Source organism: Halomonas salinarum (assembly GCF_012062845.1).
GTDB lineage: Bacteria > Pseudomonadota > Gammaproteobacteria > Pseudomonadales > Halomonadaceae > Onishia > Onishia salinarum.
In genome coordinates this window covers 1-56,992 of record NZ_WWNB01000011.1, presented here as the reverse complement: position 1 = coordinate 56,992, position 56,992 = coordinate 1, and the positions used below count along the sequence as shown (strand labels likewise).

At 64.4% G+C, this 56,992-nt stretch carries 47 protein-coding genes (1 of these 47 cut by a window edge); 15 read left to right on the top strand and 32 right to left on the bottom strand.

The window, feature by feature from the left end; all coding sequences use genetic code 11:
* From HF027_RS09435 to HF027_RS09390, 10 genes are all read right to left on the bottom strand, one after another.
* Window positions 1–620, bottom strand: the 5' portion of a protein-coding gene (locus HF027_RS09435) for an HAD-IA family hydrolase (RefSeq protein WP_168015059.1). The gene continues 49 nt to the left of window position 1, outside the view; 620 of the gene's 669 nt are visible here — the first part of the coding sequence; its start codon is at window positions 618–620; its stop codon lies beyond the left edge, outside the window.
* 54 nt (window positions 621–674) lie between these two features.
* Window positions 675–1,982, bottom strand: coding sequence for a TRAP transporter large permease (locus HF027_RS09430; protein ID WP_168015057.1), 1,308 nt, complete (start codon window positions 1,980–1,982; stop codon window positions 675–677).
* Entirely contained in the window at window positions 1,979–2,590 is a 612-nt protein-coding gene (locus HF027_RS09425) for a TRAP transporter small permease (protein WP_168015055.1), read from the bottom strand. Before HF027_RS09425 ends, HF027_RS09430 begins: the two co-directional genes overlap by 4 nt.
* 62 nt (window positions 2,591–2,652) lie before the next feature.
* Window positions 2,653–3,663: a TRAP transporter substrate-binding protein gene (locus tag HF027_RS09420; RefSeq protein WP_168015053.1), complete on the bottom strand. Its 1,011-nt coding sequence runs from the start codon at window positions 3,661–3,663 to the stop codon at window positions 2,653–2,655.
* Window positions 3,664–3,775: 112 nt separating this feature from the next.
* Window positions 3,776–4,873 carry a LacI family DNA-binding transcriptional regulator gene (locus HF027_RS09415; RefSeq protein WP_168015051.1) on the bottom strand — a complete coding sequence of 366 codons (1,098 nt, stop codon included), beginning with the start codon at window positions 4,871–4,873 and terminating at the stop codon, window positions 3,776–3,778.
* A gap of 260 nt (window positions 4,874–5,133) precedes the next feature.
* Window positions 5,134–6,111: a 2-hydroxyacid dehydrogenase gene (locus tag HF027_RS09410; protein WP_168015049.1), complete on the bottom strand. Its 978-nt coding sequence runs from the start codon at window positions 6,109–6,111 to the stop codon at window positions 5,134–5,136.
* 29 nt (window positions 6,112–6,140) lie between these two features.
* Window positions 6,141–7,130 carry a sugar kinase gene (locus HF027_RS09405; protein ID WP_168015047.1) on the bottom strand — a complete coding sequence of 330 codons (990 nt, stop codon included), beginning with the start codon at window positions 7,128–7,130 and terminating at the stop codon, window positions 6,141–6,143.
* A 44-nt stretch (window positions 7,131–7,174) separates the two neighbouring features.
* Window positions 7,175–8,014 carry a sugar phosphate isomerase/epimerase family protein gene (locus tag HF027_RS09400; protein ID WP_245184629.1) on the bottom strand — a complete coding sequence of 280 codons (840 nt, stop codon included), beginning with the start codon at window positions 8,012–8,014 and terminating at the stop codon, window positions 7,175–7,177.
* Between the two features lie 30 nt (window positions 8,015–8,044).
* Window positions 8,045–9,088 (bottom strand): LacI family DNA-binding transcriptional regulator, encoded by a 1,044-nt coding sequence (locus HF027_RS09395; protein ID WP_168015045.1) that lies wholly within the window; start codon window positions 9,086–9,088, stop codon window positions 8,045–8,047.
* 134 nt (window positions 9,089–9,222) lie between these two features.
* On the bottom strand, window positions 9,223–10,254 hold the full coding sequence (locus tag HF027_RS09390) for a sodium:calcium antiporter (protein WP_168015043.1): 1,032 nt from the start codon (window positions 10,252–10,254) through the stop codon (window positions 9,223–9,225).
* Window positions 10,255–10,704: 450 nt separating this feature from the next.
* On the opposite strand from HF027_RS09390, the gene HF027_RS09385 reads away from it, so the two are divergent.
* Window positions 10,705–11,301 (top strand): histidine phosphatase family protein, encoded by a 597-nt coding sequence (locus HF027_RS09385; protein WP_245184627.1) that lies wholly within the window; start codon window positions 10,705–10,707, stop codon window positions 11,299–11,301.
* A gap of 40 nt (window positions 11,302–11,341) precedes the next feature.
* Here HF027_RS09385 and HF027_RS09380 read toward each other — a convergent pair whose 3' ends face one another.
* From HF027_RS09380 to HF027_RS09355, 6 genes are all read right to left on the bottom strand, one after another.
* Window positions 11,342–11,650 carry a hypothetical protein gene (locus HF027_RS09380; protein ID WP_168015041.1) on the bottom strand — a complete coding sequence of 103 codons (309 nt, stop codon included), beginning with the start codon at window positions 11,648–11,650 and terminating at the stop codon, window positions 11,342–11,344.
* A gap of 54 nt (window positions 11,651–11,704) precedes the next feature.
* Entirely contained in the window at window positions 11,705–12,769 is a 1,065-nt protein-coding gene (gene fba / locus HF027_RS09375; RefSeq protein WP_168015038.1) for a class II fructose-bisphosphate aldolase, read from the bottom strand.
* Between the two features lie 75 nt (window positions 12,770–12,844).
* Window positions 12,845–14,017 (bottom strand): phosphoglycerate kinase, encoded by a 1,173-nt coding sequence (locus HF027_RS09370; RefSeq protein WP_168015036.1) that lies wholly within the window; start codon window positions 14,015–14,017, stop codon window positions 12,845–12,847.
* A gap of 52 nt (window positions 14,018–14,069) precedes the next feature.
* On the bottom strand, window positions 14,070–15,152 hold the full coding sequence (locus tag HF027_RS09365) for a type I glyceraldehyde-3-phosphate dehydrogenase (RefSeq protein ID WP_168015034.1): 1,083 nt from the start codon (window positions 15,150–15,152) through the stop codon (window positions 14,070–14,072).
* Between the two features lie 169 nt (window positions 15,153–15,321).
* Entirely contained in the window at window positions 15,322–16,044 is a 723-nt protein-coding gene (locus HF027_RS09360) for an LrgB family protein (RefSeq protein ID WP_168015032.1), read from the bottom strand.
* Window positions 16,041–16,418 carry a CidA/LrgA family protein gene (locus HF027_RS09355; protein WP_168015184.1) on the bottom strand — a complete coding sequence of 126 codons (378 nt, stop codon included), beginning with the start codon at window positions 16,416–16,418 and terminating at the stop codon, window positions 16,041–16,043. Before HF027_RS09355 ends, HF027_RS09360 begins: the two co-directional genes overlap by 4 nt.
* Before the next feature lie 250 nt (window positions 16,419–16,668).
* On the opposite strand from HF027_RS09355, the gene HF027_RS09350 reads away from it, so the two are divergent.
* Window positions 16,669–17,721 carry a class I fructose-bisphosphate aldolase gene (locus HF027_RS09350; protein WP_136255646.1) on the top strand — a complete coding sequence of 351 codons (1,053 nt, stop codon included), beginning with the start codon at window positions 16,669–16,671 and terminating at the stop codon, window positions 17,719–17,721.
* A gap of 156 nt (window positions 17,722–17,877) precedes the next feature.
* On the opposite strand, the gene tkt is transcribed toward HF027_RS09350, so the two are convergent.
* On the bottom strand, window positions 17,878–19,887 hold the full coding sequence (gene tkt / locus HF027_RS09345; protein WP_168015030.1) for a transketolase: 2,010 nt from the start codon (window positions 19,885–19,887) through the stop codon (window positions 17,878–17,880).
* Window positions 19,888–20,228: 341 nt separating this feature from the next.
* On the opposite strand from tkt, the gene metK reads away from it, so the two are divergent.
* Window positions 20,229–21,449, top strand: coding sequence for a methionine adenosyltransferase (metK, locus tag HF027_RS09340; protein WP_168015028.1), 1,221 nt, complete (start codon window positions 20,229–20,231; stop codon window positions 21,447–21,449).
* Between the two features lie 184 nt (window positions 21,450–21,633).
* Window positions 21,634–23,043, top strand: a complete 1,410-nt coding sequence (gene ahcY / locus HF027_RS09335; RefSeq protein ID WP_245184625.1) for an adenosylhomocysteinase — start codon at window positions 21,634–21,636, stop codon at window positions 23,041–23,043.
* 18 nt (window positions 23,044–23,061) lie between these two features.
* Here ahcY and HF027_RS09330 read toward each other — a convergent pair whose 3' ends face one another.
* Window positions 23,062–23,607: a TetR/AcrR family transcriptional regulator gene (locus HF027_RS09330; protein ID WP_168015026.1), complete on the bottom strand. Its 546-nt coding sequence runs from the start codon at window positions 23,605–23,607 to the stop codon at window positions 23,062–23,064.
* Between the two features lie 142 nt (window positions 23,608–23,749).
* Here HF027_RS09330 and HF027_RS09325 point away from each other — a divergent pair, with 142 nt between their 5' ends.
* The 3 genes from HF027_RS09325 to HF027_RS09315 all read left to right on the top strand — a co-directional run bounded on the left by HF027_RS09325 (window position 23,750) and on the right by HF027_RS09315 (window position 26,240).
* Window positions 23,750–24,412, top strand: coding sequence for a glutathione S-transferase family protein (locus HF027_RS09325; RefSeq protein ID WP_168015024.1), 663 nt, complete (start codon window positions 23,750–23,752; stop codon window positions 24,410–24,412).
* 178 nt (window positions 24,413–24,590) lie between these two features.
* Window positions 24,591–25,409, top strand: coding sequence for a UDP-2,3-diacylglucosamine diphosphatase (locus tag HF027_RS09320; RefSeq protein WP_168015022.1), 819 nt, complete (start codon window positions 24,591–24,593; stop codon window positions 25,407–25,409).
* Between the two features lie 72 nt (window positions 25,410–25,481).
* Window positions 25,482–26,240: an AraC family transcriptional regulator gene (locus HF027_RS09315; RefSeq protein WP_168015020.1), complete on the top strand. Its 759-nt coding sequence runs from the start codon at window positions 25,482–25,484 to the stop codon at window positions 26,238–26,240.
* Here the strand turns inward: HF027_RS09315 and HF027_RS09310 are convergent.
* Entirely contained in the window at window positions 26,201–27,142 is a 942-nt protein-coding gene (locus tag HF027_RS09310) for an AEC family transporter (RefSeq protein WP_168015018.1), read from the bottom strand. The genes HF027_RS09315 and HF027_RS09310 overlap by 40 nt on opposite strands.
* Before the next feature lie 155 nt (window positions 27,143–27,297).
* Here HF027_RS09310 and yddG point away from each other — a divergent pair, with 155 nt between their 5' ends.
* Window positions 27,298–28,218, top strand: coding sequence for an aromatic amino acid exporter YddG (yddG, locus tag HF027_RS09305; protein ID WP_168015016.1), 921 nt, complete (start codon window positions 27,298–27,300; stop codon window positions 28,216–28,218).
* Window positions 28,219–28,451: 233 nt separating this feature from the next.
* Entirely contained in the window at window positions 28,452–29,294 is an 843-nt protein-coding gene (gene metF / locus HF027_RS09300; RefSeq protein ID WP_168015014.1) for a methylenetetrahydrofolate reductase [NAD(P)H], read from the top strand.
* Between the two features lie 195 nt (window positions 29,295–29,489).
* Here metF and HF027_RS09295 read toward each other — a convergent pair whose 3' ends face one another.
* The 7 genes from HF027_RS09295 to HF027_RS09265 all read right to left on the bottom strand — a co-directional run bounded on the left by HF027_RS09295 (window position 29,490) and on the right by HF027_RS09265 (window position 39,230).
* On the bottom strand, window positions 29,490–31,685 hold the full coding sequence (locus HF027_RS09295) for a TRAP transporter permease (RefSeq protein WP_168015012.1): 2,196 nt from the start codon (window positions 31,683–31,685) through the stop codon (window positions 29,490–29,492).
* 83 nt (window positions 31,686–31,768) lie between these two features.
* On the bottom strand, window positions 31,769–32,803 hold the full coding sequence (locus tag HF027_RS09290; RefSeq protein WP_168015010.1) for a TAXI family TRAP transporter solute-binding subunit: 1,035 nt from the start codon (window positions 32,801–32,803) through the stop codon (window positions 31,769–31,771).
* 408 nt (window positions 32,804–33,211) lie between these two features.
* Window positions 33,212–33,454, bottom strand: coding sequence for a formate dehydrogenase subunit delta (locus HF027_RS09285; protein ID WP_168015008.1), 243 nt, complete (start codon window positions 33,452–33,454; stop codon window positions 33,212–33,214).
* A gap of 10 nt (window positions 33,455–33,464) precedes the next feature.
* Window positions 33,465–34,307, bottom strand: a complete 843-nt coding sequence (fdhD, locus tag HF027_RS09280; protein WP_168015006.1) for a formate dehydrogenase accessory sulfurtransferase FdhD — start codon at window positions 34,305–34,307, stop codon at window positions 33,465–33,467.
* The gene (gene fdhF, locus HF027_RS09275) at window positions 34,304–37,186 is read right to left on the bottom strand and encodes a formate dehydrogenase subunit alpha (protein WP_168015004.1); all 2,883 of its coding nucleotides are present in this window, start codon (window positions 37,184–37,186) and stop codon (window positions 34,304–34,306) included. Before fdhF ends, fdhD begins: the two co-directional genes overlap by 4 nt.
* The gene (locus HF027_RS09270; protein ID WP_168015002.1) at window positions 37,183–38,739 is read right to left on the bottom strand and encodes a formate dehydrogenase beta subunit; all 1,557 of its coding nucleotides are present in this window, start codon (window positions 38,737–38,739) and stop codon (window positions 37,183–37,185) included. Before HF027_RS09270 ends, fdhF begins: the two co-directional genes overlap by 4 nt.
* Window positions 38,739–39,230, bottom strand: a complete 492-nt coding sequence (locus tag HF027_RS09265; protein WP_168015000.1) for a formate dehydrogenase subunit gamma — start codon at window positions 39,228–39,230, stop codon at window positions 38,739–38,741. Before HF027_RS09265 ends, HF027_RS09270 begins: the two co-directional genes overlap by 1 nt.
* A 130-nt stretch (window positions 39,231–39,360) precedes the next feature.
* Here HF027_RS09265 and HF027_RS09260 point away from each other — a divergent pair, with 130 nt between their 5' ends.
* Complete coding sequence (locus tag HF027_RS09260) at window positions 39,361–40,425, top strand: substrate-binding domain-containing protein (RefSeq protein WP_168014998.1); 1,065 nt, start codon at window positions 39,361–39,363, stop codon at window positions 40,423–40,425.
* A 16-nt stretch (window positions 40,426–40,441) separates the two neighbouring features.
* On the opposite strand, the gene HF027_RS09255 is transcribed toward HF027_RS09260, so the two are convergent.
* From HF027_RS09255 to prlC, 3 genes are read right to left on the bottom strand one after another with little or no spacing between them, the layout of a single operon-like run.
* Window positions 40,442–42,181, bottom strand: coding sequence for a Na/Pi cotransporter family protein (locus HF027_RS09255; protein WP_168014996.1), 1,740 nt, complete (start codon window positions 42,179–42,181; stop codon window positions 40,442–40,444).
* A gap of 4 nt (window positions 42,182–42,185) precedes the next feature.
* Complete coding sequence (locus tag HF027_RS09250; RefSeq protein WP_168014994.1) at window positions 42,186–42,428, bottom strand: YheV family putative zinc ribbon protein; 243 nt, start codon at window positions 42,426–42,428, stop codon at window positions 42,186–42,188.
* A gap of 47 nt (window positions 42,429–42,475) precedes the next feature.
* Window positions 42,476–44,539, bottom strand: a complete 2,064-nt coding sequence (gene prlC / locus HF027_RS09245; RefSeq protein WP_168014992.1) for an oligopeptidase A — start codon at window positions 44,537–44,539, stop codon at window positions 42,476–42,478.
* Between the two features lie 243 nt (window positions 44,540–44,782).
* Here prlC and HF027_RS09240 point away from each other — a divergent pair, with 243 nt between their 5' ends.
* The 3 genes from HF027_RS09240 to HF027_RS09230 all read left to right on the top strand — a co-directional run bounded on the left by HF027_RS09240 (window position 44,783) and on the right by HF027_RS09230 (window position 47,617).
* Entirely contained in the window at window positions 44,783–46,123 is a 1,341-nt protein-coding gene (locus tag HF027_RS09240; RefSeq protein ID WP_168014990.1) for a sodium-dependent transporter, read from the top strand.
* A 180-nt stretch (window positions 46,124–46,303) separates the two neighbouring features.
* The gene (locus HF027_RS09235) at window positions 46,304–46,849 is read left to right on the top strand and encodes a gamma carbonic anhydrase family protein (protein ID WP_168014988.1); all 546 of its coding nucleotides are present in this window, start codon (window positions 46,304–46,306) and stop codon (window positions 46,847–46,849) included.
* A 96-nt stretch (window positions 46,850–46,945) separates the two neighbouring features.
* Window positions 46,946–47,617 carry a metal-dependent hydrolase gene (locus HF027_RS09230; protein ID WP_168014986.1) on the top strand — a complete coding sequence of 224 codons (672 nt, stop codon included), beginning with the start codon at window positions 46,946–46,948 and terminating at the stop codon, window positions 47,615–47,617.
* An 85-nt stretch (window positions 47,618–47,702) separates the two neighbouring features.
* Here HF027_RS09230 and HF027_RS09225 read toward each other — a convergent pair whose 3' ends face one another.
* From HF027_RS09225 to HF027_RS09215, 3 genes are read right to left on the bottom strand one after another with little or no spacing between them, the layout of a single operon-like run.
* Entirely contained in the window at window positions 47,703–49,082 is a 1,380-nt protein-coding gene (locus tag HF027_RS09225) for a sigma-54-dependent transcriptional regulator (protein WP_168014984.1), read from the bottom strand.
* A complete protein-coding gene (locus HF027_RS09220; RefSeq protein ID WP_168014982.1) occupies window positions 49,075–51,021 on the bottom strand; it encodes a sensor histidine kinase in 1,947 nt (648 codons plus the stop codon). Before HF027_RS09220 ends, HF027_RS09225 begins: the two co-directional genes overlap by 8 nt.
* The gene (locus HF027_RS09215; protein WP_168014980.1) at window positions 51,018–51,791 is read right to left on the bottom strand and encodes a GntR family transcriptional regulator; all 774 of its coding nucleotides are present in this window, start codon (window positions 51,789–51,791) and stop codon (window positions 51,018–51,020) included. The genes HF027_RS09220 and HF027_RS09215 overlap by 4 nt, the downstream gene beginning before the upstream one ends.
* Window positions 51,792–52,248: 457 nt before the next feature.
* On the opposite strand from HF027_RS09215, the gene lldD reads away from it, so the two are divergent.
* Both lldD and HF027_RS09205 read left to right on the top strand, forming a co-directional pair.
* On the top strand, window positions 52,249–53,403 hold the full coding sequence (lldD, locus tag HF027_RS09210; RefSeq protein WP_168014978.1) for an FMN-dependent L-lactate dehydrogenase LldD: 1,155 nt from the start codon (window positions 52,249–52,251) through the stop codon (window positions 53,401–53,403).
* A complete protein-coding gene (locus tag HF027_RS09205; protein WP_168014976.1) occupies window positions 53,404–56,295 on the top strand; it encodes an FAD-binding and (Fe-S)-binding domain-containing protein in 2,892 nt (963 codons plus the stop codon). It abuts the gene before it with no gap.
* The last annotated feature ends 697 nt before the right edge of the window (window positions 56,296–56,992 follow it).

Below are 56,992 nucleotides of genomic sequence, written 5' to 3'. Positions count from 1 at the left end.
GCATGGAGAATGGCGTGGGCGCCTTCGGGCGTGATTTCTTCGCCGGGAAAGTGGTTGAGATGCACTACCTGCATGCCGGCGGCGAGCCCGGCTTCCACGCCCACAGTGGCATCATCGATCACCACACAGTGACTGGGTGGATAGCCCATGGCCTCGGCGGCCTTGAGGTAGAGCGCCGGGTCGGGTTTCCAGACCCCCAGGGGATAGGCACTGAACAGGCTGTCGCCGAAGTGGTGTGCCAGCTGGGTGCTTTGCATGGCGCAGCGGATCTTGGCCTCCGGGCCGTTGGAGACCACGGCGCGGGGATAGGCGGCGAGTGCCTCCAGCGCGCTCGGCATGCCATCGACCGCCTTGAGCTCGGCTTGCATGCGCGCCGCCATGCGCTCGCGCATGGCAGCCTCCATATCTTCTAGTTGTTGCTCGCCGAGAGCCCCGAAGCGTGCCTCGAGTGCTCGGACGATGGCCAGGAAACGCACGCCACGAAACTCCTCCATGTATTGCCGGGCGCTGAAGGGCAGGCCGAAGGGCGTGAGGACCTCCGCCATGACCTCGGCAAGCAGGACCTCGCTATCGACCAGGGTGCCATCGGAGTCGAACAGCAGGCATAGGGGCTGCGTCATGAAAACCTCGCGAGAACAGAATAAGACGGGCTCACCTCGTGAGCCCATGGAAGATCAAACAAAATCCGGTGCGATCAGGCGCGGAATCGCCAGTACCAGGTCTGGATAGACGATCAGCAGCACGATCACCGCGAGCATCACCGCCAGGTAGAGCAATGTAGTGCCGAGCGCCTTGAGCAGCGGAATGCCGCCGATCTTGGCCGAGATCATCAGGCAGAGTCCATAGGGCGGGGTGATCAGGCCAAGCCCCAGTGCCATCACGCCGATGACCCCGAACTGGACGGGATGCACTCCGGCCTGCATGGCCAGTGGCTGGAAGATGGGCGCCATGATGGCCATCGCCGGCAGCGAGTCCATGAAGGTGCCGATCAGCAGCATCACCGCGGTCATGATCAGCAGCAGCACGATCGGATCGTTGATGCTGACGCCCGCCATCAGCTTCGGGGGAATCTGATAGAAGCTGATCAGGTAACCAAATATCGCCGCACCGACCAGGCTGAACAGTGATAGCGAACACAGGCGTACGGTGTCGGTCGAGGCGTTAAGTACCTGACGCGGGTTGAGCTCCCGATAGACCACGAAGCCCAGCACCAGGGCATACAGCACTGCGATCACGGCCGCTTCGGTGGGGGTGACCAGTCCCAGCGTGATGCCACCGATGATGACCACCGGAATGCCTGCGGCCAGCAGGCCGTCCTTGCCGGAGCTCATCAGCTCAGCAAGCGACGCCCGCTTTCTCACGGGTACCTGATAACGGCGCACATACCCCATGTTGAGCGCCAGCTGTGCACCGCCGATCATCACCCCGGGCAGGATGCCGCCGAGGAAGAGTCCGGCGATCGAGGTGTTGGTCAGCGCGCCCCAGACGATCATGTTGATCGAAGGCGGGATGATGATGCCCATCACCGATGAAGCAGCGGTGACCGCCACAGCAAAATTGACCGGATAGCCCTCACGCTTCATGGCGGGAATCAGCACGGTGCCGACGCCCGCGCTATCAGCGGTGGACGAGCCTGAAACGCCAGCGAACAGCATGCTGACCATCACGTTGACGTGGGCCAGCGCGCCCTTGAAATGGCCGACCAGGCGCATGCAGAGGGTGATCAGGCGGTCGGTGATGCGGGCGGCGTTCATCAGGTTGCCGGCCAGCAGGAACAGCGGTACGGCGAGCAGCACGAAGGAATCCATGCCGTTGTACATGCGCTGGAACATCACCCAGTAGGTGAGCCGCGGGTCCAGGGTGATGATGCCGACAGCGGTCAGCACCAGGGCCATGGCGATCGGTACACCAGCAATGATCAGCACACCGAGCAGCGCAAACAGCAGCCATGGCAACACGAAGATCCAGTCCATGGGGATCATGAGGGGCTCCTGTCATGGTCGGAAAGGGTGGGAGGTAGGTCACCGAGGGCGGCGGTGCTCTGATCGCTGCTCTCGAGCACTGCATCGAGTTCGTTGGGGGTGTTGAGGGCAGCTTCCATGCGGGGCATGCCCTCGAGCATGGCATGCAGTAATCGCTGGGCGCTGAACAGCAGGATGAAAACGCCACTGACCGTGAAGGCCGAGTAGACGTAGATCATCGACAGGCCGGAGGCGGTGGCGCTGCGCCTGAGGCCTGAGAGAGCGAAATCCTTGCCGTAGACAATGAAAATGACGCCCACTGTCAGACAGGCCAGATCTCTGATCCAGCGGGTGATCAGGTCAGCCCTGGAGCCGCGGGGGAAGGCTTCGAGCACGAAGTGATCGGCGTGCAGCACCCCCACCGCGGTGCCCAGCATGATCATCCACTGGAAGGCGAAGCGGCTGAATTCTTCGGTCCAGTACAGTCGCGGCATCAGCGGCAGGTTGCGGCTGACGATCTGGTAGATGATCAGCACGATGAAACCGGCCAGCAACGCCAGCAGGATCAGGTACAGGCCACGTTCCAGAAGCCGGTTGAGGCGTGACAGGCCGTGAAGCAGAGTCGGCATGACGCTGTCCTCGGTTGGGAATGTAGAGAAGATGCCGGGGCACCAAGGCCCCGGCACGGCCATTATCCGGCGTTAATGATCTTCTGGTGGAGCTCGGTCAGCCCCATGTCCTCGATCACCTCGGCGAGGGGCGCCTTGACGATTTCCTGCATGCGCTCACGGTCGAGCTCATGCAGTGTCGCGCCTTCGGCCACCAGTTGATCCAGCGCCTCGGCATCCTGCTTGAGCTGCACTTCACGGGCGTAGTGGGCGGCTTCCTGCGCGGCGGCCATGACCGCCTGCTGTTGTTCGTCACCCAGGCGGTCCCAGGCCATCTCTGACATGGTCAGCAGGCGCACGGTGATATCGTGCTGCGATAGACCGATATGAGGCGCTACTTCGTGGAAGCGCATGCGATGGATCCACTCGGCTTCATTGAGCAGGCCGTCGATAGCGCCTAGCTGCAGGCCGGTGTAGATCTCCTTCCAGGCCATCACGGTGGGTTCTGCACCCAGCGCCGACCAGGCGGTGATCAACGGCTTGGTGGGGTTGGTCCGCAGCTTCATGCCTTCGATGTCATCAAGGTTTTCCAGCGGTCGCGTGCTGACGACCTGGCGCTTACCGCCGCCGAAGAAAGCCAGTATCTTGACGTCGGTTTCCTCGCTGATCTGGTTGGCAATGTCGCGGCCGACGTCGCCATCAAGGACGGTCTGCCAGTGCTCGACGTCGCGGTACAAGAACGGGATCGAGAAGACGTTGGCGGTCGGCGAGAAGTCGGTGATCAGCCCCGGGTTGATGATCGACATGTCCAGCGCGCCAGCCATCTGCTGCTCGAACATCTCGGTTTCATGGCCGAGTACGGAGTTACCGAGAATCTGGACGCCGATCTCGCCGTCGCTTTTCTCGCCAATAAGCTCCTGAAATTTCTCGGCGCCCAGTTGATAGGCAGTGTCTTCGGTGCCGCCGTGGCCAAAGCGCAGGTCGAATGCCTGAGCGGTGCCGGCGATGCCCAGCGCGGCGGTCACTAGGGCGCCGGTCAGCAAGCCGCGCGTCAGGGTGGGGAGTGCTTTTGGATCGATCCAGTTCTTGGTCATGTCGATACCTCTGTGAGTTCGTTGTTGTAGTGAGTTCGTTGTTGTAGTGAGTTCGTTGTTGTAGTGAGTTCGTTGTTGTAGTGATTGACGGCGTTGGAGCAGGTGCCGCGTGTCAGGCGCTGCTCAGGGAGGGGCCAGCCGTGGCCGGCGACGTCGCGGGAATCTCTGTTGATGAACTACCACAGGACTCGCGAACCTGGAGCCGGGGGGCGAGCACGACTTGCTCGCGCGCCCCGTCGGGATCGGCGATGCGACGCAGCGCTAGTCGCGCCGCCTCCTCGCCGATGGCGTAAGGGTGGGTGGCGACACTGGTCAATGCCGGGTCGCCAAGGGTCGCTTCCTCGACATCATCAGTGCCGATCACCGCGCAGTCCTGTCCCGGTGTCAGGCCCAGGCGCTTCAAGCCCAGCATGGCACCGAAGGCGACCAGATCGTTGTGGCAGATCACCGCAGTGGGGCGGGGCGTCTCGCGCATCAGCGTTTCGATCAGCTCAAGGCCTGCACTACGGGTCACGTTGCCGCGGACCAGACGCTGATAGTCGAGGCCATGATGGGCCAGTGCTTCCGTGTAGCCCTGCCAGCGTTCCTGAGTCGCCGAATGCTCGGCATTGCCGCCGAGAAAGGCGATGCGCCGATGGCCGAGGGCGACCAGATGGTCGACGGCCTGATGCACGCCGAGGACGAAATCGCTGCTGGCGTAGTCAAAGGGCGGGGCGCCGATATGGCGCAGTACCTGGACACAGGGCAGTTGCCACTCGGCCAGGGTATCGATCAGCGACGGCGGCGTGCCCTCGGCCGGACACAGCAGGATGCCATCGACGCTATGCTCGCGCATGCGCTCGAGAAAGCGCTGCTGACGCTCCGGTGAGTCCTCGCTGTTGGCCAGGAATGAAACGTAGCCTTCCTTGTTCAGGGCCGCATCGATGCCCGCCACCATGGCGCCGAAGAAGGGATTGGCGATGTCGTAGACCACGACGCCGAGGGTCGAGGTGCGGCTGCCACGCAAGGCGGCGGCGCCGCGGTTGTAGACATAGCCCAGCTCCTTGATCGCCCGCTGCACCTTGAGACGGGTGCGCTCGGCCACCAGCGGACTCTCGCGCAGAACCAGCGACACCGTCGAGCGAGACACCCCTGAATGCGCGGCAATGTCCTGCAGCGTGATGCTACTGGAGTCGCGACGGGGTGATGTACGAGCGGTGTCCTGGGTCATGTAGTACTCCGTGGTGAACGGGAAATTGCATCTTTTTGGATGGGTCTAAATCTAGAAGATCCCCTGGCACCTACCAACTCATCTTTAGTCTATGATGGCCGCTCGGTGGGCACCGACGGTGGTCAGCCAGTACCACGCTTGACCCACTGATAAAGGTTTCATGAGTGCCCACGGCCATACGCCGGCCACGGCGGTATGTATGCCGGGCCGGGAAAGCGGTAGCGCAGGCAGGCGGCCAGCCAAGGGCCGCCAGGACGGACTCAGTCGTTCAAGAGTTCGTCATTGACCGGGCTGATGGGGCGTTTGCCGCTTAGCGCCAGGGTGATGTTATCGACGGCTCTTTGCGCCATGGCGGTGCGGGTTTCCACCGTTCCCGAGCCGATGTGCGGAAGCGCCACCACGTTGGCCATCTGTGGCAGCGGCGACGCCTCGGGCAGCGGCTCTTGCTCGAAGACATCAAGGCCCGCGGCGCGGATCTCGCCTTGCTCGAGCGCCTCGATCAGGGCCTTCTCGTCGACCACCTTGCCACGCGAGATATTGATGAAGATGGCCGATTGACGCATGAGCCCGAACTCTCGGGCGCCGATCAGCCGTTCGGTCTCGGCACTCAGGGGTACCGTGACACAGACGAAGTCGGCGGTTTCAAGCAGTTCATCGAACTCGCAGCGTCGCGCGCCCAGCTCGTCTTCCAGGGCCGGCTTGGGCGAGGCATTGGAGTAGAGAATACGCATGCCGAAACCCAGGGCGCCCCGGCGAGCGATGGCGGCGCCGATGCGGCCAAAGCCCACCATGCCGAGCGTCTTGCCGTGAACGTCGGAGCCAAATTGCGCCTCGCCGATGCTGGCTTTCCAGTCACCACGCTTGACGAACTCGGCAAGCTCCACGGCACGCCGGGCCGTCGACATGATCAGCAAGAAACCGGTATCGGCGGTGGTTTCGGTCAGCACGTCCGGGGTGTTGCACAGCAGGATGCCGCGCCGGGTCAGTTCCTCGACCGGATAGTTGTCATATCCCACCGAGATGCTGGCAATGGCCTCGAGGTGCGGCGCCTTGTCGAGTAACGCCGGTGTGACCTTGAGGCCGGCCCCTACCAGGCCATGCGCCTGCTCCAGTGCCGCGAGAAAGGCCGGGTCATCGGCGGATGCCAGCGGGTCGAAGTAGTCGACATGGAAATCGCGGCGCAACTGGCCGAGCTGATCATCGTTGAGGCGGCGAAACGCCACGATACGCTTTTTCATTTAAGGCTCCTTATGTACGAGGACTCGGCTCACTGGCCTTTGGATGTGTCGCTGCTGGCTTCCAGGCTCGCCAGGTGGTCTCGATGCGGCAGGCCTTCCATGTCGCCGCGGACCTGCACCGCCTCGGCGCCAATCAGGTTGCCGCGCCGCAGGGCCTCGCGGGGGGCGCGTCCGTCTAGCAGGGCACTGATCACGCCCACCGCGAAGCCGTCGCCGGCGCCGACGGTATCAACGACTGTCGGCACAGGGATGCCGGCTATCGTGAAACTTTCCTCCTGGCCGCCCAAGACACCGCGGTAGTAACTGCCCTCGGGGCCAAGCTTGATGATCACCGCCTTGACACCACGCTCGAGATAGAAACCGGCGATATCATGAGCCGTCTCCAGCCCGGTCAGGCGTTGGCCCTCGGCGAGCCCCGGCAATACCCAGTCAGCCTTGGCGGCCATGGCATTGAGGGTGCTGGCCATCTCGGCCTCACTGCGCCAAAGGCTTGGCCGCAGATTGGGGTCGAAGGAGATGCTGGCACCTGCCTCGCGTGCCTTGTCGAGCATGTGAAAGGATAACTCGCGGCAGCTCGCCGACAACGCCGGGGGAATGCCGGTGGCATGCAGATGGCGCCAGGCACCGACGTCCACCGCGGTTGCATCACTCGGTGAGAGCCGGCTGGCGGCGCTGCCGTGGCGCCAGTATTCGACGTGCGGGTCGGCGCCATGTGCGGCGCGTGCCTTGAATACCAGGCCGGTCGGGTGGTCCGGGTCATTGATTAGATGGCGGCAGTCGAGGCCTTCGGCCTCCAGGGTGCGGCGAATATAGTGCCCGAAACTGTCATCACCGACCCGACTCAGCCAGCCCACGTGGAAACCCAGACGGGCAAGGCCGATGGCCACGTTGGTATCGGCCCCGGCAATGCGGCGCTGGAAATGCTCGACCTCGGATAGCTCACCCAGGTGCTCGGCGACGAACATCGTCATCGCTTCTCCGAAGGCGACCACCTCGGGTGGTGTATCGTGTGATGGCATAAAGGCTCCTCTTGTTTAGGCGTAACGTGTTATTGGTGGCCGACTTAAAGGGCTCGCAGTCGCTTGATCTGCTCACAGGTAACATCCACCAGCGGCGATCCTTGCAGGGGGTATTCGATAGCCCGGGTCACGCCAGCGGGGAAGTGCGCCAGCAGCGCTCGCCATTCGGCCAGCTCCCAGTCGTCAGGCACGCTGGCGTGGTGTCTGTCGCGCTCGACACTCACGCCCTTGCAATGCAGGTAGCGCACATAGGGCCCCAGCGCCTGGGCGGCGGCCAGTGGGTCGACTCCCGTCCACTGCCAGTTGCCAATATCGAAGGTCATGTACAGAGGGCAGTCGGCGGCCTTGGCATCGGCAAGGGTCGCGGCCATCGGTGCGAGGGTGCCGCCCTCCGCCGTCTGGTCGTTCTCGACCAGCAGCAATGGCGTAGCAGTACCTTTTAGCGCGTCGCATAGCTGCTGCCAGGCATTGATGCGACTGGCGGGCGAGGCATCCGAGGCGTAATGGCCAAGCGAGAACTTCACGGCCACCGCACCCAGGCGCCGGCTTTCCTCCAGACGCGTCATGACACCGGGCGCCAGGCTGTCGCCGTTCCATAGCGCATCGGCGGCAGAGTAGACCACGCCCAGTGAAGTCTCTGCGCCTGCGCGCCCCAACGCCTCGAAATCGTTAAAACCATCGGGCAGCAGTTCCCGGCGGATTTCCACGCCGTCGGCGCCGGCCTCTTTGAGCCAGGGCAGAACGGCCGCCTGGCCGTGCTCAGCGATCAGCGAGTGACCGAATGCCGAGGTGGCGACCAGTACCGCAGCGCTGTCCGAATTGGCCGACGCATGTGATGGGAACGTTACCATTGAGGCGCGTGGCGTGAGTGATCTAGCGGTCATGGGATGTCTCCTTGAAGGCGGCGAGAGGTGCTAGCGAGGCGTGAGAGGGGCGGGGCGTTGGGTAGAACCGCGTGAAATCAGCTGCGCCTGATACTGGATGCGCCGCGGCGGTGCCGCATTGCCACGGTTCTCGAGGCGTTGCAGCAGGGCCTCCACGGCGGCACGACCGATACCCTCGGTGGGCTGGGCCAGTGTGGTGATGCCCGGCGTGACCAGATCGCACCAATCGAGTTCGTCGATGCCCATCAGCCCGGTTTCCCCTAACACCACGCCCTGAGCCTGTAACGCTCGCGTGACGGCAAGCGTGACATGGCCATTGGCGCATAGCAGGGCCTTCGGCTGCTGGGAGGGGGCGGCCAGAAAGTCCCTGATGGCGTGCTCGAGTGCGGCATGATCCTTGTCCAGCGACAGGCTGGCCGCCTTGCCCTCGAGTCCGCGCACGACGAGCTGCTGTTCGAAGCGCTCGCGGCGAAGCTGGCGGGAGCTGGCCTGCGAGGTGGGCTCGCTGAGGTAGAGCAGGTCGCCATAGCCCTGGGCCGAGAGGTGATCCAGTGCCATGTCGATGGCCCGTGCGTTATCGAGACCGACCTCGTCGGCCTCGAAGTCACCCAGCGAGCGGTCCAGCAGCACCAGGGGCGTTCCCTGCTCGGCAATCTGCTTGAGCTCGCGGCTGGGTTGGCCCGCGGCATTGATCACCAGGCCCTCGACCCGATAGGCGGCAAGCAGTGCCAGATGATCGCGTTCCTGAGCCGGGTCGTTGTCGGTATTGCACACCATTAACGAAAAACCGCGGGCTCGGCAGGCCTGCTCGACCCCGTGCATCACCGCTACCGAGAAGGGATTGAGAATATCCGCCACCAGCATGCCGATTAGTCGCGAATGCCCCCCCTTGAGGCCACGAGCCATCTGATTGGGGCGGTAATTTAAGCGTTTGGCGGCACGGGCAATGCGTGTCTGCATCGTTTCCGACAGGCGATTACGTTCGCTGCTGAAGTAGCGCGATACGCTGGTCTTGGAGACGCCGGCATCACGGGCGACTTCCAGGATGGTGGCACGGTTGAGGTTGTCGGCCATGAAGGGGATCGACCTTGAATGGGAACGTTACCATCGTAGGTTCGTCAGTGGTCGAAGGGCAAGTTTTCAGGGCTAGACAAAGGTCGGGTAGTGGGCTGCTTCTCGGTCCGCCTCACCCGGGATGTGAGGCGGGCTCAGCCGGAAGTGAACAGCAGCGACAGCACGCCTGCCAGGTAGCAGGCGGCAATGGCCACGCTCTCGAAGCCGATGCGCCCTGGTCCTTGGCGTTCGCGATGAATCATGCCCACCATCAGGATGGCAGTCATCAGCAGCGACAGGGCGACCCACAGCGCCACCGGGTCGGGGATGGCGTGATAGATCGACCCGCCTCGATAGGCGACATCCGAGGCGGCGACGAAGAGGGTATCGAAGGCGTTGCCGCCGATGATGCCGGCCACGGCAAGGGTCAGGGCGCCACGCCGGACGGCGGCCACCGAGGTGACCAGTTCCGGCAGCGAGGTGACCACCGCGGTCATCAACGCCCCGACGACGGACTGGCCGATGCCGGTTTCGATGGCGATCACCGAGGCGGCGCGCTCGAGCACCCAGCCGCTCGTGGCGAGGGCCAGTGCCAGGCCCAAGAAACTCAGCCACAGGGTCAGCAACGAGCGGGTCGCGGCCTGGTCGTCGGGAATGTCGGGTTGGGTGTCGCGGGTTTGCGCCGGCCGCCACATCGGGCTGTCCTTGGTGCGGTCCGCCAGACGCAGCCCGAACAGGTAGACCACGACCAGCAAGGGGGTCACCGGGTGAACCTGCCACAGGGTCCACTCCGGGGCGAAGCGCCCCACCAGAACCAGTGCCAGCAGACACAGCAGCAGGCTACCCTGCACCAGATTGCCGACGGAGGCGGCGGCGTGTTCCAGGTTGGCCCGTCGATGGACCAGGTCGGCGATGGTCAAAAAAAGGGTCTGTACGGCAATACCGCCCAGCGCATTGCTCATGGCGAGGGTCGGGTGGTCGGCCAGTGCCGCGGAGACCGACAGCACCAGCCCCGACAGTGAAGTGGCAAGCCCCAGCAGCACGGCACCGGCGATCGCTTCGCCGAGCCCGGTGCGGTCGGCCAGGTCATCGACGATATGGGCCAAGCGCGTGCCCGCCACGCCGATCACCAGCGTACAGCCGATGGTCAGTGCGATGGCGGTGCTGAGGGATAGATCGGTCAGCAAGTAAGGTCTCGTCAGTCAGAGTGGCGTGGTATACCGCGCCCTTGAGTATATCGCTCGCGGTGAGAAGCGCTGGGTGAGAAGGCCCATGACATGGCCGCTGGGCTATGTGGGTGACGCCTAAGCAAATTAATCAACAAAGGATACCACTCACCAGGCCAAGCCTTTCAACGTCGGCCTTCAGGCGAGCGTTATCACGCCGCGCAGCGACGTGGCCAGCCAGGCCTCGATTCGCCATGGGGTCGGCGAAGGCGACGTCTGGCTTTCCGCTTTCCGCGAACCTATCCAGATCAGGCGGGAGAGAAGACAAGAAAGAAGGCAAGGAGACAAGCCGGGGAGAGCAGATAAGCAGGAGGCGATGCGATCGTTGGTCTGCCCACCTAAGTCCTTGGCGATATGGGCTAGACTGACGGCACACCTTTCTCTTGCCGGTTACCCGATTGCGAGGTCCCGATGATTCGATGGCGTATGCGGCCACCGCTCAAGGCCGTGCTGATGCTGGCACTGCTTTTGCTGCTCATTGCTGGAGCGGGCGCGCAGCGCGAAGCTCTCGCTCAGGACAACGATGCCTGGGAAAGGCTTGCCAGCGGCGGTCACATTGCCCTGATGCGCCACGCCCTGGCGCCCGGTACCGGCGACCCGGCGGGCTTCGTGATCGATGACTGCGCCACCCAGCGCAACCTTTCCGCTGAAGGCCGTGCTCAGGCTCGCGCCATCGGCGAGCGGTTTCGTGAACGGGATATCGTAGTGACTGAGGTGCGCTCCAGCCGCTGGTGTCGCTGCCTCGACACCGCCGAGCTGCTGGGGCTTGGCGAGGTGATACCCACTCCGGCACTCGATTCCTTCTTTCGCGACCGCAGCGCCGCCGACCGGCAGACCCGCGAACTAGGCGAGCTGATCGAGGCCTGGAGCGGCGAGGGCACGCTGGTATTGGTTACCCATCAGGTCAATATCACCGCGCTCACCGGCGTTTATCCGCGCTCCGGCGAGATTCTGGTGCTGGCGCCCGAGGATGGTGCGCTTGAGCTGGTGGGGCGGCTTGAGAACTAAGGAGGGTCCGTAAAAGCATCGGGCAGAGATGCCCAAGGCGTCATTCAGGCAGGTTATTGCAGTTGTCGCGATACTGCGAGGCATCGGTGCCCAGCGCCAGGTTCTCGGTGGCGGTGTTGTAGTAGAAGCGGCCGCTCTCGTCGGCTGACAGCGTGTAGTCGCCGCACACGCCATAGCCCTTGTTGACCCGTGCCAGATGGGAAATCTCGGCGGGCGCCTGGCTATCGAGGCGTTCGCTGATCAGCTCGGCGATATGGGCATCGCGCTCTGCCTCGGAGTAGGCCTGGCCGCCGAAGATCAGGCCGGCAACAACGAGGATGGCGACGACGGGAATCCAGAGGTTATGCATGGCGGTTCCAAAAGAAGCGCCCACCGGCGAGGGCCGGTGGGCGGGGAAGGTCGCTTACTTCACCTGCGGGTCGAGTTCGCCGCGCTCGTAGCGCAGGAACATCTCTTCCAGGTTGAGCGGCTTGATCTTCGAGGCGTTGCCGGCGGTGCCGAAGGCTTCGTAGCGGGCGATGCAGACATCGCGCATGGCGCTGACGGATTCCTTCATGAACTTGCGCGGGTCGAACTCGGCCGGGTTGTTGGCCAGGAAACGACGCACGGCGCCGGTGGAGGCGAGGCGCAGGTCGGTGTCGATGTTGACCTTGCGTACGCCGTGCTTGATGCCCTCGACGATCTCGGAGACCGGCACGCCGTAGGTCTCGGGGATGGCGCCGCCGTGCTCATTGATGATCTCGAGCCACTCCTGCGGCACCGAGGAAGAACCGTGCATCACTAGATGGGTATCGGGGATGCGGGCATGGATTTCCTTGATGCGCTGGATCGACAGGGTGTCGCCGGTGGGCGGCTGGGTGAACTTGTAGGCGCCGTGGCTGGTGCCGATGGCGATGGCCAGGGCGTCCACGCCGGTCGCCTTGACGAAGTCGGCGGCTTCTTCCGGGTCGGTGAGCAGCTGTTCCATGTCGAGCTTGCCTTCGGCGCCGACGCCGTCTTCCTCGCCGGCCATGCCGGTCTCGAGGCTACCCAGGCAACCCAGCTCGCCCTCGACGGACACGCCGCAGGCATGCGCCATTTCGACGGTGCGACGGGTAACGTCGACATTGTAGTCGTAGCTTGCCGGGGTCTTGCCGTCCTCACCCAGGGAGCCGTCCATCATCACCGAGGAGAAGCCGAGCTGGATGGAGCGCTGGCAGACCGCGGGGCTGGTGCCGTGGTCCTGGTGCATGGCGATCGGGATATGCGGAAATTCCTCGATCGCGGCGAGGATCAGGTGGCGCAGGAAGGGCGCACCGGCGTACTTGCGGGCGCCTGCAGAGGCCTGAACGATGACCGGGGAATCGGTCTTGTCGGCCGCTTCGAGGATGGCACGCATCTGCTCGAGGTTGTTGACGTTGAAGGCCGGGACGCCGTAGCCGTATTCGGCGGCGTGATCCAGCATTTGGCGCATGCTGATAAGTGCCATGAACTCACCTGTTGTACATGATGACGGCGTGGCCTTGGCCACGCCGTGAGGATCAAAGAGTGTAGGGGGAATGACTTACTGCGCGGCCTCGAAAGCGTCGCGCAGGGCCGTGACGGCCGGCAGGGTCTTGCCTTCCACGTATTCGAGGAAGGCGCCGCCGCCGGTCGAGATGTAGGACACCTTGTCCGCGATGTCGTACTTGTCGATGGCCGCCAGGGTGTCGCCGCCGCCGGCGATCGAGAAGCCGTTGCTCTCGGCGATGGCCTTCGACAGGGCTTCGGTGCCTTTGCCGAACTGGTCGATCTCGAACACGCCGACCGGGCCGTTCCAGAGGATGGTGCCGGCGTCCTTGAGCAGGCCGCCCAGGCGCGATGCGGTCTCGGGGCCGATATCGAGGATCATCTCGTTGTCTTCGACCTGATCGACCGGCTTGGTCACGGCCGAGGCGTTCTCGGAGAACTCGGTCGCTACCACCACGTCGGTGGGCAGCGGAATCTCGACCTTTGCCATCAGCACCTTGGCCTGGTCGACCAGGTCAGCTTCATGCAGCGACTTGCCGACGTTGTAGCCTGCCGCGGCGATGAAGGTGTTGGCGATGCCGCCGCCGACGATCAGCTGGTCGCACTTCTCGGAGAGCGCGGTCAGCACGTCGAGCTTGGTCGAGACCTTGGAGCCGCCGACGATCGCGACCATGGGGCGTGCCGGATTGGCCAGCGCCTTCTCCAGGGCCTCGAGCTCACCCGCCAGCAGCGGGCCGGCGCAGGCGGTCGGGGCGAAGCGGGCCACGCCGTGGGTCGAGGCTTGGGCGCGGTGGGCGGTGCCGAAGGCGTCCATCACGAAGATGTCGCAGAGCGCGGCGTACTGCCTGGAAAGCGTCTCCTCGTCCTTCTTCTCGCCTTCGTTGAAGCGTACGTTCTCGAGCAGTACGACCTCGCCCTCGGAGACGTCGACGTTGGCCTCCAGATAGTCCTTGACCACGCGTACCGGGCGCTCGAGCAGTTCGCCCAGACGCTCGGCGACCGGCGCCAGGGAGAACTCCTCGACCGGTTCGCCCTCGGTGGGGCGGCCCAGGTGGCTCATCAGCAGCACCTTGGCGCCTGAGTCGCGGGCGGCCAGGATCGTCGGCAGGCAGGCGCGCAGTCGCGCATCGCTGGTCACTTTGCCGTTCTTGATCGGCACGTTGAGATCTTCGCGGATCAGCACGCGCTGGCCGGCGAGATCCATATCGGTCATCTTGCGAACATTCATCGGGGCAGAGTCCTCTGGGTTGCAAGTCAGGTGGAAGAGGTGAGTGCGATGATTAAGCCGGGGCCTCGAGCCGTGCCAGCCGCTCAGTGACATCGAGCATGCGGTTAGCGAAGCCCCATTCATTGTCGAACCAGCAGAGCATCTTGATCAGCCGGCCGCCGGCGACGCGGGTCTGGGTGGCGTCCACGATACCGGAGCGGGGGTCGTGGTTGAAGTCGATCGAGGCCATGGGTTCCTCGGTATAGCCGACAAGCCCCGAGAGCCGTTCATGACAGGCCTTCTTGAGCAGCGCATTGACGGCCTCGGCCGAGGTGTCCTGGCGCACACAGATGGCCAGATCCATGGCCGAGACATTGATGGTCGGCACCCGCACATGCAGGCATTCGAAGCGGTCCTTGAGGTGGGGCATCAGGCGGCTGATGCCGCGGGCAAGGCCGGTGTCGACGGGCACGATCGACTGCATCGCCGAGCGGGTCAGCCGCAGATTGGTCTGGTGGTAGGCATCAATCACCGGCTGGTCGTTCATCGCCGAATGAATAGTGGTGGTCACGCCGTGCTCGACCCCCAGTGCCTCGTCGAGCATGGTCAGCACCGGCACCAGGCAGTTGGTGGTGCAGGAGGCGGCGGAGATGATGCGACAGTCAGGTGTCAGGTCGGCGTCGTTGATGCCGGTGACGATGGTGGCATCGACATCGCTCTCGGCGGGCTGCGAAAACAGCAGGCGCTTGGCGCCGGCATCCAGGTGGCGGCTTGCCGTGGCGCGGTCCTTGAAGCTGCCCGAACACTCGATCACCAGGTCGATGTCCAGTTCGCGCCAGGGCAGGCGGTCCGGGTCCTGCTCGCTGAGCACGCGAATCGGCCGCTCATTGATATAGAGGTAGCCGTCGCGGCTCTCGACGCTGCCGGGAAAGCGCCCATGCGTGGTGTCGTAGCGAGTCAGGTAGGTGATGGTGTCGAGGTCGGAGAGCTCGTTGATGGCCACCACTTCAATGGCCGGCGCGGCTTCGTGCGGCCCGGCGTCAGTGACAGAGCGGTCATTCGGTGTCTGGGCGTCATGGGCCTGGCGCTCGGTCAAGGCGCGCAGCACGCATTGGCCGATACGGCCATAACCGTTGATGGCGATCCGATAGGCCATGGGACGAGGCTCAGGTTCCAAGATGTCGGGTCCACTCACACGAAAATCACACGAAAACGGAAGAACGCGCCCGTCGGGTACGCTCGAGGCAACAGAGGGGCGATTCTAGCGCAAAAGCGTCCACCCTGCAGGGCGGAGGGCGCCAGGCAACTGTCTGGTTAACGACTCGCTAGAGGCCAAGCAGTTGCCAGGCCAATGGCAGACACAGGGCCGTGAGGATGCCGGTCAGGCTCATGCCCAGTGAGGCGAAGGCGCCAGCGGTGGGGCTCATCTCGAAGGCGCGCACGGTACCGATGGCGTGACCGTTGACGCCCAGCGCGAAGCCGAGGATGCGATGATCACGAATGCCCAGAGGTGCGGCCAGCAGGCTGACCGCCAGGGTCGCCATCACGCCGGTGATCAAAAGCCCGCCCATCAGCAGCGGCACCGAGCCGTGCAGCGCCTCGATGATGCCCAGGGCGATCGGCGCGGTCACTGACTTGGGGGCCAGCGAGGCCATGACCTCGGGGCTGGCACCCAGCGCCCAGGCAAGCGCCACCGAATAGCAGCAGGCCAGTGCCGCCGCCGGGGGCAGGCTCAGCGCCAGCGGCTTCCACAGTGCCCGGATGTGATGCAGCTGCTGGTAGAGCGGGACACCGAGCGCCACCGTGGCCGGACCCAACAGCAGCATCAGCCAGTCGGCACCGCGTTGATAATCGGCCACGTCGATGGATAGCCCCCACAGGCTGGCGGCGACCAGCAGGGCGGCGATCAGCACCGCCGGGCACCAGCTGGGGCGCCCGAGGCGCTCGACGAGCCATAGCGCAACGAGATAACCGGCGAGCGTCAGGCCGATGGCCGACAGCGGGCTTGCCATCAGGGCCTCACGCAGCTCGATCAGGGCGGCGCTCATGAGGAGGTCTCTTGAGGCGTTTCTGTACTGGGCGCTGCGGGCATGCAGCGGCGCATCAGCAGAAGCGTGGTCAACACGCTGGCGAGTGTGCCGCCCACCAATGCCACCGCCACGGCAAGCCACTGGCCGGCGAACTCGTCGGCGACGAAGAACACGCCGACCACGCCAGGCATGATCAGCATCGCCAGCAGGCCGATCAGCGGCTGGCTGGCGGCGGCGATATCCTCGAGTCGCCCGATACGCAGCATCAAGGAGGCGGTCAACAAGAGCATGCCGACCACGCCCGCCGAAATGGGCAGGTCGAGCAGTACGACCAGCGACTCGCCAGCGAGCCAGAACCCCGTCAGCCACAGAAACCCTCGCAATAATGCGATCACCACCTGCCTCCTGAATGCCCTCTTGTCGGGTCGATATGATGCCTCGAGTGGCGAGAAAAATCTCTTGGTCATCGGCTGAAGCGTTGGACGTGAAGCGCCTGATGGCTGTACGCAACGGGAACAGGCGGGTCAGATTAGAGGCGGGAGTGTGCAAAAAGTCAGGTGAGAACCTTCCGGGTGCTTGTGGTCGCGACGCTGCTGGCTACCATGAAGGGGCATCCATTTCTGCCGCAAGGAGCGAATTACCATGAGCGAGACCGCCAAAATTCTCGGCGATGAGGCGAGCTACCTGCTGGAGCACCGCTGCAGCACCATTCCCCACGAGCAGCTGCACCTGCCGGGACCGGACTTCATCGACCGGGTCATGACCGATAGTGACAGGAGCCCTCAGGTACTGCGCAACATGCAGGCGCTGTACAACCATGGCCGGCTGGGCGGTACCGGTTACCTGAGTATCTTGCCTGTCGATCAGGGCATCGAGCATTCGGCGGGTGCCTCCTTCGCGCCCAACCCGCTTTATTTCGATCCGGCCAATATCGTCGAGCTGGCCCTCGAGGGGGGCTGCAATGCCGTGGCCTCGACGCTTGGCGGGCTCGCCTCGGTGGCCCGGCGCTACGCTCACCGGATCCCCATGATCCTGAAGCTCAACCACAACGAGACGCTGAGCTACCCGGCGATGTATGACCAGACGCTATTCGCCCAGGTCGATCAGGCCTTCGACATGGGCTGCGCCGCGGTGGGGGCAACCATTTACTTCGGGTCGCCTGAAAGTCGTCGTCAGATCATGGAGATCAGCGAGGCCTTCGAGCGCGCTCATGAGCTTGGCATGGTCACCGTGCTGTGGGCTTATCTGCGCAACCCGGACTTCAAGCAGGATGGCACCGATTATCACCTGGCCGCCGACCTGACCGGCCAGGCCAATCATCTGGCCGCCACACTCAAGGCGGATATCGTCAAGCAGAAGCTGCCCGAGACCAACGGTGGCTACCGCGATATCGGCTTTGGCCATACGCACGACAAGGTCTACAGCGAACTGACCAGCGACCATCCCATCGATCTCGCTCGCTACCAGGTGGCCAACTGCTACCTGGGCCGCGCCGGGCTGATCAACTCCGGCGGCGGCTCCAAGGGCGCCTCAGACCTTGGTGAGGCGGTGCGCACGGCGGTCATCAACAAGCGCGGCGGTGGCATGGGGCTGATCTCCGGTCGCAAGGCCTTCCAGAAGTCGATGGCGGAAGGCGCCCAGCTGCTCAATGCCATCCAGGATGTCTACCTGGACCCGCAGGTGACAATCGCCTGAGGGGCGAGAGCCGGCGGCGGCTGTCTTCCGGACAAGACGTCCGGGAACAGACGTCCAGAAACGAAGAAGGGCACGGCGTTCGCCGTGCCCTTCTTTATTCCACTCTGTGTCTGCCACGGTTACCCCGTGGGGTAGCTGTGATGCCGACGTCGTGCCTTATTCGGCTTCGGCGGCGTCGTCCAGTAGCTGCTCGGCTTCGGTCACCACATTCTCGACGGTGAAACCGAATTCCTTGAACAGGTCGCCGGCCGGGGCGGACTCGCCGAAGCTGTCCATGCCGATGATGCGGCCCTCGAGGCCCACGTACTTGAACCAGAAGTCACGGTGGCCGGCTTCGATGGCGATGCGCGCGCCGACTTCCAGCGGCAGCACCGCTTGGCGGTAAGCGGCGTCCTGGGCATCGAAAACGTCGGTAGACGGCATCGATACCACGCGCACGCCCCGGCCCTGCTCGCCAAGCTGGGCGGCGGCATTCATGGCCAGGCCGACTTCGGAGCCGGTGGCGATCAGGATCAGTTCCGGCGTGCCTTCACAGTCCTTGAGGATGTAACCACCGCGCTGGATGTTGGCCAGCTGCTGCTTGTTGCGGGCCTGGTGGTCCAGTCCCTGGCGGGACAGCACCAGGGCGGTGGGGCCTGAATGGCGCTTGAGGCCGGCGTGCCAGGCGGCAGCGGTCTCGACGGCATCGGCCGGGCGCCAGGTCGACAGGTTCGGCGTCGAGCGCAGGGTGGTCAGCTGCTCGATCGGCTGGTGGGTCGGGCCGTCTTCACCCAGGCCGATGGAATCATGCGTGAACACATGGATGGCGCGCTGCCCCATCAGGGCCGCCATGCGAATGGCATTGCGCATGTATTCCGAGAAGATCAGGAAGGTCGCGCCATAGGGCACGAAGCCGCCATGCAGGGCGATGCCGTTGATAGCGGCCGCCATGCCGAACTCGCGCACCCCGTAGTGCAGGTAGTTGCCGCCGGGTTCGTCCTGGCTGATTACCTGGGCGCCCTTCCAGAAGGTCAGGTTGGACGGTGCCAGATCGGCGCTGCCGCCGAGCAGTTCGGGCAGCTGCGGGCCCAGCGCGTTGAGGACGCCCAGCGAGGCCTTGCGCGAGGCGATGCTCTCGCCCTGCTCCTGTGCCTGCTCGATCAGCGCTTCGCTGGTCAGGTCGCGGGGCAGTTCGCCCTTGATACGGCGGGTGAATTCGCGGGCCTCGGCCGGGAAGGCCTCGGCATAGCGGGCAAAGCGGGCGTTCCATTCGGCTTCGCGCGCTTCGCCGGCCTGGGTGGCGTCCCAGCCCTGATAGATACCCTCGGGCACATGGAAGGGCGCATGGGGCCAGTCGAGCTGGATGCGGGCCGCGGCCACTTCGTCTTCGCCCAGCGCCGCGCCGTGGCACTCTTCCTTGCCCTGCTTGTTGGGTGCACCGAAGCCGATGATGGTCTTGCAGACGATCAGGCTGGGGCGGTCGTCGTGGCTCTTGGCGAGCTCAACGGCAGCCTTGATTTCTTCGGGCTTGTGGCCGTCGACATTGGGAATGACATGCCAGCCGTAGGCCTCGAAGCGTTTGGCGGTATCATCGGTGAACCAGCCTTCGACTTCGCCATCGATGGAAATGCCGTTGTCATCGTAGAAGGTGATCAGCTTGCCGAGGCCCTGCGTGCCGGCCAGCGAAGCGACTTCGTGAGAGACGCCTTCCATCAGGCAGCCATCGCCGACGAAGCAGTAGGTATGGTGATCGACGATGGTGTGGCCGTCGCGGTTGAACTGCGCCGCCAGGGTGCGCTCGGCGATGGCCATGCCCACGGCATTGGCCAGGCCCTGACCCAGCGGACCGGTGGTGGTCTCGACGCCCGGCGTGTAGCCGAGTTCGGGGTGCCCCGGGGTCTTGGAGTGCAGCTGGCGGAAGTGCTGCAGGTCCTCGAGGCTCAGTTCATAGCCTGTCAGGTGCAACAGCGAGTAGACCAGCATGGAGCCGTGGCCGTTGGACATCACGAAGCGGTCGCGATTGGCCCAGTTCGGATTGGCCGGGTTATGGCTCATGAAGTCGTTCCAGAGGACTTCGGCGATATCGGCCATGCCCATGGGGGCACCGGGGTGGCCAGACTTGGCCTTCTGCACGGCGTCCATGGACAGCGCGCGAATGGCATTGGCCAGTTCGAAACGGGACGGCATTGAAAAGCTCCTCGCCTGCGGCGATCAGGCAACGCCCGGGCGGCTCCGCGCGGCAGGCGGGCGGCTCGAGCATGATGGCGGAATGGCACCGCGGCATGCGGCACGCTGGATTCAGGGAGCGTATTGTCGCCGAGAAGGGCGCAACCATCAATTGCCGCGCCTCGCGAGCTTCTAGGAACCGATGACCGCTGTGGTGTAGAATCCCGCTCCCGAGGCCTCTTGGCCCGTCGCGCGTTCCGCCTGCCATGCGCAAAGGCAGGCGGTGATGCAGCTTCAGCCGCCGTGCTGTGCCCCCCACGCCGTTATTCAAAGGCCGTTATTGATAGAGGGTCGAGGACGCCATGAGCGAATACTCCCTGTTTACTTCCGAATCCGTGTCCGAAGGGCATCCGGACAAGATCGCTGACCAGATTTCCGACGCGGTGCTGGATGCCATCATCGCGCGCGACAAGCAGGCGCGCGTGGCCTGCGAGACTCTGGTGAAGACCGGCGTGGCCATTGTGGCCGGCGAGATCTCCACCACGGCCTGGGTCGACCTCGAGGATCTGGTGCGCCAGGTCATCCTGGATATCGGCTACACCTCCTCCGACGTCGGCTTCGACGGCGAGACCTGTGGCGTGCTCAACCTGATCGGCAAGCAGAGCGTCGATATCGCCCAGGGTGTCGATCGCAGCAAGCCTGAAGATCAGGGCGCCGGTGACCAGGGGCTGATGTTTGGCTATGCCACCAACGAGACCGATTCCTACATGCCGGCGCCGATCCACTACTCGCATCGGCTGGTCGAGCGTCAGGCGGAGCTGCGCAAGAGCGGCATGCTGCCCTGGTTGCGCCCGGACGCCAAGAGCCAGGTCACCTTCCGCTACGGCGCCGATGGCAAGCCGGTGGCGGTGGATGCGGTGGTTCTGTCCACCCAGCATGACCCGGAAATCGACCAGGCCGAGCTGCGCAAGATGGTCAAGCGCGAGATCATTGAGCAGGTGTTGCCTGCCGAGTGGCTGACCGAGACCACCCAGTACCACATCAACCCGACCGGCAAGTTCGTGATCGGCGGCCCGGTGGGGGACTGCGGCCTGACGGGGCGCAAGATCATCGTCGACACCTACGGCGGCATGGCCCGTCACGGTGGCGGCGCCTTCTCCGGCAAGGACCCGTCCAAGGTCGATCGCAGCGCCGCCTATGCCGGCCGCTATGTGGCCAAGAACATCGTCGCCGCTGGCCTTGCCGACAAGTGCGAGATCCAGATCTCCTACGCCATCGGCGTGGCCGAGCCGACCTCGGTGTCGGTCGATACCTTCGGTACTGGCAAGATCAGCGAGGCCAAGATCATCGAGCTGGTGCGCGAGCATTTCGACCTGCGTCCCAATGCGATCACTCGCATGCTCGATCTGCTGCATCCGATGTATCGGCTGACCGCCGCCTATGGCCACTTCGGCCGTGAGCCGTTCGAGTCGAGCTATGAATGGACCGACGTCAATGGCGAGGTGATGACCGAGACCTTCACGGCCTTCCCCTGGGAGAAGACCGACAAGGCCGAGGCGCTCAAGCGCGCTGCCGGCATCTGAGCCAGCAGTGATGTAGGCGCTTGATGGGACCCGCTTCGGCGGGTCTCTTCGTTTTTGCCCTTGGTGTCAGGTTTGTGCCACGGTGCCTCGGCCGGCATGGTGAGAGTCGGATAAGCCGCCTATATTAGGGGCAGTACCGTGGTTAGGTACCAGTAACGTCCCGCTTAGCTGACCGAGGTGTTGCATGACTCGACCCGCCATGTCCGCTGTGCCCGCCGGCGACCATAAAGTCGCCGATTCCTCCCTGGCCGATTGGGGCCGCCGCGAGATTCGCATCGCCGAAACCGAGATGCCGGCGCTGATGAAGATCCGCGAGAAGTACCGCGCCGCCCAGCCGTTGGCCGGTGCGCGAATCAGCGGCTGTATTCACATGACCATCCAGACGGCCGTGCTGATCGAGACCCTGGTGGCGCTGGGGGCCAGCGTGCGCTGGTCGTCCTGCAATATCTTCTCGACTCAGGACCATGCCGCCGCCGCGATCGCTGCGGCGGGCATCCCGGTGTTTGCCTGGAAGGGCGAGACCGAGGAAGAGTTCTGGTGGTGTATCGAACAGACCGTCGAGGGCCCCGATGGCTGGGTGCCGAACCTGGTGCTCGACGATGGCGGCGATCTTACCGCCCTGCTGCATGAGCAGCGCCCCGAGCTGCTCGAGGCCATCCACGGCATCTCGGAGGAGACCACCACCGGCGTTCATCGCCTGCACGAGATGCTGCGCGATGGCAGCCTCAAGGTGCCGGCGATCAACGTCAACGATGCCGTCACCAAGTCGAAGAACGACAACAAGTACGGCTGTCGCCACTCCTTGTCCGATGCCATCAAGCGCGCCCTCGATCACCTGTTGGCCGGCAAGCAGGCGCTGGTGGTGGGCTATGGCGATGTCGGCAAGGGCTCGGCGGCCTCGCTGCGTCAGGAGGGCATGATCGTCAAGGTCAGTGAGATCGACCCGATCTGTGCCATGCAGGCCTGCATGGACGGCTTCGAAGTGGTGTCTCCCTACCGCGAAGGCCAGAACGGCGGCACCGCCAGTCTCGATACGGCAATGCTTGGCAAGATCGACCTGGTGGTCACCGCCACCGGCAACATCGACGCCTGCGACGCCCCCATGCTCGAGGCCCTCAAGAAGGGCTGCGTGGTGTGCAATATCGGCCATTTCGACAGCGAGATCGACACCGCCCATATGCGCCGCCAGTGGCACTGGGAAGAAATCAAGCCGCAGGTCCACAAGGTCTACCGCGACAGCACCCCGGGCGCCTTCGATCCCGAAAGTGGCGACTACCTGCTGCTGCTTGCCGAGGGCAGGCTGGTCAATCTGGGCAATGCGACCGGCCATCCTTCACGGATCATGGATGGCTCCTTTGCCAACCAGGTGCTGGCCCAGATCCACCTCTTCGAGAGCCGCTTCGCCGATCTGTCGCTGGAAGCGCGTCGTGCGGCGCTGACGCTGTCGGTGTTGCCCCGTCATCTGGATGAAGAAGTAGCCCGCTACATGGTCGAAGGCTTTGGTGGCGTGATTACCCAACTGACCCAGGCGCAGGCGGACTACCTGGGGCTAGCCGCAGAGGGCCCCTTCAAGCCGGACAGCTACCGCTACTAGCGAGGCATGACTCGCGCGTCAGGCATCCTCGGCGATGGCCAGGCCCCGGCAGGCCGCCAGCACCTCCTCGGCCAGGGCATCGTCACTGAGGGTGCGAGCAATCGCCATGCCGCCGATCAGGGTGACGGCCTGTTGCAAGGCGCGTTCGCGAGCCCCTATAGCGCCATCGGCCTGCTGGCAGCGAGTCACGAAGCCCGAGAATAGTCGGGTGTAGGCGTCACGGACGCTGTCGTCCTGCTGGGCAACGTCGCTTACCAGGCAGGCGAGCGGACAATTGATGTCCAGTCCTTGGCGGTGGGCTTCGCTCAAGTAGCCGAACACGCGCTGTTTGGGCGTAGCGTTATCAAGTTGGTCGATATTTGCGTGGGCGGCATGCTGTAGCGCCGCACTATAGAGTTCTCCTTTGGAGAGGAAGTGAGCATAGAAGGCGCCGCGGGTCAGGCCAGCATGGCGCATCACCTCGTCGATGCTCACCCCAGCGAATCCCTGCTGGGTGAACAGGGCAGCGGCGGCCTCCAGGATGCGTTGACGAGTACGCGGTTTGTGATCGTCGCTCCACGGCATGGGGGCTTTGCTCCTCGGCTGATTGAAGGCCCTGAGGTGCACCAGGGCATGGGGGCAATATGGCATGAAGGCACTATATGTTCTTGAACATATAGTGTCGCGGGCTAGCCTGGCAGTATCCCCCTCCGATGGAGCGATACCGATGGCGACTTCCGTGCATATCATCGGCCCCCAGTTCAGTACCTTCGTGCGCAGCGTTCAGCTGTGCTGCGAGGAGAAGGGCATTCCCTACACCCTCGGCACTGAAAGTGAAGGCCGCCCCTTGGTGATGCACTCCTCCGAACACTTTGCCCTGCATCCCTTCGGCAAGGTGCCCATTCTGCTGCATGGCGAGCGGCGCCTGATCGAGACGCCGAGCATCTGCCGTTATCTGGATGCGGCCTTCGACGGACCCGCTCTTCAGCCTGAAGATCCCTGGCAGCGGGCACGGGTCGACCAGTGGACCGGAATACTCGCGCTCTACGTGGATCAAGCACTGGTGCGTCGCTACCTGCTGGAGTTCGTGTTTCCCAAGGGCGAGAACGGGGCCGTCCGCGACGAGATGGTGGCTGCGGCTCAACCGGAGGTGGTCCGCATGCTGGGCCTGCTGGAAGAGGCGTTGAGCCAGGGCGACTACCTGGTCGGCGATGACTTCACGATTGCCGATGCTCTTGCCGCGCCGATGCTCGACTATCTCGCCGGCATGCCCGCCGCCAAGGACCTGTTGGCCGAGACGCCGCGCCTGATGGCCTATATCGAGCGTCTGAGGGCCCGGCCTGCCGCAGCCAGGGTGTTGGTGGCGCCGGAGCTGCCGCTCGTGTCTTAGCCGCCTTGGCCCAGCGCGTTGCCAAACGATCGGTGGGGGAGTCGCCGGTCTAGCCTGAGGAGCCCGGCTGCTGGGCCGATTCCGGCATTCGCAGACTGTCACGGCATCGTCACCGCCGCGCCATTGAAGCGTCATGGCGCGGCGACATCATGGGTGGGCGTTCGAAGGAGGCCGCCCCATGACTATCCCGCCGATTGCCCCGACCGACCCCCGCACCCTGTTCATCTCTGATCTGCACATGGGCACGCCAGACTGCCAGGCCCAGCTACTCGACAGCCTGCTGCGCCGGGTGCGTCCCAAGCGACTCTATCTGGTCGGCGATATCATCGATCTGATCGCCATGCGCAAGCGGGCGGTACTGCCGAGTGCCCAGCAGCGGCTGATGGCGCGGATACTGCGCCTGGCCCGTGGTGGCTGCGAGGTGATCTACATTCCTGGCAACCACGATGCGGCCATGCGTCGGCTGTGTGGTCTCAGACTCTATAACGTGCGCATCGAGCGCCGGGTGATTCACGCGACCGCCGATCACCGGCGGCTGTTGGTCAGCCACGGCGATGAGTTCGATACCCATGTGCGCATGGCCCCCTGGCTGATGGCGCTGGGTGATGGCATGCACCAGTTTCTGCTATCGCTGAATCGCTGGTGCAATCACAGCCGTCGCCTGCTGGGACTGCCCTACTGGTCGCTGGCGGGGGCCTTGAAGCGCCAGGTGGGGGCGGCGCGCCGCTACGTCGAGCAGTTCGAGCAGGCGGCGATGCATCAGGCGGCGCGGGAGGGACTCGATGGCTATATCGGTGGCCATATTCACAAGGCCGGCTTCGCGACTCGCCCGGGCGTTCTCTACTGCAATGACGGTGACTGGGTCGAACATTGCACGGCGCTGATGGAGGATCGTGACGGTCGTCTCAGCCTGATCGACTGGGAGGGCCGGGTGATCGGCGTGGAGCCTGTGGTAGAGCCACGCTCCATGGAGGCAGGGTCGTTGGCGAGCGCCTGATCGCACAAGCGCATGAGCCGCGAGGCCTTGTGCGGCGCTGGGGCTGTGCTTCAATAGGGCAGGAGGTTTTTCATGCCCGCAACCGATACTCAAGCGTCTCCCTTAGTCGCCGTGCGGTCCTATCCGGATCGTGTACTCAGCGATCGTCATGGCTATCACCAGCTGTTGCTGGGGCTAGAAGGCTGTGTCGAGCTGGAGGTGTCGGGTCGCAGTCGCCGGGTCGCGCCTGGGGTGCTGGTGCCGATCCCCTCGGGCGATACGCATCATTACCTGGCGCCGAGGGATAACCGCACCCTGGTCGTCGACCTGCCGGTGGCCTGGTGTGAGTCGCTGGCCCTGGAGGAAGTGCTGACTCGCGATGCGCGGCGCCTGTCTCCAGTGCTAATGAATCAGGCCCGGCGACTCAGGGAAGCTGATCCGACGGCGCTGGCGGCCTGGCTCGGCGGTGCCTTGAGTCCGCCGTCGAAGACGGTCGGCGAGCCGCGCCTGCGCTTGTTACATCTGCTACCCGAAATCGAGGCCGACCTGGCCCGGCGCTGGCGGGTCCGCGATTGGGCGGCCCGTTGCCATATGGCCGAGGCGGCCTTCGCTCGCCAGTTCCGTGCCCTGACCGGCCGCTCCCCCCATGCCTGGTTGCTCGAGCGTCGCCTCGAGCGGGCCGAGACGCTGATGGTCGAGTCCTCCGCCAGCCTTACCGAGATCGCCCTGGCCTGTGGCTTCGGCGATGCCGCGCATTTTTCGCGTACCTTTCGTGATCGCCATGGGCTATCGCCGCGGTTCTGGCGGCAGACTCAGCCCCTCGCTAGTAGCGCGAGCAAGCCTTCCAGATAGAGGGGCATCACCAAGGGGGCCATCAGGGTGCTGGCAAGCACCGCCAGTGCCGCCTTTTCGGCCCGGCTGCCAAGTTCCATGGCTACCACCACCAGATTGGCGGCCATCGGCACCACGCCGATCAGCAGCAGCGCCAGGGCCAGCTCTTCGTCGATCCTAAGCAATGCCTGTAGCGCCAGCACGGCACCGAGGCTGACCAGCGGCCAGAGCGCGAAGCGCACCGCCAGCGCGGCGCCGATGAACCCCGGGTCCAGCTCCTTCAAGCTGACGCGGCCCAGGGTCATGCCGATGATCATCATGCCAAGCAGGGTATAGGTGGGCGGAAAGACCTCGATGCCCTCCATCAGTGCCGCCGGCAGCGGCAGCGACAGGCCGCTTGCCACGAGGGCTGCGAGGAAGGCGTAGATCAGCGGCAGACGCAGGATCTTGCCAAGGCTCTCGCGCACCGAGAAACGCCCGCGAGCACCGATATAGAAGCCCAGGGTGAATTCATAGAGGTTCATGCCAAGCAGGCAGAAAAGATATTGAGTCACGCCCTCAGGCGACAGCAGCACCATGGCCACCGGTAGCCCGAAATAGCCGGTATTGGCGGTGCCGGCGGAGAAGGCCAGCAGCGAGGCCTCCTCGCTTGGGAAGAAGCGGCGAGCCAGGCGACCCACGATCAGACACATCACGCTTGAGGTGACGAAGACCCCCAGCGTCAGCAGCAAGTAGGCGGGGGTAGGGCCACCCAGTACCAGGCCGCGGAAGACCGTCACCGGGGCGATGACGTAGATCAACAGGCTGGCGATGGGGCGCGGGTCGAGGGACAGCCCGCGGGCACAGAGCACGCCCAGGCCGACGAAGGCCAGCAGCATCCACAGCGGCGCCAGAAGGGTGGCGCCAAGGTCGAGCTCTGCCATCGGTATCTCCTGATGTAAAAGCCTCATGATGCCTTGTCATCGCCCAGCTGTCAGGCTGAGCGCACCGCCTGCAAAGGGTCAGAATTCGACAAGTGATCGGGGCCTGTCTCTGCCAGGCTACGCCTGATGTTTATGCCGCCTTCAGGAGCGATGTCATGACCGGCCCCGACACCCACAATCCGCGCGCCACCGCCATCGGCGCCACCACAGTGCTCAACTGGGCGCTGCTGGCGGCCCTGACCCAGCTGGCCGGGCCGGTGCCGCCGTTTCTGCTCACGGCCTTGTCCTTTGCGGTGGCTTTCGTCTGTTTCGCTGTCTGGCTTCGGGCGCGCGGCGAATCGCTCAAGGTGGCGTTGCGGCTGCCGCCTGCCGTCTGGGCGCTTGGGGTCGGCGGGCTCTTTGGCTATCACGCCCTCTATTTTGTCGCCCAGCAGAATGCTCCGCCGGCCAACGCCGGGCTGATCAGCTACCTGTGGCCATTGCTGATCGTGTTGTTCGTGGGGCTGCTGCCAGGGGAGCGCTTGAAAGTGGTGCATGTCCTCGGTGCCTTGCTGGGGTTTGCCGGTGCCGCCTTGCTGATCGGCGGTGATGTCTCGGGGAATGGCTCTTTCCTGGGGTACGGGGCGGCGATCGCCTGCGCCTTTCTGTGGAGCGGCTATTCGGTGCTGTCGCGGACCATGCGACAGGTGCCGACCGCGGCGGTGGGTGGTTTCTGTCTTGTCACCGCGCTGCTTGCCGGGCTGGGCCATCTGCTGTTCGAGGCGACTCGCTGGCCGGAGGGGCTAGGCTGGCTTGGCGTGCTGGGGCTTGGCCTTGGTCCGGTGGGTAGTGCCTTCTTCACCTGGGATCTAGGCGTCAAGCATGGTGACCTGCGCCTGCTGGGGCTGTTGTCCTACTTCACGCCTCTGCTCTCGACCGTGGTGCTGATCGCCTGCGGTTATGCACAGCCAAGCGGCTCACTGACCCTGGCGGCAGGGCTGATCACACTGGGCATGCTGATCGGCAGTGGCTGGCTGCGCTGGCCGCCACGGCGCAGGGCGGTGGAGGCGCAGAAAGGCCCCCAGGCGCGCCGCTAACGTGGCCCCCTCAGGTCTGGCTCGGTGCCAACATGAATCAAATTGATATGGATGGCGTGAAACTTTCATTAGTCGCGGCTCAATCCGGGCGGCACAATGAGCGCATCTCAAGGTCTTTCGCTTCTCTACTCCGGATTTTTGCCCAGCCCTTACGGGCATTCATGGAGTGGGCGAGACCATGAACAAAACGACAGGCAGCGTCGCCGGCCAGGCGACCGACGAGGGTTGAGTCCATGAGCGCAGTCGAGCATCCGCTAGGTATCAGTTTCGAATTCTTTCCGCCCACGACCGACGCGGGGAAGGAGAAGCTGCTTGGTGTGCGTGATGCCCTGGCCGCCCGTGAGCCCCGCTTCTTCTCGGTGACCTATGGTGCCGGTGGTTCGACCCAGGCGCGCACGACCCAGACCGTCAATACGATGCGCCAGTCCGGCATCAACACCGCGCCGCATATATCCTGCGTCGGTAGTGACAAGGGGGCCCTGCGCGAGCTGCTGGCCCAGTATCGCGAAACCGACATCAATAGCCTGGTGGCCCTGCGTGGCGACCTGCCCTCGGGCATGGGCGGCACCGGTGAGCTTCGCTATGCCAACGAACTGGTCGAGTTCATCCGCGAGGAGACGGGCGATCACTTCGAGATCGCCGTGGCCGCCTACCCGGAGAGCCATCCGCAGGCGCCGAGCTTCGAGCGTGACCTCGAGAACTTCGCGCGCAAGGCCAGGGCCGGCGCCAATCTCGCCATTACCCAGTATTTCTTCAATCCGGACGCTTACTTCCACTTCGTCGAGAGGGCCCGCAAGCTGGGGGTCGAGGTGCCGATCATCCCCGGCATCATGCCCATCACCAACTACACCAAGCTGGCGCGCTTTTCGGATGCCTGCGGGGCCGATATCCCGCGCTGGATGCGCAAGCAGCTTGAAGCCTATGGTGATGACAGCGAGAGCATCCAGGCCTTCGGCGAGGAAGTGATTACCCGTCTCTGCGAGCGGCTGCTCGATGGCGGTGCCCCGGGGCTGCACTTCTACACCCTCAACCAGGCCCAGGCCTCGCTCAAGGTGCTGGATAACCTGAGGGCATAGGGCTTACATGCGCCTTGGCATGAGCCGGGCACTTGATCCCGGCGCCTGTCAGATGATCACTCGCACCGTGTCATGTGATTGAGCACTCAGGTAGAGACACAACGAAACGGGGCCCCGCCATGGCGGGGCCCCGTTTTATTTTTGCAGCGCTATATGAGGGCAGCTAACCGCTCCCCGGTGGGGAGCGGTCTGCGGTCAGGATGTTGCGGTCGCGCTGTTGCCGCCGGCCCCCTTGCTGCGTTGCAGCAGGAAGATGGCGACGCCGATGGCGATACCGGCGAGGTCGGTGATCAAGCCGCCGTAGATCATGCACACGGCACCGGCCAGCAACGCCAGGCGGATCAGGCCGTTCACATGGCCGAAGAACCAGGCTTGTACCGAGCCCGCCAGCAGCACGATGCCAAGCGTCGCGGTGATGCCGACCCTGAGGATCTGCAGCCAGGAGCCTTCCATCAGGATGCCCGGGCTGTAGAAGAACATGAAGGGCACGATGTAGGCGGCCAGGCCGATCTTGAACGAGGTCACCGAGGTCTGCATGGCGTTGGCGCCGGAGATACCCGCGGCCGCGTAGGAGGCAAGTGCCACCGGCGGTGTGATCGCCGAGACCACCGCAAAATAGAACACGAAGAAGTGCGCGATCAGCGGCTGGATGCCGATGTCGATCAGGCCGGGGGCCACCACCGATGCCGCCACCGCATAGGCGGCCGTGGTCGGCATGCCCATGCCCAGCAGGATCGAGATACACATGGCGAAGAACAGCGCCAGCAGCTGGCTGACGCCGGCCAGGCCGAGCAGCAGCGATGAGAAGCGCGCGCCGACGCCGGTCAGCGAGATCACGCCGACGATGATGCCGGCACAGGCACAGACGGCGATGATCTGGATGGCCATGGTGCTGGCCAGTTCCATCGCCTTGAGGATGGCACGGATACCCATCTTGTTGGGCGAGATCCAGCTCACCACGGCGGCCGAGGCGGTGGCCAGGGTGCCGGCGCGAATCACCGAATAACCCATGAAGAGGGCCGCGATCAGGATGATGATCGGTGCGAACAGGTAGACCTGCTTGACCAGCTTCGAGAACAGCGGGATCTCGTCCTTGCGCATGCCGCGCATGCCCTTTTGGGCCGCCTCGAAGTCGACCATGAAGTAGACCGAGGCGAAATACAGGATCGAGGGGATGATCGCGGCAATGGCGATCTCGGTATACGGGATCCCGGTGATCTCGGCCATGATGAAGGCGCCGGCGCCCATGATCGGCGGCATGATCTGACCGCCAGTGGAGGCGGCGGCCTCGATAGCGCCGGCACTGCGTGCCGGGTAGCCGACCTTCTTCATCAGCGGGATGGTCAGCGAGCCGGTGGAGACCACGTTGCCGGCGCTGGTGCCATTGATCATGCCCATCAGGCCGGAGGCGAAGATCGCCACCTTGGCGGGGCCACCCCGGGCACGACCGGCAGCGGCAAAGGCGAAGTTGACGAAGTAGTCACCGACCTTCGAGGCCTGCAGGAAGGCGGCGAAGATGATGAACAGAATGATATAGGTCGACGATACGGCAGTGGTCGGACCGAGGATGCCGGCGTCGGTATAGACCTGGCTGAAGAAGCGGCCCACCGAGAGCCCCGGGTAGCCGAGGAAGCCCGGCAGGTAGGGGCCAGCGAACACATAGGTGAGGAAGACCGCGGAGATGATCACCAGCGCCAGGCCGGCGACCCGACGGGTCAGCTCGAGAATCAGCAGCGAACCGGCGATGGCCGCATAGGAGATGCCAATGGGGGCAAAGGTGGTGCCGGTCGACATGCGCAGCGGCGAGTTGTACATGACCAGGAAGTAGCCGGCGCTTGCGATGGCGCAGATCATCAGCACCAGGTCCGGCGCACTGATGCCGGTGCGCACCTGACGGGTGGCCCAGGACAGCACGATGGCGGCACTGGTGGCGACGAGCAGCGGCAGGCCAAAGTGCCAATGCTCGACCGCGGGCTCGATGCGCATGGCCTCGCCGGCCATGGTCTGCTGCATCAGCAAGACCTGGATAAGCGAATAGAGGGCCGGCAGCAGCAAGGCATAGCCGAGTATCCGGATGCCACGGCTGCTGGCCGGGTTGCTGTCATCGGCGAAGCGAGTGCCAGCATAGAGTCCATAGCCGAGTACCAGGGCGCCGCAGATGTGCACGATCCGAAACGACCAGGTCTCGAGCGGATAGATGTTCAGGGAGACCAGATGGAAGGTGGAATACAGAACGGCTGCGATGCCGAACAACCACCATTGCCAGCCGGTGAAGAGGCGACGGTTGGATTCGATGACATCCTCGTCGACGCCCTGGGCGATAGACTCGGGCTCTTTGCTCGAGGGTGAGTTCGCCTCGGACGCAGGACCCTGTGGTGATGACTTGCTCATGGGAGGTTCACCCTTGAGTGAGAGGTGAGGCCCCGGCCCTTCAGATGCAGGCCAGGGCCGGGAGGATGGTGCTTGTCAGCGGATCACTTGATCAGCGCGGGGTCGATCTCGTAACCGTTCTCTTCGTACCAGCGTGCAGCGCCCGGATGGAACGGCAGCACCTGGTTCTTGCCGACGTTTTCCGGAATGGTGGTTGCGGCACTGCGGTGCACCGACATCATCTTGTCGTTGTTTTCCATGGTGATCTTGGTCGCTTCGTAGACCAGATCTTCCGGCAGGTCACAACCGGCGATGGCGAAGTTCCACATGGAAACGGCATTGGCATCTTCTTCCAGGGTGGAATAGGTGCTGGCCGGAATGGTGAACTCGGACACCGGGAAGGCGGCAGTGGCCTTGTCCTGCTCTTCTTCGGTGAACTCGATGATGTTGACGTCGGTCTGCACCTCGAGCTGGCTGACGGCCGGAATCGGGATGCCGGCGGCGAAAGCGATGACATCCACCAGGCCGTCCTGCAGCTGGCCACCCAGGTCGTTCCAGCCACCGTTGCGACGCTCAAAATCGACGCCCAGCTCCTCGAGGATCAGCGGGAAATAGGTGTCTGACGTGGAGCCGGCCGGGCCAAAGCCGATGGTTGCGCCATCCGGAATCTCGCTGATCGAGTCAATGCCGGAGCTTGCCAGTGTGGCGATCGAGAACGGGGTCTCATACATCGGGAACATGGCGCAGACGTTATCCATCTTCAGCCCCGGTGCCAGCGGGCTCTTGCCGTTCACCGCATCGGCGGCCGGCCCCATGGTGGCAAGGCCGAAGGCGATTTCGCCGCTGTGCACCAGCGCCAGGTTCTGGGTCGGGCCGCCGGTGATCTCGCCACCGCCGGACAGGCCGAGCTCGTCGGCGATCAGGTTGGCCCAGCCGGAACCGTAGACGAAGTAGGTGCCACCCTGGCTGGCGGTACCCACGGTGAAGCTCTCCGGCCATTCGCTGCGGTCGGCTTGAGCGGCGCTGACCATCATCAGGCCACCCAGCATCACGCCGGACGCAAGGGCCAGGCGGCGGGCAGTATGGCGCTTGGGAGTAAGCGTGGAAGCGGCCTTGGAAGAGTACTTGTGAGCTGACATGCGACGTCCTCTTTTGTTGTTGCCTTGGGATAATCGTATTGGCGCTCTAGTTAGAGCAATCCACATGCCATATGAGCTATATCGCCTTTTATATCATGATGTTGAAAAAATCGTTTCCGACCAAGGTCGAAAAGGTATGAAGGGTGTTTGTCTGGAGTTCCGCACAAGTGTCGGCTCTGTGGTGTGCGGATTCACGCACGCAGCCGTCGTGGCCGCGCGCACCTAGAGCAATCACCGCGAGTGTCAGGCGTCGACGCCTCATGATCCGCCGCGCATCACCGAACCACGCGTGCGTGGCCACCGGCCGTCGCGTAATCAGGCATCAGGAGGGACGATGAAGCAGGGCATCGAGCCCGGGGGTCATGAAAAAGGACCGCCCGGGAGGCGGCCCTGCTGCATTCCTGCGGGTCAGGCAATCTGGTTGGCCCGACGTTCGGCCAAGCGCGTCACGGCCTGGCGGGCCAGGGGCCCCAGGCCGCAGTCCGGCTCGTCGAGGCAGGCGACGATGCGCTGTTTCATGGCCCTGGCCCAGAACTTCTCCAGGTGGGCGCAGATACCGTTCACGGCCTCGGCCGTTTCGCGCCCGCCGCTCAGGTTGGCGGCGATCTGGTTGACCATGTGAACCAGCGTCTGGCTTTGATCGTACGACATTCTCGACTCCTCAACCGTGGGCCCGCACCGGCGCCGTGCCGGTGGGGCGGTGATAGACCAGGTGGCGGCCGGGGCGGGCGAAGCCGACCAGCATCAGCCCGGCCTCGCGGGCCTGTTCCACCGCCAGTGCCGTGGCCGCCGAGACGGCCACCAGGGCACCAAAGCCGGCACTGGCACTCTTGTGCACCATTTCGTAACTGGCCCGGCTCGAGATCAGAGCAAAGCCGTTCTCGCCTGGTCCGCCCTCGCGGGCCAGGGCGCCGATCAGCTTGTCCAGGGCGTTGTGGCGGCCCACGTCCTCGCGTACCCGCTGGATGTGGCCGTCGGCGTCGCACCAGGCGGCGCCGTGGCTGGCCCCGGTGGCCGCCTGCAGCGCCTGGTGGTCGGCCAGCGCCCCGAGGGCTCGCTGGATGGCGGCGTCGCTCGGCAGCGAAGCGCGCACAGAGGGGATCGGGCGGATCGCCTGATCCAGCGCCTCGGTACCGCACAGGCCGCAGCCGGTGCGCCCGGCCAGGCTGCGGCGGCGCTCCTTGAGCTCCGCCAGCCGCCGGCTGGCGATCGTCAGGTGCACCGACATCCCCTGGGGTTCCTCCTGCACCACCAGGTCGTAGCACTCGTGGCGGTGGGCAAGGATGCCCTCGCTTAAGCTGAAGCCCAGCGCGAAGTCCTCGAGATCGGCGGGGCTTGCCATCATCACCGCGTGGGAGATGCCGTTGTAGGCAAGCGCCACCGGTACCTCGAGGGCCAGGGCGTCGTCGGCGTCGTCGCGATACCAGCCCGAGGCGCCACGATGCACCTCGACATGCTGGTAGCGCACAGGTAGGGCAGGCGCCGTGGCGCGCTCCCGCTTCATGACGTCGCCTCCCGGGCCGTGGCCAGGTACGCCTGCTGCGCCCGATCGACCTCGTTGAAGCGCCGCTGCCATGCGGAGGGGCGGCTGACTTTCTCCACCTGTACCGCGGTCACCTTGTATTCGGGGCAGTTGGTGGCCCAGTCGGAGCTGTCGGTGGTGATCACGTTGGCGCCGCTGCCCGGGTGGTGGAAGGTGGTGTAGACCACGCCGGGCTGCATGCGCTCGCTGAGCCTTGCGCGCAGTACCGTCTGGCCGGCACGGCTGGTGATGCCCAGCCAGTCGCCGTCCTTGATGCCGCGCACCTCGGCATCCGAGGGATGCAGCTCGAGCACGTCCTCGTCGTGCCACACCTGGTTGTCGGTGCGGCGGGTCTGGGCGCCGACATTGTACTGGGAGAGGATCCGCCCGGTGGTCAGCAGCAGCGGGAAGTGGCGGTTGGCGCGTTCCTCGCTGGCCATGTACTCGGTGATCGCGAAGCGGCCGCGGCCGAGCGGGAAGTCGACCTCGTGCAGGGTCGGGGTGCCGTCGGGATGCTCGGCGTTGCAGGGCCACTGCAGGCTGCCGCACTCATCGAGTTTTTCGTAGCTGACCCCGGCGAAGCTCGGCGTGAGCCGGGCGACTTCGTCCATGATCTCGGACGGATGCGTGTAGTCCATGGGGTAGCCGAGCGCCCGGGACAGCTCGACGGTGACCTCCCAGTCGGCCTTGCCGGCCTGCGGCGGCATCACCTTGCGCACGCGGTTGATGCGTCGCTCGGCGTTGGTGAAGGTGCCGTCCTTCTCCAGAAAGCTCGAACCCGGCAGCAGCACATGGGCGTACTTGGCGGTCTCATTGAGGAAGATATCCTGGACGATCAGGCACTGAAGCGAGGACAGCGCCGCCTCCACATGCTGGGTATTGGGATCGGACTGGGCGATGTCCTCGCCCTGCACATAGAGCGCCTTGAAGCTGCCCTCGATGGCGGCGTCGAACATGTTGGGAATGCGCAGCCCCGGCTCGTCGTCGAGCGCGACACCCCAGGCGGCCTCGAAGCGCCCGCGAGCCGCGACGTCGGCGACATGCTGGTAGCCCGGCAGTTCATGGGGGAAGGAGCCCATGTCGCAGGAGCCCTGGACGTTGTTCTGGCCGCGCAGCGGGTTCACGCCCACGCCTTCGCGGCCGATGTTACCGGTGGCCAGCGCCAGGTTGGCGATGCCCATCACCATGGTCGAGCCCTGACTGTGCTCGGTGACGCCGAGGCCATAGTAGATGGCGCCATTGCCGGCCGTGGCGTAGGTACGCGCGGCATGGCGCACGGCCTCGGCGGCCACGCCGGTGGTCGCCTCGCTGGCCTCGGGGGAGTGTCGCTCCTCACTGATGAAGTCGCGCCAGGCGCGATAGGCCTCGGTATCGCAGCGCGCGGCGATGAAGTCGTGATCCTCGAGCCCCTCGTTGACCACCACATGGGCCAGGGCGTTGACCAGCGCCACGTTGGTGCCCGGGCGCAGCGGCAGATGCTGGGCGTCCTCGAGGTGGGGCGTCTTGAGCAGGTCGATGCGCCGCGGGTCGGCGACGATCAGCGAGGCGCCCTGGCGCAGCCGCTTGCGCATCAGCGAGCCGAACACTGGGTGGGCGTCGGTGGGGTTGGCGCCGATCACGATGATGGCGTCGGCCTGCATCACCGAGTCGAAGGTCTGGGTGCCGGCGGACTCGCCGAGGGTGGTCTTGAGGCCGTAGCCGGTGGGTGAGTGGCAGACCCGCGCGCAGGTGTCGGTGTTGTTGTTGCCGAAGGCCGCGCGGATCAGCTTCTGCACCAGGTAGGTTTCCTCGTTGGTGCAGCGCGAGGAGGTGATGCCGCCGATGCTCTCGCGGCCGTGTTCGGCCTGGATCGCCTTCAGGCGCTCGGCGGCGAAGGCGATCGCCTCCTCCCAGCCGACCGGCCGCCAGGGCTCGTCGATGGTGTCGCGGATCATCGGTGTGGTGATGCGATCCGGGTGGGTCGCATAGCCGAAGGCGAAGCGGCCCTTGACGCAGGAGTGGCCGTGGTTGGCGTCGCCGCCCTTGTAGGGGACCATGCGCACCAGCTGATCGCCCTTCATCTGGGCCTCGAAGGAGCAGCCCACGCCGCAGTAGGCGCAGGTGGTGATCACGCTGTGCTCGGGCTGGCCTGAGTCGATGACGCTCTTCTCCATCAGCGTCGAGGTCGGGCAGGCCTGCACGCAGGCGCCGCAGGACACGCACTCGGAGTCCATGAAGGCCTCGTCCTGGCCGGCCGCCACCTTGGAGTCGAAGCCCCGGCCGTCGATGGTCAGCGCGAAGGTGCCCTGGACCTCCTCGCAGGCGCGCACGCAGCGCGAGCAGACGATGCACTTGCTGGGGTCGAAGCTGAAATAGGGGTTGGAGTGATCCTTTTCGGCGGCCAGATGGTTCTCGCCCGTAAAGCCGTAGCGTACCTCGCGCAGGCCCACCGCGCCGGCCATGTCCTGCAGTTCGCAGTCGCCGTTGGCCGGACAGGTCAGGCAGTCCAGCGGGTGGTCGGAGATGTAGAGCTCCATGACGTTGCGGCGCAGCCGGGCCAGGCGCTCGTTCTGGGTGGTGACCTTCATGCCCTCGGCGACCGGGGTGGTGCAGGCCGCCGGCGTGCCGCGCTTGCCCTCGACCTGGACGGCGCACAGCCGGCAGGAGCCGAAGGCCTCGAGGCTGTCGGTAGCGCACAGCTTGGGGATGTTGATGTCGGCCAGGGCCGCGGCGCGCAGCACCGAGGTGCCCTCGGGCACACTGATCGCTACGCCATCGATCTCGAGGCGGACGGGGGCCGCGTCGGCGGCGGGAGCCGGGGTGCCCAGGTCCTTGGAAAGTGCCTTTTCGTGCTGCTGGCGGGGGTCGAAGTGCTGAATCATGAGCGGTCTCCTTCCGGCGCACGCTGGAAGTCGTCGGGGAAGTGTTTCAGGGCGCTCTGCACCGGGAAGGGGGTCATGCCGCCCATGGCGCACAGCGAACCGTCCTCCATGGTTTCGCAGAGCTCGCCGAGCAGTTCGAGGTTGGCGTCGCGGTTGTCGCCGGCGCGAATGCGCTCGATGGCCTCGACGCCGCGGGTCGAGCCGATGCGGCAGGGGGTGCACTTGCCGCAGGATTCCACCTTGCAGAATTCCATGGTGAAGCGGGCCTGCTCGGCCATGTCGACGCTGTCATCGAACATCACCACGCCACCGTGGCCGACGCCGGCGCCGACCTCGCTGAAGGTCTCGTAGTCCAGCGGCATGTCCCACTGGCTTTCGGGCAGGTAGGCACACAGCGGGCCGCCGACCTGCACGGCGCGCAGCGGGCGGCCGCTGGCGGTGCCGCCGCCGAAATCTTCCATCAGGGTGCGCAGGGTGGTGCCGAAGGCCAGCTCCACCAGGCCGCCGCGCCTGACGTTGCCGGCCAGCTGCAGTGCCAGGGTGCCGCGGGAGCGACCCATGCCGTGATCGGCATAGGCCTGGGCGCCCTCGGCGAGAATGTAGGGAACGGCGGCCAGCGACAGCACGTTGTTGACCACGGTGGGGCGGCCGAACAGCCCCTCGATGGCCGGCAGCGGCGGCTTGAAGCGCACCAGGCCGCGTTTGCCCTCGAGACTCTCCAGCAGCGAGGTCTCTTCGCCACAGATATAGGCACCGGCGCCCAGGCGCACCTCCAGATGGAAGGCGCGGCCGCTGCCGCGAAGATCATCGCCGAGATACCCGGCGGCCTCGGCGCGGGCGATGGCGGCATCGAGGACCTCCCTGGCCAGCGGGTACTCGGAGCGCAGGTAGATGTAGCCCTGGGTGGCTCCCACGGCGAGCCCGGCGATGGCCATGCCCTCGATCAGCACATAGGGGTCGCACTCCATGATCAGGCGGTCGGCGAAGGTACCGGAGTCGCCCTCGTCGGCATTGCAGACGATGTACTTCTGGTCCGCCGGGGTGTCGAGCACCGTCTGCCACTTGATGCCGGTGGGGAAGGCGGCACCGCCACGCCCGCGCAGCCCTGAGGTCTTGACCTCCTCGACCAGGTCCTGGGGCGCGCGGGCCAGCGCCGCCTCGAGGCCACGAAAGCCGTCAAGGGCCAGGTAGTCGGCGATCGATAACGGGTCGGTGATGCCGATGCGGGCGAAGGTCAGGCGCTGCTGGCGCTCCAGGTAGGGAATCGCCTCGGTCGGCCCCTGGGCCAGCGGATGATCCTCGCGGCCCTCGAGCAGGCCGGCCTCGAGCAGCGCGGGCACGTCGGTGGGCGCCACGGGGCCATAGGCGACCCGGCCGGTGGGTGTGTCGACCTCGACCAGCGGCTCGAGCCAGGCCAGGCCGCGGGAGCCGTTGCGCACGACCGTCAGCTCGAGGCCGCGGCTGTCGGCCTCGCGGCGCAGCCGATCGGCCACGGCGTCGGCGCCCAGGGAGAGGGCGGTGGTGTCGCGGGGGACGTAGACGCGAATGGACATCAGCTTACCTCCAGCACTTGGGTGCGCAGTTCGTCGACCAGGGCGTCGAACGCCTCGGGCGTGATTCGGCCAAGGATCTGGTCGTCGACGCGGACCGAGGGGCCACAGGCGCAGTTGCCCAGGCAGTACACCGCCTCCAGGGTGATCTCGCGGTCGGCCGAGGTCTGGTGGTAGTCGATGCCGAGACGTTCCTTGGCGTGGGCTTCCAGGGTGCGTGCGCCTACCGCCTGACAGGCCTCGGCGCGGCAGACCTGGACCACGTGCCGGCCCGGTGGCGAGGCCCGGAAGTGGTGGTAGAAGCTGATCACCCCGTGCACCTCGGCACGGGTCTGGCCCAGGGACTCGGCGATGATCGGCACCGCTCCCTCGGGCACGCAGCCGACGCGGTCCTGGATGGCATGGAGAATCGGCAGCAGTGCGCCGGGCTTGTGCTTCAGGGCGTCGATCTCGGCCTGAATCGACTGCGGTGTCCACTCACGGGAATCGCTCATCGAGTCCCCCTTATTTGTTGTGCTTCTGGCTAGTTATGCACGCCTATTCATATATAGAAAATGGCGTGCGTCACGGTGCATTTAAAGCTAGCATCGGCGTCTTTATGGCAAAATATGAAACTTACTTCACATGAAGCATATTCAGATTACCCCCGCCTGGTACTTCAGCGACGAAGCCGGGAACCAGCTCGATTCCAAACTCTTCACGCTGCTCGAGGCGGTGCATCGGCACGGCAAGCTGACCCGGGCCGCGGAGACGGTGGGTATCTCCTATCGCCACGCCTGGAATCTGCTCAACAAGTGGGAGGATTTCTTCGGTATCGCCCTGGTCGATCTCGAGCGGGGGCGGGGAGCCCGGCTGTCGGCGCTGGGCGAGAAGCTGTTGTGGGCCGAGCAGCGGGTGATTGCGAGGCTGGGGCCGCAGCTGGAGAGTCTTGGCTCGGAACTCAACCTGGCCATCCAGCAGACCCTGGAGGGGGTGAAGCCGGTGTTGCGCCTTTATGCCAGCCATGGCTATGCCATCGAGCTGCTGCCCAAGCATCTCCATGAGCTGCGCCTCGACCTGCAATACTGCAGCCCTCGTGAGGCCCTGGCCGCGCTGCATCGCGGTGCCTGCGACCTGGCCGGCTTTCACCTGCCGCACGGCGAGGTCGGCCAGCGGGTTAGCCGGGCGTACCGGAACCTGCTGAAACCCAGGAGCTATCGCGCCTTGCGCTTCAGCACCCGTCGCCAGGGGTTGATGGTCGCGTCGGGTAATCCGCTGGGCATCGGCGGGCTGCAGGATCTGGCATGCGGGGAGGCGCGCTTCATCAACCGCCAGGCGACCTCGGGGACGCGGGTTCTGCTGGATGGGCTGCTTGCGGAGGCGGGCCTGTCGCCCGCGGGCATCCGCGGCTATGAGCTCGAGGAATATACCCATTCGGCGGTGGCGGCCTATGTCGCCGCCAACATGGCGGACGTGGGCTTCGGGGTCGAGGCGGCGGCACAGCGCTTCGGCCTGGGTTTCGTGCCACTGGCCCTGGAGGATTATCTGCTGATCTGTCATCGGCGCAGCCTGGCCGAACCCAAGCTTCAGGCGCTGTGTCGGGTGCTCGAGGGTGAGGCATTTCAGGCGGCGGTGGCCGAACTGCCTGGCTATACGCCGGATCGGTGCGGTCAGGTGGAAGGCATCGAGGCGCTGTTGCCTGACTTATAGTGGGGCCGTCCTCTCCCTAGGTGGCTGACCTTTCAGGCGGATGTGTCTCTTCGGGTGACGGCACCAGGGCCGCCAGCAGCCGACTGGCCTGGTGCAGGTCGTTGAGCAGCGAGGTGGCGAGCCAGGCGTCCAGCTGATGCCGGCGCAGGCGTTCGGCGAGTTCGTGTTGCCAGTGCTGGCGCACCGTCTCCAGGGGCGCCTCGATGTCCCGGGCCTCGGGGTCGTTGGCCAGGCGGTTGAGCCCCTCGGCCACCGCCAGGCGCAGGGCGTCGTGTGCCTCGCGCAGCGGGCTGGTAGCGGCAGCGTGGCGTAGCAGGCTGCGCTGCAGCACCTCACCGAAGCGCACCGCCTCGACCATCCGCACGCTGTGCCCGTAGAGGGCCTCGAGCCGAGCCTGCTGATCCTCGGTGAGAGGGACGTCGATGCGTGCATCGAAGTCGATCAGCTCCGCTAGCAGCGGCTTGAGGCGCTCGTGATAGCGGGCATTGACCGCCGGCCAGTCGTCGGGGGCGATGGGCGCGCGCACCACCTCGGTGGTCGGCGGGTGGCCGAGGGCCTCGGCGCTGGGCACCAGGATGGCCTCGCACAGCACATGGTAGGCGCGGCGCTCGAGGCGCCGGCTCTCCCGCTCCAGCGCGGCCAGGGCGGTGTCGGCATGAGCCAGGGCGGTGTCATCCAGGTAGCGGGCCTCGGCCGATGGCAGGCGGCGCTTGGGCTCGGGAATGAGCCGTTCCAGCAGGCGCGCCAGGCGCGGGATGACCGGCAGCATAAGCAGGATGCCCAGGCCGTTGAACAGGGTATGAAAGAGCGCCAGCTTGAGTGGCCAGGCGGTCGCCGCCAGGCCGATCAGCAGGGCCAGCTGATCGACCAGCCAGGCCAGTGGCATCAGAAGCGCCAGGGCCACGCAGGCGGTGATCAGATTGAAGATCAGGTGGGCCCCCGCCAGCCGTCGGCCGGCGGTGCCTGCCCCGAGGGCACCGATCAGCGCCGTCACCGTGGTGCCTATATTGGCACCGATGGCGATGGCCAGCGCCGGCAGGTAAGGCAGTTGGCCGGAGGCCAGGGCGGCGAGGATGATCAGCAGGGTCGCGTGGCTCGACTGCATCACCACCGTGGCTGCCACCCCGAACAGCACGAACAGCGGCCAGTGCCAGAAGCGCTCGCCGGATAGGCTGTCCAGCGACAGGCCGCTCTGCATATCCTCGAAACCGAGCTTCATGAAGTCGATACCAAGGAACAAGAGGCCGATGCCGAGAGATAGCCCCGCCAGCCCGGCAAGGCTGCCTTTTATAAGCCGGCTACCCAGCAGCCCCAGGGCCAGCAGCGGCATGGCGTAGTGGGACAGGCTTATCTTGAGGCCGAAGGCGGCAATCAGCCAGGCACCGGTGGTGGTGCCGAGGTTGGCACCGAACAGCAGGGCGATGGCGCCGGGCAGGGCGATCAGGCCGGCGCCGACGAAGGACATCGCCAGCAGGGTGATCAGCGAACTCGACTGCACCAGGGCGGTGGACAGGGTGCCCATCGCAATGGCCCGAGGCGTGCTGGCGGTGGCGGCGGCCAGCCAGCGATCCAGGGTGCCGCCGGAGAGCCGCTTGGTGGCCTCTTCCAGATAGCTCATGCCCCACAGGAAGAATCCCAGGCCGGCCGCCAGGGTCGCCAGATCGAGGCGCGCCACCAGCAGTGCGGCGGCGGCCGCGAGGCCTAGCAGTTCCAGCACCCGCCGTGGTGGGTGTCTGAGAGAGAGCAGGCCAGTCATGGGGTTAGCTCTTGGGGTCGAGGATCTTGACCGTCTGCACGTCCTGTTGCTTCTGTTCCTCGCGGACCTGATTGACCCGCGTCTCCATCTCGGGGATCGCGTCGTCGTCGATGGGCAGCTGTTCGAAGAAGTCGCAGCTCACGCAGTCACGGTAACGGATGCCGTTCTGCTCCCAGCTGCGCACCCGGTCCATGGCCGCGCAGCGGGGGCAAACGACGCCGGCGATGAAGCGTTTGGTGGCGGACATGAAATCTCCTGGTCGGTCGTTGATTCAGGCGCTTGTCGTTCGACGCCTCAGGCGGCGCGAATGCCGCAATGGCGAAGCAGCGGTTCGATGCTGGGTTCGCGACCACGAAAGGCCTCGAACAGCACGGCGGCATCCTTGGAGCCACCTTGCTCGAGGATCTCGGTGCGAAAGCGCCGCCCGGTGTCTGGATCGAAGATACCGGCTTCCTCGAAGGCACTCCAGGCATCGGCGGACAATACCTCGGCCCACTTGTAACTGTAGTAGCCCGCGGCGTAGCCACCGGCGAAGATGTGGCCGAAGCTATTCTGGAAGCGATTGAAGGAGGCCCTTGGTACCACCGCGACCTGGTCGCGCACATCGTCGAGCAGCGCCTGAATGTCGGCGGCGCTGGGCGCCTTGAGCTCATGATGCAGGCGGAAGTCGAACAGCGAGAATTCGATCTGGCGTACCATGCCCATCGCCGACTGAAAGTTCTTGGCGGCGATGAGCTTGTCGAACAGTTCTTCGGGCAGCGGCTCGCCCGTGTCGACGTGGCCGGCGATCAGGTCGAGTCCCTCACGCTCCCAGCAGAAGTTTTCCATGAACTGGCTGGGCAGCTCTACCGCATCCCAGGCCACGCCGTTGATGCCGGAGATGTCGGCGACGACCTGGCGGGTCAGCATGTGGTGCAGGCCGTGGCCGAACTCGTGGAAGAGGGTGGTGACCTCGTCATGGGTCAAGAGCGCGGGCTTGTCGCCGACCGGGCGCGTGAAGTTGCAGGTCAGGTAGGCCACTGGTAGCTGCACGCCTTGGTCGGTCTGGCGCCGTACCCGGCATTCATCCATCCAGGCGCCGCCGCGCTTGCCTTCACGGGCGTAAAGGTCCAGATAGAAGCCGGCGATCGGTTCGTCGTTCTCGAGGATATTGAAGTAGCGCACGTCCTGATGGTAGCGCGGGGCTTGCTCGTCTTCCTCGAAGCGCACGTTGTAGAGCCGCTCGACCACCTTGAACAGGCCATCCACCACCTGGGAAGCCGGGAAGTAGGGGCGTAGCTGCTCATCGGAGATGGCGTAACGGGTCTCGCGCAGCTTCTCGCTGACATAGCCCACGTCCCAGGGCGCCAGCTCGTTCATGGCAAGCGACTCGCTGGCGAAGGCCTCGAGCTCTTCATATTCTTCGCGGGCCTGGGGTACGGCGCGCTCGGCCAGATCCTCGAGGAAGCCGATCACCTGAGTCGGGCCATTGGCCATCTTGGTGGCCAGCGAATAGTCGGCATAGGTGGCGAAACCCAGCAGCTCGGCAAGCTCATGGCGCAGCGCCAGGGTCTCCTCCATCACCGGGGCGTTGTCGAACTCGGAGGCATTGGGGCCCACATCGGAGGCGCGGGTGACAAAGGCGGTGTAGACCTCTTCGCGCAGGCTACGATCTTGGGCATGGGTCATCACCGGGAAGAAGCTCGGAAAGTCCAGGGTGATGCGATAGCCCTCGATACCCTTGGCCTCGGCGTTGGCCTTGAGCGTGTCCAGCGCGCTTTGCGGCAGACCGGCCAGGACGTCTTCGTCGACAACGTCCTTGTGCCAGGCCTGGGTGGCGTCCAGTAGCTGGTTGGAATAGGTGTTGGCAAGCTCGGAGAGTCGCGCCTGGATCTCGCCATAGCGGCGCTTCTGGGCCTCGGGCAGGTCGACCCCGGCCAGGCGGAAGTCGCGCAGGGTGTTGTCGATGCTGCGCTGCTGGGCCTCGCTGAGATCACCGAAGGCCGGTGACTGGCGGAGTGCCTGAAAGGCGCGGAACAGGCCTGCATGCTGGCCAAGCCAGGTGCTGTACTCGGACAACTTGCCAATACAGGCCTGATAGGCCTCGCGCAGGGCCTGAGAATTCATGGTGCCGTTGAGGTGCGAGACCGGCGACCAGGCCTGCGAAAGGCGGTCATTGAGGGCCTCCAGCGGTGCGGCGAGGCTCTCCCAGGTCGGCGTCTCGTGCTCGGTGTGAGCGACTAGCTCCTCGATGGCGGCACGGTTTTCGGCGAGCAAGGTCTCGATGGCCGGCACCACGTGTTCGGGCTCGATCTCGTCGAAGGGCGGCAGGGAGTGTGTCTCGAGCAGCGGGTTGTGGGTCTGCGAGTGGCGGGTCATGGGCAGCCTCGTGGGAAGGGGCGTCGCGGTCGCAGACGCCCGGGTGAAGTCCGGGTGACGCCTGAGCGTCAATTTGACGTGATTGTTGCCTTAGATGGAGGCGACCGCCAGAGGTTTCAATGCGACGGCAAGGCGTCATGGCGGCCGCGGCTTTGGCAGGCTCGATTGGCCCACCGTGGCGGGCCTGCTAGGCTTGCGGCTTCTTGGTCCCTTGCGATGCGCGCAGCTTAAGGAATTGATTCGATGAACGAGACACTGGAACGCTGGACGACTCGGCGTGCCTTCATCCTCGCGGTGACAGGTGCGGCGGTGGGCCTGGGTAATATCTGGCGCTTCCCTTATATGACCGGCGAGAACGGCGGCTCCGCCTTCCTGTTGCTCTACGTGGCCTTCGTGCTGCTGTTGGGGTTGCCGGTGATGATGGCCGAGATCCTGGTCGGTCGTGCCGGACGGCGTAGTCCTTCTCAGTCGCTGGCGCATCTGGCGATGTCTGCCGGCCGCTCGCCGCATTGGCGTTGGCTTGGGCTGTTCGGCGCACTGACGGTGTTCTTGATTCTGTCTTTCTACTCGGTGGTGTCAGGGTGGTCGATCGAGTACCTGGTCGAATCGCTCAGCGGTGAGTTTGTCGGCATGACACCCCCCGAGGTCGGCGGTATGTTCGATGCCTTTCTCGCCGACCCATTGCGCATGACCTTCAACCACACGCTGTTCATGCTGCTGACCATGACAGTGGTGGCAGGTGGCGTCTCCGATGGCCTGGAGAAGCTCAATAACCTGCTGATGCCGATGCTTTATCTGCTGTTGATCGTGCTGGCGGGCTATGCGGCTACCACCGATGGTTTCGTCCCGGCACTTGCCTGGCTGTTCACGCCCAACCCCGCCGCCATCACCGTCGAAGTGGTGCTCAATGCCATGGGCCACGCCTTCTTTACCCTGGCGGTGGGTGCCTGTGCGTTGATGGCCTATGGCGCCTACATGCCCGATCACCAGAGCCTGCCGAGGGCCGCCGCCGCGGTGGCGGTGCTCGATGTGCTGGTGGCATTGCTTGCCGGCATCGCCATCTTCTCGGTGGTGTTTTCTCAGGGCATGGACCCGGGGGAGGGCCCAGGGCTTATGTTCGTGACGCTGCCGATCGCCTTCGCCGAGCTGCCTGGTGGCTCGATCTGGCTCTCGATCTTCTTCCTGTTGTTGTTGCTGGCCACCTGGACGTCCTCGATCAACCTCGCCGAGCCGATGGTGGCTGGCCTGCAGGGGTTGGGGCTGAAGCGCGGCCAGGCCGCGGCGATCATTGGCGTGGCGGTATGGGTCGTGGGTCTGCTGTCGGTGCTGTCCTTCTCGACCATGAAGGATGTCGACTGGATCGGTGACATGAACTTCTTCGATCTGGTCACCACCGTGCCCACCGACCTCTTCCTGCCGGTGGGCGGACTCTTGATCGCCATCTTCGCCGCCTGGGTGATGCCCCGCGACACCGCCCTGCGAGCGCTGGATGCCGGGCCCAATGGCTTTCGTCTGTGGCAGGCGCTGGTGCGTTATGTGTCGATCCCGCTGGTGGTGGTAGTGCTGGCGTCAGGGTTGATCTAGGCCATCTAGCCCGTTGCCCGCCTCGTGTATCAGCCTTGGGCGCGCCTCCTTCAGCGTGTCAGGGGCGCTGATAGCGACGAGGCGGCAAGTCCCGCTAGGATGGGAGCATCGAGTGGTTCAGGTGACGTCAGTGGCGGGTGTGGCCCGCCGCTCGAGCCAGAGACAAAGGAGGAAAGGCACATGCAAGACGGTCTGAGAACGCATAAGGGCCATACCCCGCAGCTTGGCGAGCGGGTGTATATCGACCCGGCCTGTGTGGTGCTGGGTGACGTGGAGTTGGGGGATGATTGCTCGGTCTGGCCGATGGCGGTGGTACGTGGCGACATGCATCGCATCCGTATCGGCGCGCGCACCAGCGTTCAGGATGGCAGCGTGCTGCACATCACCCATGCCAGCGACTTCAATCCTGGTGGTCATCCGCTGACCATCGGCGAGGACGTGACCATCGGCCACAAGGCGATCCTGCATGGTTGCACGCTCGGCAACCGGATTCTGGTGGGCATGGGCGCGACCGTCATGGACGGCACCGTGGTCGAGGATGAAGTGATCATCGCCGCCGGTGCCTTGGTCACGCCGGGCAAGCGCCTGGAGAGCGGCCACGTCTATGGCGGCAGCCCGGCCAAGGCGCTGCGCCCGCTCAAGGATAGCGAGCGTGCCTTCTTTCGCTATACCGCGGGCAATTACGTCAAGCTGAAGGACGACTATTTGAGTGAAGCGCTGGGCTAGGCCCGGTTTCTGGGCATCGGGTAAAGCCAAGTCGTTGTTTTTTCATGCCAAGGCGGGCGATAATCTGGTTTTCTATCCAGTGGTTGAGTCCCGGGCATGGCCAATTTTTCAACTCACATCAGCGTGGCCGCCGCCGGTGGCGCTCTGGCGGCCATCAGTGGCTGGCAGGCCGGCTGGTGGAGCATGACCGAGGCCGCACCGCTGGCTGCCCTGGTGACCTTTGGCGGCATCCTGCCGGATATCGACTCCGATCATTCCAAGGCGATCCGCCTGATCTTCAATCTCTTCGCTGTATTTGCGGTGATCGTCGGTGTCCTGATGTTGCAGGCTCGCCTTTCCCCGGGACAGCTGGTGGTGGCGTGTGGTGGCCTCTATCTGGGCGTGCGCTACCTGGCGGGGGCGGTCTTCAAACGCTTCACCGTGCACCGGGGGATCTGGCACTCGCTACTGGCCAGTGGCCTATGCGCGCTGATCACCACGGCGCTGAGCTACCGGCTGTTCGGACAGGATGCCGAGATCGCCTGGTTACAGGGGCTGGCGCTGTGGCTGGGCAGCGTGATCCACCTGCTGCTCGACGAGTTGTACAGCGTCGACCTGATGGGCGGACGGCTCAAGCGCTCCTTTGGCACGGCGCTCAAGCTCTGCGACCTGCGCGAGCCCGGCAACTCGGTGATGATGCTGCTGTTGGCCGCCGGGCTATCGCCCTGGCTGCCTCCCTGGCCGGTGCTGATGGGCATCCTTCATCATGGCACCTGGTTTTTACGCTGATAGCAGCAAGCCAAGCTGGCGATACGCACTGCGCCGTGCTCTGCGTCGCCACACTCCGGCGCGACCAGCCCGAGCGGGCGTTGGGCTAATCGTGGGCGGCCTGGCGATAGTCCTCGGGTTTCAGGGCGTATTTCTTGAGCTTGTCGTATAGGGTCTTGCGGGGCAGGCCCAAGTGCACGCAGATATCATGAATGCGTCCGCGGTGGCTCGCCAGCGACTGGCTGATCAGGCTCTTCTCGAATAACTCCACCTGTTGGGGCAGGGCCAGTTCGCTGGCGCCTACCTCGGCGCCTTCGAGTAGCGCATCCAGCCGGTAGTCGTAGGCAGCACCAAGCAGCACGAAGCGCTCGGCCAGGTTTCTGAGTTCCCGCACGTTGCCCGGCCAGTCGTGAGCCAGCAGCACCGAGGTATCGGTAGCAGCGAGCGGTGGGGCCTCGAGGCCGCTGCGGTTGGCGGCGACCACCGCAAAGTGCTGGAACAACAGCGGAATGTCCTCGCGGCGCTCGCGCAATGACGGTATGGGCAGAGTGACCACGTTGAGCCGGTAGTAGAGGTCCTCGCGGAAGCGGCCAGCCTCTGCGGCGGCTTTAAGGTCGGCCTTGGTGGCGGCGATCACGCGGATGTTGAGCGGTACCGGTTCGTTGGCCCCCAGGCGCTCGACGAACCGCTCCTGCAGCACTCTCAGCAGCTTGACCTGCAGCGCCAGTGGCATCGATTCGATCTCGTCGAGGAATACCGTGCCGTCGTTGGCGTGCTCGAACTTGCCGATACGGCGCTCCATGGCGCCGGTGAAGGCGCCCTTCTCGTGGCCGAACAGCTCGGATTCGATGATGCTCTCGGGAATCGCGCCGCAGTTGATGGCGACGAAGGGCTGACCGCCGCGGCTGCTGCGCTCGTGCAGCGAGCGAGCCACCAGGTCCTTGCCGACGCCGGTCTCGCCGTAAAGCAGCACGTCTGTCTCGACCTGGCTGATGCGCTGGATCATCGAGGCCAGGTGCTGCATGGCCTGGGTGCGCCCCACCAGGCGCGGGCCAGGGGCCGATTGCTGAGCATCCAGCTCGGCCTTGAGGCGTCGGTTCTCGAGGCTCAGCCGGCGCTTTTCTATTCCGCGCCGTACCATTTCCACCAGCCGGTCGCCGGCGAAGGGTTTCTCGAGGAAATCCCAGGCACCTTCGCGCATGGCTTCCACGGCGGTTGAGATATCGCCGTGACCGGTGACCAGGATCACCGGCAGGTCAGGGTCACGGCTTCGCACCTCGCGCAGCAGTGTCATGCCATCCATGCCGGGCATGCGGATATCGCTGACGATGACGCCGGGGAAGTCTGGCGCCAGGGCGGCGAGGGCCGCCTCTGCGCTGTCGAAGGCTTCTGGCGTATAGCCGGCGAGCTCGAGGGTCTGGCCGGCGGTGATGCGCAGGTGCGCTTCGTCGTCGATGATCAGCACCGGGGTCGCCGTATCAGGCATGAGATGAAGGCTCCTGAAGGGGGGAAGTATCACGTCGTGGTGTGGTATCGGCGGGCAGGGTGACGGTGAAGATGGCACCGCCCTGAGGCTGATTGCCGGCCGTCAGATGTCCACCCAGATCATCAATGATACGCGAGGAAATCGATAGGCCCAGGCCCAGGCCGCTGCCCGGTGACTTGGTGGTAAAGAAGGGCTCGAAGACCCGGCTAAGAAGCGCTTCCTTGATGCCCGGGCCGTTGTCGGCGACGCTCAGGCGCACCGTACTATCGAGCGGCTCGATAATAAGCCTCAGTTGCTGCGACGGGGTCTCGCTCATGGCCTGCAGGGCATTGCCGATCAGGTTGACCAGCACCTGCTCGAGACGCACCAGGTCGGCGCGCACCCAGGTCTCTGTCTCGGGCCAGTCGTAGATCACCTCGACGCCGGCCTCTTTGAGGCGGGCCTGATAGAGACGCAGCGCATAGCCGAAGCAGGCCGGTACCGAGACGGCGGTCAGGGTGTCGCCGCTGGGGCGCGAGAATTCCTTGAGCTGAGCGCTGATCTCGGCCATTCGCTCGGTCAGCTCGACGATCTGCGCCAGGTTGGCGTCGGTCGTCTCGGTGCGTCCCTGCTCGAGAAAGCGACGGGCGTTTTCGGCGTAGGCCCGCACGGCTGCCAGAGGCTGATTGAGTTCGTGATTGATGCCGGCGGCCAGCTGACCAAGGACCGCAAGCTTGGCGGCCTGTATCAGCTCATCGCGGGTCTGGCGCAGGCTCTGCTCGGCGCGGCGGCGCTCCTCTATCTCATCGGAAAGCCGACGGTTGGTGTCGACTAGGTCGCGGGTACGATGTTCGACGTTGCGCTCCAGCTCGTCACGGGCTCTGGCAAGCGTGCGTCGCTCGCGGTCGGCGAACTGCTCCCGCTCACGACGCAGCCGACGGCGCTGCCAGCCGTAACCACCGGCCATGGCCACCATGCCGTAGAGCCCGCCGGCCAGCAGGGCGGCTTGCCATTGGGCTGTCAGTACCGGTGTCAGCGGTTTCAGGATGTGCATCTGCCAGTCGAATTCGGGCATCTCGCGGCGCAGCCGCAGGTAGGGCGTGCCGGCAAGCGTTCCTTCCTTGAAGCTCACGACCTGACCGCCTTGTGGCCGACGCTCGAGAATATCGAGGCCAGCCGGGGGGAGCGGCGCCTCGGCGTAGCGCCTCGAATCACGCAGTGCCTGGCGTTTCTCCTGGGAGAGGGGTTGCAGGGCATGCAGACGCAGCTCGTCCCGGCTGGCCATGAAGATGATGCCGTCCCTGTCGGTGACCATCAGCTCGGCGCTTTGCGATGCCCAGGCGGCTTCCACTTCATCGAGCAGGAGTTTGACGACGATCACGCCATCCGCTGTCTGTGCCTCGTGATTGGCAAGCCAGATCGGCGCCGAGAAGTAATAGCCGCGAGCTCGCGAACTGGTGCCAAGACCATGGAAGCGCCCTAGGCGCCCGTCGACGGCATCCTTGTAGTAGTCACGAAAGGCGTAGTTCTGGCCGATGAAGGTATCGTCTCGCCGCCAGTTGCTGGCGGCCAGCGTGTTGCCCTGTCGGTCGAGCAGGTAAATGTCCGAGACATCGGCGGTCTCACGCATCTTGTCCAGAAGGCGATTAACCGGCATCGCCTCCTGTTGGTCGGGGGTGGCCAGGAAGCGCTGCACCACTTCTCGAGAGGCCAGCATTTCGGCCAGGTAGTCGTGGCGGGACAGATGACCGTTCAGACCTGCTGCCGAGAGGCGCAGCTCGTTATGTGCCTCGTCGGTGAGATTGGAAAGTGCCTGTTCCCGGGCCAGGCTCGCCGCCTGCCAGGTGACAAGCACCAGGCCAGCGGTAATCAGCAATAGCAGCGTCAGACGCCAGGGTCGCGATAGGCGTGTCGAGTGGGCGACGCTCGAGGTGGCGCAGGCGGCTGGCCGCTGGCTCATGGGGCTCGCTCGGGAATGGCCTGGGCCCGGCGCAGGGCGCGCTGAGCCCGTGTTTCGGCACGCTCGACCTCGAGCAGCCCCTCCTCGACGAACACCAGGTGTTCATGAGCCCTGAGCCTTGCGTCTTCGGCACGACCCTCGAGGATGGCATCAAGCAGAGCACGGTGCTGCTCCATCAACAGCGGACGCGAGTCCGGCTTCTCGAACAGGTGGGCGAGATTTTTGACGATGCTCTTCTCCAGCATGTCGAAGACGCCACGGATGGTGTGCAGGATCAGGACATTATGGGCTGATTCGGCAATCGCCAGATGGAAGGCAGCATCGGCCTTGGCCTCAAGCTCCGGGTCTCGGCCCTCGAAGCTTGTCTTGAGCTCCTCGAAGCGGCGCAACAGTAGTTCCTTGTCGGCCGGAGTCGAGCGTAGCGCGGCATAATAGGCCGAGAGGCCTTCCATGGCATCGCGGAACTCCAGCAAATCGAGGTGGAACTCGTCGTGGCGCGACAGCATCTCAAGGAGTGGATCCTTGTAGCGGTTGTTGAGCTCTTCGGTAACGAAGGTGCCGCCCCCTTGGCGACTATTCAGCAGGCCGCGGGCGGCGAGCTTCTGAATCGCCTCGCGCAGCGAGGGGCGCGAGACGCCGAAACGCTCGGCGAGTTCGCGTTCGGGTGGCAGCCGCTGGCCGGGATTGAGGCTGCCTTCTATGATCATGGCCTCGAGGCGCTCGGTGATCACATCGGCGATGCGCGGTTGGCGGACGGTCTGATAGGCCATGGGCACACCATCTTTAAAGTTAAGTTAAATTGGTAAGACCAATAATAGGCCAAGAGGCCCTTTCCTGACAAGTTGGGTCTTTGCCCGGGAGTCGTGGGTTTTCAATAAGTTATGATCCGCTTTTGACGGTCGATACCAAAGTATAAGCGGTAGGGCGAGGCTAGGGTTTGACACCGCTAGCTAGGCGCTTCTAGAGTTCGCTCCACGCTATCTGTAAATTGGTTTTACCAATTACCCATGTGATCAATGCTAGTGATAAATCGGCAGGGTCGGGGCTTGCCAATAGAGAGGCCGTGATATTGCGCTAGTGCTGTCTGGTCACGCCAGCCTTGGTCGGCGGCTAGCATAACCGGGTACGGATGGCGTGCTCCGCCAGGCAGGCATCCTTACGCCTGACGTCTCCAGGCCAAATGTTATCCATTCCGATAGATAGTGCCTCCATTGTACAGGGCTCGCCATGATCATTTCCGCTTCCACGGACTATCGCCAAGCTGCCAAGCGCCGCCTTCCGCCTTTTTTGTTCCACTACGCGGACGGTGGCTCCTATACCGAGCACACGCTGCGACATAACGTCGAAGACCTTGCTGAAATCGGGCTGCGTCAGCGTGTGCTCAAGGATATGTCCAGCCTGTCGCTGGAAACCGAGCTCTTTGGCGAACCCATGTCCATGCCGATCGCTCTGGCTCCCGTGGGATTGACCGGCATGTATGCGCGGCGTGGCGAGGTCCAGGCGGCGCGGGCTGCTGCCAGCAAGGGCATTCCCTTCACGCTGTCGACGGTATCGGTATGCCCCATCGGCGAGGTGGCCTCGGCCATCGATCGGCCTATCTGGTTCCAGCTCTATGTGTTGAAGGACCGGGGCTTCATGAAGCATGTCCTGGAGCGTGCCAAGGCGGCCGGCGTCAAGACACTGGTCTTTACGGTTGATATGCCGGTGCCGGGCGCGCGCTATCGTGATGCTCACTCCGGCATGAGTGGCAAGCATGGCGCGATCCGGCGAATGGCACAGGCCGTGACACATCCACGCTGGGCATGGGATGTAGGCCTGCATGGCCGTCCTCATGACTTGGGTAACGTATCGGATTATCGAGGGCATCCAACGGAGCTTGAGGACTACATCGCCTGGCTTGGCGATAATTTCGATCCCTCTATCTCCTGGAAGGATCTGGAGTGGATTCGCGAGTTCTGGGATGGCCCGATGATCATCAAGGGGATTCTCGACGCCGAGGATGCCCGTGAAGCGGTGCGCTTCGGTGCCGACGGTATTGTGGTATCCAACCATGGCGGGCGTCAGCTCGATGGGGTTCCCTCGACCGCGCGTGCCTTGCCGGCCATTGCCGATGCGGTGAAAGGCGATATTGCCATTTTGGCTGATTCAGGAGTGCGTAATGGTCTCGATGTCGTGCGCATGATCGCTTCGGGTGCCGATACCGTCCTGCTGGGACGTGCTTTCATCTATGCTCTGGCCACGGCCGGTGAGGCGGGCGTGACCCATCTGCTTGAGTTGTTCGACAAGGAGATGCGAGTTGCGATGACACTTACCGGTGCACATAGCATTGCCGATCTTGGCGCGGATTCGCTGGCGTCGGGTCTTGGCTACGGAGCTAAGTAAATGAAAGCACCCTATCGAGAGCTGCGTGAGGCGCTGCGCGATGTACTGCCTGCCGAACGCTTGATCCACGACCCCTTGCGCCTTCTCGCCTATGGCAGCGATGCCAGCTTCTATCGGCTGATACCGCAAATAGTGGTGCGCCCACTTGATGAGCGGGAGCTGGTCGAGGTGTTGCGTGAATGTCATGCGCGGCGGCTGCCGGTGACCTTTCGGGCGGCGGGTACCTCGCTTTCCGGCCAGGCATTGACCGATTCGGTGCTGATTCAGCTCAATCAGGGCTGGCGTGACTACCAGGTCCTCGACGAGGGGCGGGCGATTCGTCTTCAACCTGGGGTCATCGGCGCCCGGGCCAATCAGTTGCTGGCACCTTACGGGCGCAAGATCGGTCCTGATCCGGCCTCCATCAATAGCTGCATGATCGGCGGCATCGCGGCCAATAACGCCTCGGGAATGTGTTGCGGTACTGCCCAGAACAGCTACCGCACCCTGCGCGACATACGCCTGGTGCTGGCTGACGGCGCGGTACTCGATACCGCCGACCCCGATAGCGTGGCGGCGTTTCGCCGGAGCCATGCGTCGCTGATCGACGGCTTGGAGCGGCTTTCCGTCAATACCCGCACCGATGTGGAATTGGCCAAACGCATTCGCCACAAATATCGGCTCAAGAACACCACCGGCTACGCCCTTAACAGTCTGGTGGACTTCCGCGATGGCCTCGACATCCTCACCCATCTGATGATCGGTTCGGAGGGCACGCTCGGGTTCATCAGCAGTATCACCTACGAGACTGTGCCCGATGAGCCGATCAAGGCCGCGGCGTTGGCCTTCTTTCCCGACATGGCAACGACCTGCCGGGCGACTATCGCCCTCAAGCAGACGCCGGTCTCGGCCGTGGAGCTGATGGACCGGGCCGCGCTGCGTTCGGTGCAGGATCAGCCGGGTATGCCCGAGGTGCTGAGAACCTTGCCCGAAGGCGCGGCGGCGCTTTTGATCGACGTGCGCGGCGACGATGCGGCCATGATCGAGGCTCGGGAGGTCCGTGTGCACGAGGCCCTGGAGGGCATTCGCTGCCTGGAGCCGCTGTCTTTTACGCGTGATGCCAATCAGTACGCCCTCTACTGGAAGATTCGCAAGGGGCTTTTCCCGGCGGTGGGTGCCGTGCGCGAAACCGGCACGACCGTGGTCATCGAGGACGTGGCCTTCCCCATCGAGCGACTCGACGAGGGGGTGCTGGCGCTCACCGAGACCTTTCATCGCCATGGTTATCAGGACGTTATCCTCTTCGGGCATGCGCTGGAGGGTAATCTGCACTTCGTCTTCCCGCAGGGCTTCGAGCGCGACGGCGAGGTCGAGCGCTATCAGGCGCTCATGGACGAGGTGGCGCAGCTGGTCGGCGTCGAGTACGGCGGGTCGTTGAAGGCCGAGCACGGTACCGGGCGTAACATGGCGCCTTATGTCGAGCTTGAGTGGGGCGCCGACGCCTATGCGCTGATGTGGCAAATCAAGGCGCTTTTTGATCCCGATAACCTGCTCAATCCTGAGGTAATCCTCAGTCGTAACAAGACGCTGCACCTCGAGAATTTGAAGCCGCTGCCCGCCGCCGCTCCGGTGATCGACAAGTGCATCGAGTGCGGCTTCTGTGAATCGGTCTGTCCGTCGAAGAACCTGACCCTGACGCCTCGTCAGCGCATCGTGGTGCGTCGCGAGATCGCGCGCCTCGAGGCTCTGGGTGATAGTCAGTCCGAGGGAGCAAGTGCGGAAGAGAGTGAGCGGCTCAAGCGGCTCTGCCAGGACTATGCCTATCAGGGTATCGAGACCTGTGCCGCAGACGGTCTCTGTGCAACTCAGTGCCCGGTGGGGATCAATACCGGTGACCTGGTGCGCGATCTGCGCCATGAGCGCAACACCGGGCAGGCGGCCATGGCGCATCGGCTAGGGCGGCATTTTTCAGGCACCACTCGGCTGGCCCGTGGTGCCCTCAATGTGGCAAGCCTTGGTCATGCGGTACTCGGTGATCGCGGTACCGAAAAGGTCGGGCGTGCACTCCATCAGGGAAGCGGCGGCAGGCTTCCGCAGTGGTCGCCGACCACGCCCAAGGCGGCGCCGGTGAAAGTGCTGAAGGCGTTTTCATCGGCTGGCAATAGTAGGGGGAGCGGCAAGGATGACGGCCACCGTAAGGGTGCGCGCGACAAGGTGGTCTACCTGCCTTCTTGTGCAACCCGAGTGTTTGGCGCCGGTCATCATGATCCCGAGTCGCGATCGGATATGGAGTTGACCCTGGCGCTGTTGGAAAAGGCCGGCTTCGAGGTGGTCATTCCGGCGATTTCCGGCCATCTGTGCTGTGGGATGGCCTTCCAGTCCAAGGGGCAGTACGCCGAGGCCGACCACAAGGCGCGGGAGCTTAATCGTGAACTGCTGGCGGCGAGTCAGAACGGGCGCTATCCGGTGCTCTCTGATACTAGTCCCTGTACCTTGCGCATGCAGGAGACGCTGGATGAGCGCCTTATGCTTCAGGAGCCGGTGGCCTTTGCCCATGATCACCTGCTGCCTCGTCTTGCGCTGACGCCGGTCGACGAATCTGTGGCGCTTCACGTGACCTGCTCAAGCACTCGCATGGGGCTCGCCGACAAATTCGTGGCGCTGGCCAGGGCCTGTGCCCGTGAAGTGGTGGTGCCCGCCGAGATCACCTGTTGCGGCTTTGCTGGCGATAAAGGCTTCACCACGCCTGAGCTCAACGCCTCGGCCCTCGATGGTCTGGCCGAGCAGGTCGCCGGCTGCCGGGTTGGTTACTCCAACTCACGGACCTGCGAGATCGGGCTGAGTCAGCATGGCGGCATTCCCTACCGGTCGATTCTGTCGTTGCTCGATCGAGCCAGCAGCGCGGTGCCATAAGATGGGCTGTCTTGTTTAACCACACGTCGAGCTGGTCTTTCTCTCTTGCTCGTCCTGGTCTTCAGGTCGGTCATGAGGGGTAGTCCCGAAGGTGTTCATCGCTACCCGAAGGGCAGCATGTTAGGCGCTAGTTTTTTTATATGAGTGGGTGAAGTGAAAGTCCTTGCGTAGCTCCGCGATAGTCCGTAGAGTACGCATCCGCTGCCGCCGACGAGCAAACGTCGGAAGCGGTGTAGGGTGTTGGAAGCACTTGTTTTCGTTAAGGTTTTTCGGTTCGCTTGAATCGATCAGCATTGACAAAGCAGCCGGAAACGGTAAAATGCTCCTCCACTCGATCGGCGTCCAACTCGCCGCTGGCTTGCCCGGTCATCAACGGCAAGCGCTAACAGCAAGGGTTGACATTTACTGTCGATTCAGTAGAATACGCCTTCCTCGCAGGGCGCCGGCCGAACGGCCAGGCAGATGCGGGATGCTCCACTCTTTATAGAGCCCGGAGCTGCTCTTTAACAATCGATCAGATAATTCATGTGGGCGCTTGTCGATGAAGGGGTGATCAGTCACCGATACTTCAAGGCAAGCGACTCGTCAAAAGAAGCCATATCGGCTGATTTTTTGAGACGTTTGAACCTTGAGCCAAGTTTGGTCTACTTCTTCCTTCGGGAAGGCAAGACCGTATGATTTTAAACTGAAGAGTTTG

What these genes read in the sequence shown, in the direction of transcription:
- HF027_RS09430 (WP_168015057.1), bottom strand. Translation starts at nt 1,982, where the DNA reads ATGATCCCCATGGACTGGATCTTCGTGTTGCCATGGCTGCTGTTTGCG.
- HF027_RS09425 (WP_168015055.1), bottom strand. Translation starts at nt 2,590, where the DNA reads ATGCCGACTCTGCTTCACGGCCTGTCACGCCTCAACCGGCTTCTGGAA.
- HF027_RS09420 (WP_168015053.1), bottom strand. Translation starts at nt 3,663, where the DNA reads ATGACCAAGAACTGGATCGATCCAAAAGCACTCCCCACCCTGACGCGC.
- HF027_RS09415 (WP_168015051.1), bottom strand. Translation starts at nt 4,873, where the DNA reads ATGACCCAGGACACCGCTCGTACATCACCCCGTCGCGACTCCAGTAGC.
- HF027_RS09410 (WP_168015049.1), bottom strand. Translation starts at nt 6,111, where the DNA reads ATGAAAAAGCGTATCGTGGCGTTTCGCCGCCTCAACGATGATCAGCTC.
- HF027_RS09405 (WP_168015047.1), bottom strand. Translation starts at nt 7,130, where the DNA reads ATGCCATCACACGATACACCACCCGAGGTGGTCGCCTTCGGAGAAGCG.
- HF027_RS09400 (WP_245184629.1), bottom strand. Translation starts at nt 8,014, where the DNA reads ATGACCGCTAGATCACTCACGCCACGCGCCTCAATGGTAACGTTCCCA.
- HF027_RS09395 (WP_168015045.1), bottom strand. Translation starts at nt 9,088, where the DNA reads ATGGCCGACAACCTCAACCGTGCCACCATCCTGGAAGTCGCCCGTGAT.
- HF027_RS09385 (WP_245184627.1), top strand. Translation starts at nt 10,705, where the DNA reads ATGATTCGATGGCGTATGCGGCCACCGCTCAAGGCCGTGCTGATGCTG.
- HF027_RS09380 (WP_168015041.1), bottom strand. Translation starts at nt 11,650, where the DNA reads ATGCATAACCTCTGGATTCCCGTCGTCGCCATCCTCGTTGTTGCCGGC.
- fba (WP_168015038.1), bottom strand. Translation starts at nt 12,769, where the DNA reads ATGGCACTTATCAGCATGCGCCAAATGCTGGATCACGCCGCCGAATAC.
- HF027_RS09370 (WP_168015036.1), bottom strand. Translation starts at nt 14,017, where the DNA reads ATGAATGTTCGCAAGATGACCGATATGGATCTCGCCGGCCAGCGCGTG.
- HF027_RS09365 (WP_168015034.1), bottom strand. Translation starts at nt 15,152, where the DNA reads ATGGCCTATCGGATCGCCATCAACGGTTATGGCCGTATCGGCCAATGC.
- HF027_RS09360 (WP_168015032.1), bottom strand. Translation starts at nt 16,044, where the DNA reads ATGAGCGCCGCCCTGATCGAGCTGCGTGAGGCCCTGATGGCAAGCCCG.
- HF027_RS09350 (WP_136255646.1), top strand. Translation starts at nt 16,669, where the DNA reads ATGAGCGAGACCGCCAAAATTCTCGGCGATGAGGCGAGCTACCTGCTG.
- tkt (WP_168015030.1), bottom strand. Translation starts at nt 19,887, where the DNA reads ATGCCGTCCCGTTTCGAACTGGCCAATGCCATTCGCGCGCTGTCCATG.
- metK (WP_168015028.1), top strand. Translation starts at nt 20,229, where the DNA reads ATGAGCGAATACTCCCTGTTTACTTCCGAATCCGTGTCCGAAGGGCAT.
- ahcY (WP_245184625.1), top strand. Translation starts at nt 21,634, where the DNA reads ATGACTCGACCCGCCATGTCCGCTGTGCCCGCCGGCGACCATAAAGTC.
- HF027_RS09330 (WP_168015026.1), bottom strand. Translation starts at nt 23,607, where the DNA reads ATGCCGTGGAGCGACGATCACAAACCGCGTACTCGTCAACGCATCCTG.
- HF027_RS09325 (WP_168015024.1), top strand. Translation starts at nt 23,750, where the DNA reads ATGGCGACTTCCGTGCATATCATCGGCCCCCAGTTCAGTACCTTCGTG.
- HF027_RS09320 (WP_168015022.1), top strand. Translation starts at nt 24,591, where the DNA reads ATGACTATCCCGCCGATTGCCCCGACCGACCCCCGCACCCTGTTCATC.
- HF027_RS09315 (WP_168015020.1), top strand. Translation starts at nt 25,482, where the DNA reads ATGCCCGCAACCGATACTCAAGCGTCTCCCTTAGTCGCCGTGCGGTCC.
- HF027_RS09310 (WP_168015018.1), bottom strand. Translation starts at nt 27,142, where the DNA reads ATGGCAGAGCTCGACCTTGGCGCCACCCTTCTGGCGCCGCTGTGGATG.
- yddG (WP_168015016.1), top strand. Translation starts at nt 27,298, where the DNA reads ATGACCGGCCCCGACACCCACAATCCGCGCGCCACCGCCATCGGCGCC.
- metF (WP_168015014.1), top strand. Translation starts at nt 28,452, where the DNA reads ATGAGCGCAGTCGAGCATCCGCTAGGTATCAGTTTCGAATTCTTTCCG.
- HF027_RS09295 (WP_168015012.1), bottom strand. Translation starts at nt 31,685, where the DNA reads ATGAGCAAGTCATCACCACAGGGTCCTGCGTCCGAGGCGAACTCACCC.
- HF027_RS09290 (WP_168015010.1), bottom strand. Translation starts at nt 32,803, where the DNA reads ATGTCAGCTCACAAGTACTCTTCCAAGGCCGCTTCCACGCTTACTCCC.
- HF027_RS09285 (WP_168015008.1), bottom strand. Translation starts at nt 33,454, where the DNA reads ATGTCGTACGATCAAAGCCAGACGCTGGTTCACATGGTCAACCAGATC.
- fdhD (WP_168015006.1), bottom strand. Translation starts at nt 34,307, where the DNA reads ATGAAGCGGGAGCGCGCCACGGCGCCTGCCCTACCTGTGCGCTACCAG.
- fdhF (WP_168015004.1), bottom strand. Translation starts at nt 37,186, where the DNA reads ATGATTCAGCACTTCGACCCCCGCCAGCAGCACGAAAAGGCACTTTCC.
- HF027_RS09270 (WP_168015002.1), bottom strand. Translation starts at nt 38,739, where the DNA reads ATGTCCATTCGCGTCTACGTCCCCCGCGACACCACCGCCCTCTCCCTG.
- HF027_RS09265 (WP_168015000.1), bottom strand. Translation starts at nt 39,230, where the DNA reads ATGAGCGATTCCCGTGAGTGGACACCGCAGTCGATTCAGGCCGAGATC.
- HF027_RS09260 (WP_168014998.1), top strand. Translation starts at nt 39,361, where the DNA reads ATGAAGCATATTCAGATTACCCCCGCCTGGTACTTCAGCGACGAAGCC.
- HF027_RS09255 (WP_168014996.1), bottom strand. Translation starts at nt 42,181, where the DNA reads ATGACTGGCCTGCTCTCTCTCAGACACCCACCACGGCGGGTGCTGGAA.
- HF027_RS09250 (WP_168014994.1), bottom strand. Translation starts at nt 42,428, where the DNA reads ATGTCCGCCACCAAACGCTTCATCGCCGGCGTCGTTTGCCCCCGCTGC.
- prlC (WP_168014992.1), bottom strand. Translation starts at nt 44,539, where the DNA reads ATGACCCGCCACTCGCAGACCCACAACCCGCTGCTCGAGACACACTCC.
- HF027_RS09240 (WP_168014990.1), top strand. Translation starts at nt 44,783, where the DNA reads ATGAACGAGACACTGGAACGCTGGACGACTCGGCGTGCCTTCATCCTC.
- HF027_RS09235 (WP_168014988.1), top strand. Translation starts at nt 46,304, where the DNA reads ATGCAAGACGGTCTGAGAACGCATAAGGGCCATACCCCGCAGCTTGGC.
- HF027_RS09230 (WP_168014986.1), top strand. Translation starts at nt 46,946, where the DNA reads ATGGCCAATTTTTCAACTCACATCAGCGTGGCCGCCGCCGGTGGCGCT.
- HF027_RS09225 (WP_168014984.1), bottom strand. Translation starts at nt 49,082, where the DNA reads ATGCCTGATACGGCGACCCCGGTGCTGATCATCGACGACGAAGCGCAC.
- HF027_RS09220 (WP_168014982.1), bottom strand. Translation starts at nt 51,021, where the DNA reads ATGAGCCAGCGGCCAGCCGCCTGCGCCACCTCGAGCGTCGCCCACTCG.
- HF027_RS09215 (WP_168014980.1), bottom strand. Translation starts at nt 51,791, where the DNA reads ATGGCCTATCAGACCGTCCGCCAACCGCGCATCGCCGATGTGATCACC.
- lldD (WP_168014978.1), top strand. Translation starts at nt 52,249, where the DNA reads ATGATCATTTCCGCTTCCACGGACTATCGCCAAGCTGCCAAGCGCCGC.
- HF027_RS09205 (WP_168014976.1), top strand. Translation starts at nt 53,404, where the DNA reads ATGAAAGCACCCTATCGAGAGCTGCGTGAGGCGCTGCGCGATGTACTG.